This window comes from Enterobacter sp. HMSC16D10, assembly GCF_001807145.1.
GTDB lineage: Bacteria > Pseudomonadota > Gammaproteobacteria > Enterobacterales > Enterobacteriaceae > Enterobacter > Enterobacter roggenkampii.
This window is the reverse complement of the sequence record NZ_KV787892.1, coordinates 1-48,057: the sequence shown is the minus strand read 5'-3', so window position 1 is coordinate 48,057 and position 48,057 is coordinate 1. Positions and strand designations below refer to the sequence as shown.

52 protein-coding genes and 1 tRNA gene (1 of these 53 only partly in view) are annotated in these 48,057 nt (G+C 55.0%); 30 read left to right on the top strand and 23 right to left on the bottom strand.

Annotated elements, in window-relative coordinates:
• Positions 1-27, bottom strand: a tRNA-OTHER gene (locus tag HMPREF3143_RS15370) (it extends 50 nt beyond the left edge of the window).
• A 232-nt stretch (positions 28-259) separates the two neighbouring features.
• Between HMPREF3143_RS15370 and ghrA the strand changes: the two genes are divergently transcribed.
• The 4 genes from ghrA to HMPREF3143_RS15350 all read left to right on the top strand — a co-directional run bounded on the left by ghrA (position 260) and on the right by HMPREF3143_RS15350 (position 3,175).
• Positions 260-1,198: a glyoxylate/hydroxypyruvate reductase GhrA gene (gene ghrA, locus HMPREF3143_RS15365; RefSeq protein ID WP_021240795.1), complete on the top strand. Its 939-nt coding sequence runs from the start codon at positions 260-262 to the stop codon at positions 1,196-1,198.
• Positions 1,199-1,282: 84 nt separating this feature from the next.
• Complete coding sequence (locus HMPREF3143_RS15360) at positions 1,283-2,020, top strand: phosphatase (protein ID WP_008500850.1); 738 nt, start codon at positions 1,283-1,285, stop codon at positions 2,018-2,020.
• Positions 2,021-2,041: 21 nt separating this feature from the next.
• On the top strand, positions 2,042-2,596 hold the full coding sequence (locus HMPREF3143_RS15355; protein ID WP_008500849.1) for a TorD/DmsD family molecular chaperone: 555 nt from the start codon (positions 2,042-2,044) through the stop codon (positions 2,594-2,596).
• Positions 2,597-2,692: 96 nt separating this feature from the next.
• Positions 2,693-3,175 (top strand): DUF1097 domain-containing protein, encoded by a 483-nt coding sequence (locus tag HMPREF3143_RS15350; RefSeq protein ID WP_072205916.1) that lies wholly within the window; start codon positions 2,693-2,695, stop codon positions 3,173-3,175.
• Positions 3,176-3,218: 43 nt separating this feature from the next.
• On the opposite strand, the gene csgG is transcribed toward HMPREF3143_RS15350, so the two are convergent.
• The 4 genes from csgG to csgD are packed head-to-tail and all read right to left on the bottom strand — an operon-like array spanning position 3,219 to position 5,560.
• Positions 3,219-4,052 carry a curli production assembly/transport protein CsgG gene (gene csgG, locus HMPREF3143_RS15345; RefSeq protein ID WP_008500847.1) on the bottom strand — a complete coding sequence of 278 codons (834 nt, stop codon included), beginning with the start codon at positions 4,050-4,052 and terminating at the stop codon, positions 3,219-3,221.
• A gap of 26 nt (positions 4,053-4,078) precedes the next feature.
• Positions 4,079-4,492, bottom strand: coding sequence for a curli production assembly/transport protein CsgF (gene csgF, locus HMPREF3143_RS15340; RefSeq protein WP_008500846.1), 414 nt, complete (start codon positions 4,490-4,492; stop codon positions 4,079-4,081).
• A 23-nt stretch (positions 4,493-4,515) separates the two neighbouring features.
• The gene (csgE, locus tag HMPREF3143_RS15335) at positions 4,516-4,905 is read right to left on the bottom strand and encodes a curli production assembly/transport protein CsgE (protein ID WP_008500845.1); all 390 of its coding nucleotides are present in this window, start codon (positions 4,903-4,905) and stop codon (positions 4,516-4,518) included.
• Between the two features lie 4 nt (positions 4,906-4,909).
• Positions 4,910-5,560 (bottom strand): biofilm master transcriptional regulator CsgD, encoded by a 651-nt coding sequence (gene csgD / locus HMPREF3143_RS15330; RefSeq protein WP_021240790.1) that lies wholly within the window; start codon positions 5,558-5,560, stop codon positions 4,910-4,912.
• A 764-nt stretch (positions 5,561-6,324) separates the two neighbouring features.
• On the opposite strand from csgD, the gene csgB reads away from it, so the two are divergent.
• From csgB to ymdB, 5 genes are all read left to right on the top strand, one after another.
• On the top strand, positions 6,325-6,780 hold the full coding sequence (gene csgB / locus HMPREF3143_RS15325; RefSeq protein ID WP_008500843.1) for a curli minor subunit CsgB: 456 nt from the start codon (positions 6,325-6,327) through the stop codon (positions 6,778-6,780).
• Between the two features lie 41 nt (positions 6,781-6,821).
• Positions 6,822-7,274 (top strand): curli major subunit CsgA, encoded by a 453-nt coding sequence (gene csgA / locus HMPREF3143_RS15320; protein WP_008500842.1) that lies wholly within the window; start codon positions 6,822-6,824, stop codon positions 7,272-7,274.
• Positions 7,275-7,335: 61 nt separating this feature from the next.
• On the top strand, positions 7,336-7,668 hold the full coding sequence (gene csgC, locus HMPREF3143_RS15315) for a curli assembly chaperone CsgC (protein WP_023343744.1): 333 nt from the start codon (positions 7,336-7,338) through the stop codon (positions 7,666-7,668).
• A gap of 160 nt (positions 7,669-7,828) precedes the next feature.
• Positions 7,829-8,149 carry a type 1 fimbrial protein gene (locus tag HMPREF3143_RS15310; RefSeq protein ID WP_008500840.1) on the top strand — a complete coding sequence of 107 codons (321 nt, stop codon included), beginning with the start codon at positions 7,829-7,831 and terminating at the stop codon, positions 8,147-8,149.
• Positions 8,150-8,254: 105 nt separating this feature from the next.
• Positions 8,255-8,797 carry an O-acetyl-ADP-ribose deacetylase gene (gene ymdB / locus HMPREF3143_RS15305; RefSeq protein ID WP_070533536.1) on the top strand — a complete coding sequence of 181 codons (543 nt, stop codon included), beginning with the start codon at positions 8,255-8,257 and terminating at the stop codon, positions 8,795-8,797.
• A gap of 35 nt (positions 8,798-8,832) precedes the next feature.
• On the opposite strand, the gene mdoC is transcribed toward ymdB, so the two are convergent.
• A complete protein-coding gene (mdoC, locus tag HMPREF3143_RS15300; protein ID WP_008500838.1) occupies positions 8,833-9,972 on the bottom strand; it encodes a glucans biosynthesis protein MdoC in 1,140 nt (379 codons plus the stop codon).
• A gap of 254 nt (positions 9,973-10,226) precedes the next feature.
• Between mdoC and mdoG the strand changes: the two genes are divergently transcribed.
• The 3 genes from mdoG to HMPREF3143_RS15285 all read left to right on the top strand — a co-directional run bounded on the left by mdoG (position 10,227) and on the right by HMPREF3143_RS15285 (position 14,613).
• Complete coding sequence (gene mdoG / locus HMPREF3143_RS15295) at positions 10,227-11,780, top strand: glucans biosynthesis protein MdoG (protein ID WP_021240787.1); 1,554 nt, start codon at positions 10,227-10,229, stop codon at positions 11,778-11,780.
• Positions 11,773-14,301 (top strand): glucans biosynthesis glucosyltransferase MdoH, encoded by a 2,529-nt coding sequence (gene mdoH / locus HMPREF3143_RS15290; protein ID WP_070533533.1) that lies wholly within the window; start codon positions 11,773-11,775, stop codon positions 14,299-14,301. The genes mdoG and mdoH overlap by 8 nt, the downstream gene beginning before the upstream one ends.
• An 84-nt stretch (positions 14,302-14,385) precedes the next feature.
• Entirely contained in the window at positions 14,386-14,613 is a 228-nt protein-coding gene (locus HMPREF3143_RS15285; RefSeq protein ID WP_008500835.1) for a YceK/YidQ family lipoprotein, read from the top strand.
• A gap of 6 nt (positions 14,614-14,619) precedes the next feature.
• Here HMPREF3143_RS15285 and HMPREF3143_RS15280 read toward each other — a convergent pair whose 3' ends face one another.
• The 3 genes from HMPREF3143_RS15280 to HMPREF3143_RS15270 form a co-directional block, all read right to left on the bottom strand.
• Positions 14,620-14,994 (bottom strand): MysB family protein, encoded by a 375-nt coding sequence (locus tag HMPREF3143_RS15280; RefSeq protein WP_008500834.1) that lies wholly within the window; start codon positions 14,992-14,994, stop codon positions 14,620-14,622.
• Between the two features lie 96 nt (positions 14,995-15,090).
• Entirely contained in the window at positions 15,091-16,308 is a 1,218-nt protein-coding gene (gene mdtG / locus HMPREF3143_RS15275) for a multidrug efflux MFS transporter MdtG (RefSeq protein ID WP_032674519.1), read from the bottom strand.
• Positions 16,309-16,451: 143 nt separating this feature from the next.
• The gene (locus HMPREF3143_RS15270; RefSeq protein ID WP_047744959.1) at positions 16,452-17,378 is read right to left on the bottom strand and encodes a Kdo(2)-lipid IV(A) acyltransferase; all 927 of its coding nucleotides are present in this window, start codon (positions 17,376-17,378) and stop codon (positions 16,452-16,454) included.
• A 221-nt stretch (positions 17,379-17,599) separates the two neighbouring features.
• Between HMPREF3143_RS15270 and HMPREF3143_RS15265 the strand changes: the two genes are divergently transcribed.
• A complete protein-coding gene (locus tag HMPREF3143_RS15265; RefSeq protein WP_008500831.1) occupies positions 17,600-18,649 on the top strand; it encodes an oxygen-dependent tRNA uridine(34) hydroxylase TrhO in 1,050 nt (349 codons plus the stop codon).
• Between the two features lie 41 nt (positions 18,650-18,690).
• Here HMPREF3143_RS15265 and HMPREF3143_RS15260 read toward each other — a convergent pair whose 3' ends face one another.
• The 9 genes from HMPREF3143_RS15260 to mdtH form a co-directional block, all read right to left on the bottom strand.
• Positions 18,691-19,269, bottom strand: a complete 579-nt coding sequence (locus HMPREF3143_RS15260; RefSeq protein ID WP_008500830.1) for a YceI family protein — start codon at positions 19,267-19,269, stop codon at positions 18,691-18,693.
• Position 19,270: 1 nt separating this feature from the next.
• Entirely contained in the window at positions 19,271-19,837 is a 567-nt protein-coding gene (locus HMPREF3143_RS15255) for a cytochrome b (RefSeq protein ID WP_023343748.1), read from the bottom strand.
• A 208-nt stretch (positions 19,838-20,045) separates the two neighbouring features.
• Positions 20,046-20,159, bottom strand: a complete 114-nt coding sequence (locus HMPREF3143_RS15245; protein WP_021240776.1) for a DUF2770 family protein — start codon at positions 20,157-20,159, stop codon at positions 20,046-20,048.
• 59 nt (positions 20,160-20,218) lie between these two features.
• The gene (solA, locus tag HMPREF3143_RS15240; protein ID WP_008500828.1) at positions 20,219-21,337 is read right to left on the bottom strand and encodes an N-methyl-L-tryptophan oxidase; all 1,119 of its coding nucleotides are present in this window, start codon (positions 21,335-21,337) and stop codon (positions 20,219-20,221) included.
• A gap of 116 nt (positions 21,338-21,453) precedes the next feature.
• Positions 21,454-21,708: a biofilm formation regulator BssS gene (gene bssS / locus HMPREF3143_RS15235; protein WP_008500827.1), complete on the bottom strand. Its 255-nt coding sequence runs from the start codon at positions 21,706-21,708 to the stop codon at positions 21,454-21,456.
• A 274-nt stretch (positions 21,709-21,982) separates the two neighbouring features.
• Complete coding sequence (gene dinI / locus HMPREF3143_RS15230; RefSeq protein ID WP_008500826.1) at positions 21,983-22,228, bottom strand: DNA damage-inducible protein I; 246 nt, start codon at positions 22,226-22,228, stop codon at positions 21,983-21,985.
• Positions 22,229-22,302: 74 nt separating this feature from the next.
• Positions 22,303-23,349 carry a dihydroorotase gene (pyrC, locus tag HMPREF3143_RS15225; RefSeq protein WP_070533532.1) on the bottom strand — a complete coding sequence of 349 codons (1,047 nt, stop codon included), beginning with the start codon at positions 23,347-23,349 and terminating at the stop codon, positions 22,303-22,305.
• Positions 23,350-23,476: 127 nt separating this feature from the next.
• On the bottom strand, positions 23,477-24,037 hold the full coding sequence (locus HMPREF3143_RS15220) for a lipoprotein (RefSeq protein WP_008500824.1): 561 nt from the start codon (positions 24,035-24,037) through the stop codon (positions 23,477-23,479).
• Positions 24,038-24,160: 123 nt separating this feature from the next.
• Complete coding sequence (gene mdtH, locus HMPREF3143_RS15215; RefSeq protein WP_008500823.1) at positions 24,161-25,369, bottom strand: multidrug efflux MFS transporter MdtH; 1,209 nt, start codon at positions 25,367-25,369, stop codon at positions 24,161-24,163.
• A 236-nt stretch (positions 25,370-25,605) separates the two neighbouring features.
• On the opposite strand from mdtH, the gene rimJ reads away from it, so the two are divergent.
• The 4 genes from rimJ to murJ all read left to right on the top strand — a co-directional run bounded on the left by rimJ (position 25,606) and on the right by murJ (position 29,441).
• Entirely contained in the window at positions 25,606-26,190 is a 585-nt protein-coding gene (rimJ, locus tag HMPREF3143_RS15210; protein ID WP_008500822.1) for a ribosomal protein S5-alanine N-acetyltransferase, read from the top strand.
• Positions 26,191-26,199: 9 nt separating this feature from the next.
• Positions 26,200-26,850 carry a YceH family protein gene (locus tag HMPREF3143_RS15205; RefSeq protein ID WP_070533530.1) on the top strand — a complete coding sequence of 217 codons (651 nt, stop codon included), beginning with the start codon at positions 26,200-26,202 and terminating at the stop codon, positions 26,848-26,850.
• Between the two features lie 2 nt (positions 26,851-26,852).
• Positions 26,853-27,776 carry a Gfo/Idh/MocA family protein gene (locus HMPREF3143_RS15200; protein ID WP_070533528.1) on the top strand — a complete coding sequence of 308 codons (924 nt, stop codon included), beginning with the start codon at positions 26,853-26,855 and terminating at the stop codon, positions 27,774-27,776.
• Between the two features lie 129 nt (positions 27,777-27,905).
• Positions 27,906-29,441, top strand: a complete 1,536-nt coding sequence (murJ, locus tag HMPREF3143_RS15195; protein WP_032674525.1) for a murein biosynthesis integral membrane protein MurJ — start codon at positions 27,906-27,908, stop codon at positions 29,439-29,441.
• A gap of 59 nt (positions 29,442-29,500) precedes the next feature.
• Here murJ and flgN read toward each other — a convergent pair whose 3' ends face one another.
• The 3 genes from flgN to flgA form a co-directional block, all read right to left on the bottom strand.
• The gene (gene flgN / locus HMPREF3143_RS15190; protein ID WP_008500818.1) at positions 29,501-29,926 is read right to left on the bottom strand and encodes a flagella biosynthesis chaperone FlgN; all 426 of its coding nucleotides are present in this window, start codon (positions 29,924-29,926) and stop codon (positions 29,501-29,503) included.
• A gap of 4 nt (positions 29,927-29,930) precedes the next feature.
• The gene (gene flgM / locus HMPREF3143_RS15185) at positions 29,931-30,224 is read right to left on the bottom strand and encodes a flagellar biosynthesis anti-sigma factor FlgM (protein WP_008500817.1); all 294 of its coding nucleotides are present in this window, start codon (positions 30,222-30,224) and stop codon (positions 29,931-29,933) included.
• 93 nt (positions 30,225-30,317) lie between these two features.
• Positions 30,318-30,977, bottom strand: coding sequence for a flagellar basal body P-ring formation chaperone FlgA (flgA, locus tag HMPREF3143_RS15180; protein WP_044596817.1), 660 nt, complete (start codon positions 30,975-30,977; stop codon positions 30,318-30,320).
• Positions 30,978-31,134: 157 nt separating this feature from the next.
• Between flgA and flgB the strand changes: the two genes are divergently transcribed.
• The 11 genes from flgB (at position 31,135) to flgL (ending at position 40,989) form a co-directional block, all read left to right on the top strand.
• Positions 31,135-31,551 carry a flagellar basal body rod protein FlgB gene (gene flgB, locus HMPREF3143_RS15175; RefSeq protein WP_070533526.1) on the top strand — a complete coding sequence of 139 codons (417 nt, stop codon included), beginning with the start codon at positions 31,135-31,137 and terminating at the stop codon, positions 31,549-31,551.
• A gap of 3 nt (positions 31,552-31,554) precedes the next feature.
• The gene (gene flgC / locus HMPREF3143_RS15170) at positions 31,555-31,959 is read left to right on the top strand and encodes a flagellar basal body rod protein FlgC (protein ID WP_008500814.1); all 405 of its coding nucleotides are present in this window, start codon (positions 31,555-31,557) and stop codon (positions 31,957-31,959) included.
• Between the two features lie 11 nt (positions 31,960-31,970).
• Positions 31,971-32,681: a flagellar hook assembly protein FlgD gene (gene flgD / locus HMPREF3143_RS15165; RefSeq protein WP_021240768.1), complete on the top strand. Its 711-nt coding sequence runs from the start codon at positions 31,971-31,973 to the stop codon at positions 32,679-32,681.
• A gap of 26 nt (positions 32,682-32,707) precedes the next feature.
• A complete protein-coding gene (gene flgE, locus HMPREF3143_RS15160) occupies positions 32,708-33,916 on the top strand; it encodes a flagellar hook protein FlgE (protein ID WP_070533524.1) in 1,209 nt (402 codons plus the stop codon).
• A gap of 20 nt (positions 33,917-33,936) precedes the next feature.
• Positions 33,937-34,692 (top strand): flagellar basal body rod protein FlgF, encoded by a 756-nt coding sequence (locus HMPREF3143_RS15155; RefSeq protein WP_008500811.1) that lies wholly within the window; start codon positions 33,937-33,939, stop codon positions 34,690-34,692.
• Positions 34,693-34,703: 11 nt separating this feature from the next.
• A complete protein-coding gene (flgG, locus tag HMPREF3143_RS15150; RefSeq protein WP_008500810.1) occupies positions 34,704-35,486 on the top strand; it encodes a flagellar basal-body rod protein FlgG in 783 nt (260 codons plus the stop codon).
• Positions 35,487-35,543: 57 nt separating this feature from the next.
• The gene (gene flgH, locus HMPREF3143_RS15145; RefSeq protein WP_008500809.1) at positions 35,544-36,242 is read left to right on the top strand and encodes a flagellar basal body L-ring protein FlgH; all 699 of its coding nucleotides are present in this window, start codon (positions 35,544-35,546) and stop codon (positions 36,240-36,242) included.
• A gap of 12 nt (positions 36,243-36,254) precedes the next feature.
• Positions 36,255-37,352 (top strand): flagellar basal body P-ring protein FlgI, encoded by a 1,098-nt coding sequence (locus HMPREF3143_RS15140; RefSeq protein WP_008500808.1) that lies wholly within the window; start codon positions 36,255-36,257, stop codon positions 37,350-37,352.
• Positions 37,352-38,305, top strand: coding sequence for a flagellar assembly peptidoglycan hydrolase FlgJ (gene flgJ, locus HMPREF3143_RS15135; RefSeq protein WP_021240767.1), 954 nt, complete (start codon positions 37,352-37,354; stop codon positions 38,303-38,305). Before HMPREF3143_RS15140 ends, flgJ begins: the two co-directional genes overlap by 1 nt.
• Positions 38,306-38,380: 75 nt before the next feature.
• The gene (gene flgK / locus HMPREF3143_RS15130; RefSeq protein WP_070533523.1) at positions 38,381-40,021 is read left to right on the top strand and encodes a flagellar hook-associated protein FlgK; all 1,641 of its coding nucleotides are present in this window, start codon (positions 38,381-38,383) and stop codon (positions 40,019-40,021) included.
• 14 nt (positions 40,022-40,035) lie between these two features.
• The gene (gene flgL, locus HMPREF3143_RS15125; protein ID WP_021240765.1) at positions 40,036-40,989 is read left to right on the top strand and encodes a flagellar hook-associated protein FlgL; all 954 of its coding nucleotides are present in this window, start codon (positions 40,036-40,038) and stop codon (positions 40,987-40,989) included.
• A 75-nt stretch (positions 40,990-41,064) separates the two neighbouring features.
• On the opposite strand, the gene HMPREF3143_RS15120 is transcribed toward flgL, so the two are convergent.
• Positions 41,065-42,279 (bottom strand): MFS transporter, encoded by a 1,215-nt coding sequence (locus HMPREF3143_RS15120; protein ID WP_070533520.1) that lies wholly within the window; start codon positions 42,277-42,279, stop codon positions 41,065-41,067.
• 109 nt (positions 42,280-42,388) lie between these two features.
• Here HMPREF3143_RS15120 and HMPREF3143_RS15115 point away from each other — a divergent pair, with 109 nt between their 5' ends.
• Complete coding sequence (locus tag HMPREF3143_RS15115; protein WP_070533518.1) at positions 42,389-43,327, top strand: LysR family transcriptional regulator; 939 nt, start codon at positions 42,389-42,391, stop codon at positions 43,325-43,327.
• A 46-nt stretch (positions 43,328-43,373) separates the two neighbouring features.
• Here the strand turns inward: HMPREF3143_RS15115 and rne are convergent, their stop codons facing one another.
• Positions 43,374-46,493, bottom strand: coding sequence for a ribonuclease E (gene rne / locus HMPREF3143_RS15110; RefSeq protein ID WP_070533516.1), 3,120 nt, complete (start codon positions 46,491-46,493; stop codon positions 43,374-43,376).
• A gap of 572 nt (positions 46,494-47,065) precedes the next feature.
• Between rne and rluC the strand changes: the two genes are divergently transcribed.
• Positions 47,066-48,013 carry a 23S rRNA pseudouridine(955/2504/2580) synthase RluC gene (rluC, locus tag HMPREF3143_RS15105; protein WP_021240761.1) on the top strand — a complete coding sequence of 316 codons (948 nt, stop codon included), beginning with the start codon at positions 47,066-47,068 and terminating at the stop codon, positions 48,011-48,013.
• Positions 48,014-48,057: the final 44 nt, after the last annotated feature.

The window sequence follows — 48,057 nt, the reverse complement described above, 5'->3', positions numbered from 1 at the left end:
CTCCTTCAGCCACTCGGACACCTCACCATATTGTCATCCCGTTGTTGACGGGACGGGCGCTAATGTAAGGAAAAGCCGAACTGCCGTCAACTCACTTTTTCAGTAATTTAGCGCGTTTAGACAAACTTCAGGCAACATGATTCTTAATTGTGCTGAAAGCGTCTTTTTTATCAGCAACACAGCCGCGCAATAAATTTGTTATGCTGACAACCTCGTTAAAAAGCAAAATAAATCAGCGCAATAAAAGGCAGGAATGACTATGGATATACTTTTCTATCACCCCACGTTTGATACGGCCTACTGGATCGAGGCGCTCACGGCAGCTTTACCCGGCGCACGCGTTCGCGAGTGGAAGCGTGGAGATAACGAACATGCTGACTATGCGCTGGTCTGGCATCCGCCGGTAGAAATGCTCCAGGGCCGTAAGCTGAAGGCCGTTTTTGCCCTGGGGGCGGGCGTGGATTCCATTCTGAGCAAGCTGAAGGCGCACCCTGACATGCTGCCGGAAGCGATTCCCCTGTTCCGCCTGGAAGATACCGGCATGGGCCAGCAGATGCAGGAATATGCCGTCAGCCAGGTGCTGCACTGGTTCCGCCGCTTTGATGACTATCAGGCCTTTAAACAGCAGGCCCACTGGGAGCCGCTGCCGGATTACCGTCGCGAAGACTTTACCATCGGCATCCTCGGTGCGGGCGTGCTGGGCTCAAAAGTGGCTGAAGCTCTCGCTCCGTGGGGCTTCCCGCTGCGCTGCTGGAGCCGCAGCCGTAAGGACTATCCGGGCGTAGAGAGCTTTGCCGGAACGGATGAGCTTCCGGCCTTTCTGAACGGCACGCGCGTGCTGATCAACCTGCTGCCCAACACGGCGGAAACGGTAGGGATCATCAATGAAACCTTGCTCAACCAGTTAGCCGATCAGAGCTACCTGATGAACCTGGCGCGCGGGGTGCATCTGGTCGAGCCCGATCTGCTGAAGGCGCTGGACAGTGGAAAGCTAAAAGGCGCCATGCTGGATGTCTACAGCCGTGAGCCGCTGCCGGTGGAAAGCCCGCTGTGGGCACATCCGCGCGTGGCGATGACCCCGCACGTGGCCGCCGTGACGCGTCCGGCAGAAGCGGTGGCGTACATATCCCATACCATCAGCGAAATGGAGAAGGGTAACGCGGTCACCGGCCAGGTTGACAGACAGCGCGGCTACTGAGAGAAACCCGGCGTTCGCCGGGTTTTTGCTAATATTCGCCGCTGATAACTGCTATCCTTTGGAAAAACCGCAGAGGAGAGAGAGATGTATCCCGTTGACCTGCATATGCACACCGTCGCCAGTACCCACGCGTATAGCAACCTCCATGATTATATCGCCCAGGCGAAGCTGAAAGGCATTAAACTGTTCGCGATCACCGATCATGGTCCGGACATGGCGGATGCGCCGCACTACTGGCATTTTGTGAATATGCGGATCTGGCCACGTCTGGTGGACGGCATTGGGATACTGCGCGGCATCGAGGCGAATATCAAAAATACCGACGGTGAGATCGACTGCACCGGGCCGATGCTGACGTCTCTGGATCTTATCCTCGCCGGTTTCCACGAGCCGGTTTTTGCACCTCAGGATAAAGAGACCAACACCGCGGCGATGATTGCCACCATTGCCAGCGGCAATGTGCACATTATCAGCCACCCCGGCAACCCGAAGTACCCGATTGATATTCAGGCTGTCGCGCAGGCGGCAGCGAAGCACCGCGTGGCGCTGGAGATTAACAACTCCTCCTTTGTTCACTCGCGCAAGGGCAGTGAAGCCAACTGCCGCGAAGTGGCCGCCGCCGTACGCGATGCGGGCGGCATGGTGGCGTTGGGTTCGGATTCCCATACCGCCTTTACGCTGGGTGATTTCAGCGAGTGCCTGAAAGTGCTCAATGACGTTAACTTCCCGGAAGCGCAAATCCTGAACGTGACTCCGCGCCGCATGCTCGATTTCCTCGAATCGCGCGGCATGGAGCCGATTGCCGAATTTGCCGATCTTTAATTGTGTAATGGAATAATAAAAATGAACGAGTTTTCCATCCTTTGCCGCGTGCTGGGTACGCTCTATTATCGCCAGCCGCAAGACCCGCTGTTGGTTCCGCTCTTTACGTTAATTCGTGAAGGTAAGCTGGCGGAGAACTGGCCGCTGGAACAGGATGATTTACTGGCGCGTCTGCAAAAAAGCTGCGACATGCAGCAGATTGCGACCGATTACAATGCGCTGTTCGTCGGCGATGAGTGCCGCGTTTCGCCATACCGTTCTGCCTGGCAGGAAGGGGCGACGGAAGCGGAAGTCCGTGCTTTCCTCTCCACGCGCGGTATGCCGCTGAGCGATACGCCTGCGGACCATATCGGTACGCTGCTGCTGGCCGCTTCCTGGATTGAAGATAACGCCGGGGATGATGAGAACGAAGCTATCGAAACGCTTTTCGAAACGTACCTGCTGCCGTGGGTCGGAACATTCCTTGGGAAAGTAGAAGCCCACGCCGCCTCGCCATTCTGGAGAACGCTGGCACCGCTGACCCGCGACGCAATTGCGGCGATGTGGGATGAGCTGGAAGAAGAGAACGGAGAGTGATTTAGATCACATAAATTCTGCAACGCCGCATTTCAATTTGCACATAATGTGCTTCTGATCGCATTTCCATGGTGCGCTTCTGCTAAGATGCGCGCCATGAACATATTACTTTGTATCGCAATAACAACGGGCATTCTCTCCGGGCTCTGGGGATGGGTGGCCGTGTCTCTCGGATTGCTCAGCTGGGCTGGATTCCTTGGCTGTACGGCCTATTTCGCCTGCCCGCAGGGGGGCGTCAAAGGGCTCTTTATCTCAGGCTGCACGCTGATGAGCGGGGTGATCTGGGCGCTGGTGATCATGAAAGGCAGCGCGCTGGCGCCGCATCTGGAGATGCTGGGGTACATCATGACGGGCGTTGTTGCCTTCCTGATGTGTATTCAGGCTAAGCATCTCCTGCTTTCGTTTGTGCCGGGCACCTTTATTGGGGCGTGCGCGACCTTTGCAGGGCAGGGTGACTGGAAGCTGGTCGTTCCTTCTCTGGCGCTGGGATTGCTGTTTGGCTATGCCATGAAAAACAGCGGTCTTTGGCTGGCGTCGCGGCGGGAAAAAGCGCAAGGCATCACGGCGGTGAGCGAATAAAAAAAGGCGAGATAATCATCTCGCCTTTTTTATGCGCTTCCTGTCAGGATTCCGGAGGGACTGACATATCGCGGTATTTCACCAGTATCGGGTTCTGCACGTCTGCTTTGTTTTGCAGATCCCACAGCCCGCGGTCAATACCGTCGTTGATTAAGAAGATCACGCCGGTTTCAATGGCCGACATCAGACACATCATGACCGGCTCGTTAGAGGTGTAGCCAATTTCACCCTCCAGCAAACGCTGGTAATCGATGAAGCGGAATACCCCTGCCTGAACTTCATAAGACAGGATGGTTTTGCTGGTGTTCACCGAAGAGAGCACTTCGCCTGTACTGACGTTGACCACACGCAGGTTAACGGCGATTTGGTCGAGCTGGTACTGGGTATCCGCACCGATACCGAAGTACCGCGCGCCCGCACCACCCGATTTAACGTTACTTTCGTAACCAATAATCGATCCTTCAATCATCACGTTCGCTGCCGCCAGAGATTCCAGAGGCGTGCGGTTATTGGCCGCGACGGTACCATTCTCCTGTGCGGCACGAATGATTTTCCGTTCATTCAACAGGTTCTGAAGACCCTGACGTTCCAGCGGAATAAACCAGCGCGAATCCTTGAGCGCGGTAACCAGCATCGCGGTGGCGCTTTGCGGCACGGCCGTGGAGAAGTTACTTGCCGGGTAAGGCTTAAATTGCCCGGTTTCATCCTGAATGTTGTATACGGAGACAAATATTTTCCCCGTTGGAGCAGGTAAATGCGTTAAATCACGATAACTCTGGGCCCGAGGCATTAATGTTGGTTTTGCAGCTTCTTTAGGTGGAGCAGTTAAACAACCGCTCAATAAGCACACTGCAACAAATATCAGGAAGCGCTGCATGATCGTTGTCCTTATTTAGCTATTGTTTAAAAGTCAGTTGAATTACTTTGTAGACCGGAAACCTGAATAGTGGAGATCCTTCCGGTTTTACGATCGGTCACGTTCAGCTGAAGCTGTCCATCGGTGTTGGCGATATCAACGATAAAATCGTTGGTCACCATCCGGCCGGGTTTGCCGGTATTAATGTTGGTCAGTAACCCGCCTAAAATCTGCGACTGGATAGCCTGAGTGAAGTTGTCCAGTGCGGATGGGGTATCAACGCTAAAATCCTTTAAGCTTGGGTCCTTATAGGAGTTTTGCGCCTGCGCTTCATTCAGCAGAAAGGCACCGTTGTTAGGGTTACCGCCAAAGTTAGGGTTACGGAACTGAAACGTCATATTTCCGGCCCAGCTTATAGGTGTTATTAGCATTATCGAAACAACTGCATATGCAATACGCATGACAGCCTCCGCATATCGGTTCGCTAGAACTCGTCTTTAGCTAAATCGCTGGTGCTTAATAGGGCTTTATCTATTTGCAGGCGATTAATAGCGTCTTCTGATTGGGCCAGTGCCAGGGCTACGTTTTTATCGAAGTCCATTTTAGTGGGGAATAAAAACGTTTGATAAATAACGTACTGATTGGCCGTTATTGTTATCCAACTTCCCCATCGTGCACTGGGCCGCTCGTTGATTGTTATATTTCCGGTATAAGTACTGTCCCATTTGTCACTGAAGGCTCGGTAAAAACTGTGCCCGACCGATGAGACCGTGTGGTCTGTTAACAATCCGGGAACTTCGACCTCGACGGCCTTCAGATTCCCGGCAGCGAGCAGGAAACTCGCTGCGGCGATCCAACTCAACGTGCGCTTCATGTGATTAACGCCTGAGGTTATCGTTTGCCCACGAAACCGCCTGAGTTCGGTTTTTTACAGCTATCTTCTTGAAAAGATTATAAAGGTGCGTCTTTACCGTATTTTCGCTGATAAATAACGAACGGGCGATTTCAATATTTGAAGCACCAATGCGTAACTTATTCAGGATCTCTTTCTCACGGTGCGTGAGCAGTGCTGACTCTGAGCTGTTATAGCGATAATTTCCAGAGTGCGTGATGAGGTAGCTGGCCAGCTTTTGCGAAAAATAGCACTCTCCGCGCAATATGCCTTGCAGACCCTCAACTACCCGGTCTTCTTCTTCCGTGACGTAGAACACGCCATTGATATGCGGCCAGCTTTCAATATCCCTGAAAGGATATTCATCAGGCGTATTCAATAATAGCACGCGGATATTATTGTTTTTTCTGCTTAAAATATCTTGCCAGTAATGGATGAGCTTTTTATCAGCTTCCATCATATCGAACAGAATGATGCTGCCAGGTGCAATATCATCAAAAGAACGTTGAATATTATGCAATTTCCCGTTCAGTGATAAAGATTGCTTTAAATGTTGTAATAACGCTGTCGCTTGCAAAGAAGGTTTTGTGATCAACAGTAATGTATGACCATGTAAACTATGGACTTCATTATACATGATGAAACCCCACTTTTTTTTTGGCACCTGGCAGCTGTCCTCCTGTTTAATAGAGGACACCAGAAGTACTGACAGATGTTGCACTGCTGTGTGTAGAATCAGACCATAACCTCCACGGGGAGGTAAATATAAAACCAATTTCGTACATCTAATTTCAATCTAGCTTTTACGAAGTTTAAAGCAAGTGTTAAACATGTAACCGAATGTAAAAATCAATATTAATTTGTGAAAATCACTTGTGATGAATGGCGGGAAATGATGAGAAAGTTGTACATCTAAATAGAGATGCACAGTTTTTAAAAATCATACAAATATTTATATGCTGTTGATTTTTAATTGTTTTTGATATTTTCCGCTAACGATAAAACAGTATGAGATACAGATTATTTCTAAGCCCATAAATGCGCGGTTGTCTGACTTAAGAAAACGGGCTTCGTGTCACGACTGTGAAAAAGTGTCCTTCTGCCGTTACGTTTAAACAACGCGAGAAGACGCGTGGACAGCCTTCGCCTCGTTGTACAACCTGATTGTTGGACAGGGGAAATAAAAAATATAAGCTGGCCTGAGTAAAGTGATTTTTGTCGTAAATTACGACTTTGTGGTGATCCGAAAAATAAAAATAAGCCGCGCGGGTGAGATATTTAAAATGTTTCAGCGGACATACTCTTCACCGTAACGACGCGTTAACACAATACGCATCGTTTTTACAAGTAACACGGTTATAGGTTATGGCGTGATTAAATAACCAGGTCCAGGGTGACAACATGAAATACACATCGTTATTTATGGTGTTTACATTACTGGGTGCGCCTGGATTTGTAACCGCAGCGAATTCAGATTTAGCCAATGCTGAATATAACTTTGCGGTTAACGAATTAAGTCTTTCATCACTCAATCAGGCAGCCATTATTGGTCAACAGGGTGTTTTTAATGACGCTCAGGTTCGCCAGGAAGGTTCAAAACTCTTGTCCATTGTTTCACAGGATGGGGCGGGCAACAGAGCAAGAGTTGATCAATCAGGGAGTTACAATATAGCCTGGATCGATCAGAGCGGTACCGCGAATGATGCAGGTATTACGCAAGAGGGATACGGTAATAGCGCGAAAATTATCCAGAAAGGGTCGGGTAATAGAGCAAATATTACGCAGTACGGTACGCAGAAAACCGCAGTTGTAGTGCAGAAACAGTCGCAAATGGCGATTAACGTTATTCAACATTAGCGCATTCGCGACGATTTTAATCAATCCGATGGGGGTTTACCATGAAATTTCTCAAAGTGGCAGCGCTTGCAGCAATCGTAGTTTCTGGTAGTGCTATGGCGGGTTCTATTAATCAGGGCGGCTGGGGTCATGGGCATGGTCATGGCGGATACAGTGGCCCAAATTCAACCCTGAATATTTATCAGGACGGTGGCGGTAACTCCGCGGTTGCTCTGCAGACAGACGCCAGAAATTCCGTGCTGAATATTACCCAGAAAGGTGGCGGTAACGGCGCTGACGTTGGTCAGGGTTCTGATGACAGTAAAATCAACCTGACCCAGAAAGGATTTGGCAACAGTGCAACACTGGATCAGTGGAACAGCAAAAAATCTGTTATGAACGTTAGCCAGTCCGGCGGCTTTAACGGCGCCCTCGTCGACCAGACTGCCTCTAACTCTACTGTCAACGTTACCCAGATTGGCTTTGGTAACCACGCGACAGCTCATCAGTACTGATACTGAAATCTGTGCTACAAAAAAACAGGGCTGATGCCCTGTTTTTTTTCGGGAGTTCATCATGAATACCTTAATTCTTCTTGCCGCGCTTTCCAGCCAGATAACTTTCAAAACGTCGCAGCAGGAAAATATGACCACCATTATTCCTCAGGTCACCCTGGCGCAGCCGTGTGATTGTCAGGTTCAGATTGTTTCCGTTCGGGAAGGGCAGGGGGGACAAAGTTCGTCCCGACAGCAAAATACCCTTTTTATACCCGCTAATCAGACGATTGATTTAATGCGCCTGAGTTTAAATATTAATGCGGGAGACACGGTAAAAATCGTTGTCACCGTTTCAGACGGTAAATCGCTTCATTTATCACAGCAGTGGTCGCCAGCGGAACGTTCGCTTTAATCATTCATGAAATCAATGTGTTGCGAATGTGGCGGGTCTGTGCCGTTGAGCTATGCTGATATCAGGGATCAGGTCATTATGTTCCTTAACGTGAGACTTCGTTTGTCAAAATGAAGTGCGTTTACCCCTCAAGGACGATTTTCATTGAGGAGTACCGATAATGAACCACTCTTTCGCTCGACTCGTGACGGGTCTGGGCCTGATTGTTTCTGTTTTTAGCCTCCCGGTTTATTCGGCTACCATTGTGAACGGTGGCGTTATTCATTTTCGCGGTGCCATTGTTGCAGACCCCTGTGAAGTTACGCCGCAGCAGAGACAGTTTGCTATGTCCTGTCCGGATAATAATCGTATGCAAACGCGCATGGTCAGTTATGAAGAGGCGCTTAATGGCAAAGTGTCCGATTCAGATCTGGTGTCGCTCCGCATGAAATACCTTAACCCTGAAAAAACGCTCGCGGTTGTCGAAATCCAGTATCGATAGCGTTCTCTCTTCCGCTTTGTGCGGAAGAGGATCTTTTCTGATAGTTTTTTCTCCCGGGCAACCCTGCGATACACTTAATAAAAAGGCGGGTTGCAGAGGGGCTTTATGAAACCGCAAATTGAAGTTATTCATGGTGATATTACGACCATGCACGTCGACGTCATCGTCAATGCGGCCAATCCCTCCCTGATGGGGGGAGGCGGTGTGGACGGGGCTATCCACCGGGCTGCCGGACCGCAGCTGCTGGAAGCCTGCAAAACCGTACGGCAACAGCAGGGCGAATGTCCTCCCGGCCATGCGGTCATTACGCTTGCGGGCGATCTGCCTGCCAAAGCGGTGATCCACGCCGTAGGGCCTGTCTGGCACGGTGGCGATCGGCACGAGGCGAGTATTCTGGAAGAGGCTTACCGGAACTGTCTGCGGCTGGCTGCCGACAACGGCTATAAAACAGTGGCGTTCCCGGCCATCAGTACCGGGGTGTATGGCTATCCTAAGGCGGCTGCCGCTACGATCGCCGTCGATACCGTTTACCGCTATCTGTCGCTAAAACCGATGCCTGAGAAAGTTATCTTTGTCTGTTTCGATGAAGAAACCACCCACCTTTATCAACGGTTGCTGACCCAGCGCGGGCAGGAACTGGACACCTGAAGCAAAACGCGGCGCACTGAGTGCGCCGCGGTTGTTTATGAGGCTTTTACCTGAGGTTTTCCTGAGAAGAGGAAACGGAGAAGCGGGATCCGCAGGTGGATTTCATAGAGCACGATCGCAATCCCCACGACAAACACCAGACCGGTAAAGAAACCCAGCGTGTTAGAGGCGATATGCGGGGTGATGTAAGCCCCGAAGAAGAGCGTGAGCGGGTGATGCACCAGATAAATAAACAGCGACGCATTCACGAAGTAGGTCACGCGGCTGGACTTAAAGTTCAGCAGGCGGTGGCCGAGCGCGAATACTACGTTCACCATCCATAAACCCAGCAGCATGGTGATCACGCTTTCCGTTTCGTACATCCAGGCGTCACCGCTCCCGTAGCGCTGGTTCAGCAGATAGGCCGCGAACGCGATGGCCGCACCTACAGCACACCACGGTGACGGGGTAGTAAACAGCGCTTTCAGCTTCGGGTAAATAAACGCCAGCGCGCCAATTAAAAAGAACGGAATGTAGAAAAGGGACTGCATCACCACAAAATTAAACAGGCCGTCGCTCAGTATCGGTGGATAGACGATAAACAGGATGCGTCTCACCGCGGCGTAAGCGATACCCAACAGTAAGAAGAGCACCGACAGTTTGCCCAGCGTAACGGTGGCGAAAAAGGCGTCAGCTCTCGAACTCAGGTGGTGACGCAGGCGGCTGAAAATGAACAGGCTCACCGTAGTGAGCACCACCAGGACCAGCAGGAACCACAGATGAGACACCAGCTCCCAGACCAGCGTGTTGTACTTTTCATACAGCGACAGATTCGGCCAGTTTTCCGCTTTGCCTTTGACGTACTGCAGCATAATGAACTGAGGCAGCGTCAGCAGCGGAATCGCGGTCAGCATGGGGATCCCCACGCGCTCGACGCGCACCTTCCACCAGCGTTTAAGCGGGTATCGCAGAAACAGCATGTAAGAGAAATAGCCGGAGATGACAAAAAACACCTGCATACGGAAGGCGTGAATAAAGTCATTAAACAGCGTCAGCCACCAGGAGGGCATCTGGCTATTCACATGCCAGGTGTGGCTGGAGTAAATCAGTGATATGTGAAAAGGGATCCCCAATAGCATCAGCCATGCCCGGATCGAGTCGAGGAAATATTCACGTTCTGTTGGTGTTGTGCTCATATAACGTTGTGCATTCTCAGACTTTTCGTCTTATCCCTAAGACTCATAATGGTTACATTCGAAAGCAACCCTACACCAAGACCGACACCCTGTCTCCAGGATAAGCACGCAAAGTGAATAATGGGTTCTTTCATTTGCTTAATCCATGAGCCAGCAGCTGAACAAAGCAGTGATAATGTTGTCGGATTGCCTGAGTTTCCATTAAAATGGATCGGATCGATATAAGCACACAAAGGGGGAAGTGCTTACTTATTATGAAACATAAACCACAGATGATGAAAATGCGTTGGTTAGGTGCTGCAGTGGTGTTATCACTGTATACCTCATCGGCACTGGCCTTTAACATCGACGATGTCGCAAAACAGGCAAAATCGATGGCTGGCAAGAGCTACGAAGCGCCGAAAAGTAACTTGCCCTCCGTTTTCCGCGATATGAAATATGCGGACTATCAGCAGATCCAGTTCAATCACGACAAAGCCTACTGGAGCAACATCAAGACCCCGTTCAAGCTTGAGTTTTATCATCAGGGTATGTATTTCGACACGCCTGTTGCCATCAACGAAGTGACGGCCACAGCGGTACGTAAGATCAAATACAGCCCGGATTACTTCAATTTTGGCAATGTGCAACACGACAAAGATACGGTGAAAGACCTGGGCTTCGCAGGCTTTAAGGTGCTTTACCCGATCAACAGCAAAGATAAAAACGACGAAATCGTCAGCATGCTGGGTGCCAGCTATTTCCGCGTGATTGGCGCGGGGCAGGTATACGGGCTTTCTGCGCGCGGACTGGCGATTGATACCGCGCTGCCATCAGGTGAAGAATTCCCACGTTTCCGTGAGTTCTGGATTGAACGTCCAAAACCAACGGATAAACGTCTGACCATTTACGCGCTGCTGGATTCACCGCGTGCGACCGGCGCCTATCGCTTTGTGATTATGCCGGGTCGTGACACCGTGGTTGACGTGCAGTCCAAGGTTTACCTGCGTGATAAAGTGGGCAAACTGGGCGTTGCACCACTGACCAGCATGTTCCTGTTTGGGCCGAACCAGCCGTCTCCGGCCACTAACTTCCGCCCGGAACTGCACGACTCCAACGGTCTGTCTATTCATGCCGGTAACGGAGAGTGGATCTGGCGTCCGCTTAACAACCCGAAACATCTGGCGGTGAGCAGCTTCGCGATGGAAAACCCGCAAGGTTTTGGCCTGCTGCAGCGTGGCCGTCAGTTCTCCCGCTTTGAAGATTTGGACGACCGCTATGACCAGCGTCCAAGCGCCTGGGTCACGCCAAACGGTGACTGGGGTAAAGGTAAGGTTGAGCTGGTTGAGATTCCAACCAACGACGAAACCAACGATAACATCGTGGCTTACTGGACGCCGGATCAGCTGCCGGAAGCCGGTAAAGAGATGAACTTCAAGTACACCATCACCTTCAGCCGCGACGAAGATAAGCTGCATGCGCCGGATAACGCGTATGTGATGCAGACTCGCCGTTCAACGGGTGATGTGAAGCAGTCTAATCTTATCCGTCAGCCTGACGGTACCGTGGCCTTTGTCGTGGACTTTACAGGCCAGGATATGAAGAAACTGTCACCGGACACCGCCGTTGCCGCTCAGGCCAGCATCGGTGATAACGGTGAAATCGTTGAAAATACCGTGCGTTACAACCCGGTAACCAAAGGCTGGCGTCTGACCCTGCGCGTGAAAGTGAAAGATCCGAAACAGACCACTGAAATGCGTGCTGCGCTGGTCAGTAACGATCAGCCGCTGAGTGAAACCTGGAGCTATCAGCTACCTGCCAATGAATAATACATCTGAATATATTGATGCCATGCCGCTGACGGATATCGAAAAAGCGGCACTGCCTAAGAGCGACATCCGCGCGGTTCACACCGCGCTGGATGGTGAACATCGTCAGTTTTCCCGTGATGATGATACGCCGCTGGGGTCAGTAAAGGCACGTCTGGAGCACGCCTGGCCGGACTCGCTGGCAGAAGGGCAGTTGATTAAAGACGACGAAGGGCGCGATCAGCTTCAGGCGATGCCGAAGGCCACGCGTTCCTCAATGTTCCCCGATCCGTGGCGCACCAACCCGGTGGGCCGCTTCTGGGATCGCCTGCGCGGGCGTGATGTGACGCCGCGCTATCTGTCACGCCTGACGAAAGAAGAGCAGGCTTCCGAACAGAAATGGCGTACCGTGGGGACCATCCGTCGCTACATCCTGCTGCTGTTGACGCTGGCGCAGACGGTCGTCGCGACCTGGTATATGAAAACCATCCTGCCGTATCAGGGCTGGGCGTTCATCAACCCGATGGACATGATGGGCCAGGATCTCTGGGTCTCCTTCATGCAGCTGCTGCCGTATATCCTGCAGAGCGGCATCCTTCTGCTGTTCGCGGTTCTCTTCTGCTGGGTCTCGGCCGGTTTCTGGACCGCGCTGATGGGCTTTCTGCAGCTGCTGATGGGGCGTGACAAATACAGCATTTCGGCGTCAACGGTCGGGGATGAACCCCTCAATCCTGAGCACCGTACCGCGCTGATTATGCCTATCTGTAACGAAGACGTTGACCGCGTGTTTGCGGGCCTGCGTGCCACCTGGGAGTCCGTGAAGGCGACCGGCAACGCGGAGCATTTTGACGTTTACATCCTGAGCGACAGTTACAACCCGGATATCTGCGTGGCAGAACAAAAAGCGTGGATGGAGCTGATTGCAGAAGTGCAGGGCGAAGGGCAGATCTTCTACCGTCGCCGCCGCCGTCGTGTGAAGCGTAAAAGCGGTAACATCGATGACTTCTGCCGCCGCTGGGGTAACCAGTACAGCTACATGGTGGTGCTGGATGCTGACTCCGTCATGAGCGGTGACTGCCTGAGCGGTCTGGTGCGTCTGATGGAAGCCAACCCGAACGCGGGTATCATTCAGTCTTCGCCAAAAGCGTCGGGAATGGACACGCTCTATGCGCGCTGTCAGCAGTTCGCCACCCGTGTTTACGGGCCGCTGTTCACGGCAGGTCTGCACTTCTGGCAGCTGGGTGAATCCCACTACTGGGGTCACAACGCCATCATCCGCGTGAAGCCGTTCATTGAGCACTGTGCGCTGGCGCCGCTGCCGGGCGAGGGTTCGTTTGCCGGTTCTATTCTGTCACATGACTTCGTGGAAGCGGCGCTGATGCGTCGTGCTGGCTGGGGCGTCTGGATTGCCTACGACCTGCCGGGATCGTACGAAGAGCTGCCGCCGAACCTGCTGGACGAGCTCAAGCGTGACCGCCGCTGGTGTCACGGTAACCTGATGAACTTCCGCCTGTTCCTGGTGAAAGGGATGCACCCGGTTCACCGCGCGGTGTTCCTGACGGGCGTGATGTCGTATCTCTCCGCACCGCTGTGGTTTATGTTCCTTGCGCTCTCCACAGCGCTGCAGGTCGTCCATGCCCTGACGGAGCCGCAATACTTCCTGCAGCCGCGCCAGCTGTTCCCGGTGTGGCCGCAGTGGCGTCCGGAACTGGCGATTGCGCTGTTTGCCTCCACCATGGTGCTGCTGTTCCTGCCTAAGCTGCTCAGCATCATCCTGATCTGGTGCAAAGGCTCGAAAGAGTACGGCGGTTTCTTCCGCGTGACCCTTTCACTGCTGCTGGAAGTGCTGTTCTCCGTGCTGCTGGCACCGGTGCGTATGCTGTTCCACACCGTGTTCGTGGTCAGTGCGTTCCTGGGCTGGGAAGTGGTCTGGAACTCACCGCAGCGTGATGACGACTCCACGCCGTGGAGCGAAGCCTTTATGCGCCATGGTTCTCAGCTGCTGCTGGGTCTGGTGTGGGCGGCAGGGATGGCGTGGCTGGATCTGCGTTTCCTGTTCTGGCTGGCGCCGATTGTCTTCTCGCTGATCCTGTCGCCGTTTGTCTCCGTCATCTCCAGCCGTTCGACGGTGGGGCTGCGGACCAAACGCTGGAAGCTGTTCCTGATCCCGGAAGAGTATTCCCCGCCGCAGGTGCTGGTAGACACCGATCATTATCTCGAGCAGAACCGCAATCGCACGCTGGATGACGGCTTTATGCACGCCGTGTTTAACCCGTCATTCAACGCCCTGGCGACGGCAATGGCGACGGCGCGTCACCGTGCCAGCCAGGTGCTGGAGATTGCCCGCGATCGTCACGTTGAGCAGGCGCTGAACGAGACCCCGGAAAAACTCAACCGTGACCGTCGTCTGGTCCTGTTGAGCGACCCGGTTACGATGGCGCGTCTTCACTACCGCGTATGGTCCGCTCCGGAGAGATACTCTTCGTGGGTAAACTACTATAAAGAACTGAAGCTGAACCCGCTGGCGTTGAAGGCGAAGTAAGTGGTTAAGTAGAGCGGGTAAGCGAAGCGCCTCCCGCCAACTAAAATACCGGCATAATCGCCGGTATTTTTTTAGAGGTTACTCATGAGAATCATCATCGTCGTTCTGATGGCATGCCTGCTCAGCGGCTGCGGCAGCATCATCAGCCGCACCATTCCAGGGCAGGGCCACGGGAATCAGTATTACCCGGGCGTGAAGTGGGATCTCCGTGACTCCGCATGGCGCTACCTCACCGTGCTGGATCTGCCATTCTCGCTAATTTTCGACACGCTGCTGCTGCCGATCGATGCCAGCCACGGCCCTTACGAGTAGCGTAAATTAACGCTCGTCCCACTCATCGGCTGCGGTTTGTCCTTCTTCCGTATCCAGCGGTGGCTCGAGCTGAAATTCGCCCTCATCCCACTCGTGCAATGTGTTCTCTTCCAGCCATTCCTGCCGCAGTTCGATTTCATCATAGTCGCCATCAAAGACGGCCTGCGCACCTTCACCGCTCAGGACCGGCAGGCATTCCCCTTCTTCACCTTCATCGGCAAAGAATTCGGCCTGCCACATAATATCCCCATCCTGCAGAACGTATTTCTGGATATTAAGTTGTTGCACGTCAGCATCTTCTTCTTCAACGCCGGGGTTGTCGGCGAGGAACTCTTCACGAGCGGCATCAATAGCTTCTTCCAGCGTGGCGTACATGGTCATTGGTGTCTCCCTGTTTTCCAGAAGGTTTCAGGGAAAGAATAGCTGAATATCTGATTCTGCAAGTATGAATGCGAAAATTAGCTTCAGGCGTTCGTCTTATTCCGCCACTGGCCGTAGCGCGCGGGATAAACTGAACCACGAATAAATTGCATTAAACAGTACCACCCCCGCCGTCACGATAAAGACGGCGCGAAAACCGAAGCTGGCGGAGATGCTCGCCCCGAGAAGCGGTCCGGTGACGTTACCGATGTCGCGAAATGACTGGTTATAGCTGAAGATCCGCCCGGCAATCTGGTTCGTGGAGTTGTAAACCAGCAGGGTCTGTACGGCGGGCAGCAAGGCCCCGTCTGCGGCACCAAGCAAGAAGCGAAGTAAGCCCAGCTGCCAAGGAGAGTGCACCATCGACATGGGGATCAGCAGCAGGACGGAGATCACCAGCGCACAGATCAGAATTTTTTCCGGACCGACGCGGTCCCCCAGTTTTCCCAGCCTCGGCGCGCTAAGCAGCGCCGCCACCCCGGGCACGGACGCAATCAGCCCGCTGATAAACGCGATATTGCTGACGTTGCCCGCCAGATCGCGGATGTACAGCGTGAGGATAGGGGCAATCGATCCGGTTGCGACCTGAATAATCAGGGTCGTCACGAACAGGCTCAGCACCAGTCTGGGATTTTTAAGCGAGGTCAGCACCTCCCTGGCGTGTAGCATCTCTTTTTTCGCAACGGGGGTGAAGTTTTCCCGAATACAGAGCAGGGTGACAACAAAGCACAGGAACAGCACGCAGGCGGTGATAAAGAACACCGGACGCAGGCCATAGCTATCGGCCATGAGTCCGCCGGCCAGTGGACCCAGCAGGGCACCGCTTACGCCGCCGGTTGAGAGCGTGCCCAGCGCCCAGCCGCTCTTATGGCGAGGAATTTGCGTGGCAATCAGGGCATTGGCATTGGGAATAAATCCTCCCAGCAAACCCAGCAACGCGCGCAAAATCAGGAACTGCCAGACGTTCTGCGCCACGCCCATCAGCGCCATGATAATGGCCATCCCCAGCGCTGAGCGCAGCAGCATGATTTTACGCCCCTTGCGGTCGGCAAGGCCGCCCCAGAAGGGCGAGGCTATCGCGGAGAACAGGAACGTGATGCTGAATACCAGGCCGGACCACATATTGAGCGCGCTATGGCCCGTCACGCCCAGCTGTTCAACATAGAGCGGCAGAAAAGGCATGACCAGGCTAAACGCCGCGCCGGTGAGAAAACAGCCAAGCCACGCAACCGTGAGGTTACGCTTCCAGTTTATGGGGGCATCTGAAGGTGACATAACAATCCGCATAATGAGGTGCTGAGCACCTGAAGCAAGAAGTAATAAGCCTGCTAATTATGCGCCTGGGTTATGATTGCCGCAATGAGGGGGAGCTTTTAAAGCTAAAACAGGATGCGACCCTGAGGATCGCATCCTGAAAATCAATAGCGGGACGGCGTGCCTTTTGGCCGCGTTTTAAAGCGGCGGTGCAACCACATGTACTGCTCGGGTGCGAGCATGATGCATTTCTCTACGATACCGTTCATCCAGCGCGCGGTGGTTTCTGCATCGTCAAGCGGCGGCGCGAGTTCCGGTTCTAGCATCATCAACTCGTAGCCCGAACCGTCAGGCTTGCGGCGGGGAACAAAGGGTACGATGGCGGCTTTGGACATGCGCGCCAGCATCCAGGTGCCGGTGGTTGTGGCGGCCTCTTCAACGGCGAAGAAGGGGACAAAAACGCTGGCCTGTGGGCCATAGTCGTGGTCGGGGGCATACCAGACCACTTCGCCGGATTTCAGCGCACGGATCATTCCCTTCAGATCTTTACGGTCGATCATGCTTTTGTTGGAGCGCATGCGGCCATTGGTCTGGATTAAATCGATGACCGGGTTATCGTTAGGGCGATAAACGCCAATGCCGGGCGCCTGCATGCCGAACATACGCGCCCCGATTTCCAGCGTCAGAAAATGGACGCCGATCAGCAGAACGCCCGTCTGGTTGGCCTGAAGCGTATGTACAGGATCCATGCCGGTTCCCGTTACCTCGCTCCAGCGGGCCATGCGTTTGTCCGGCCAGAACCACGCCATGCCGGTTTCCATAAGGCCCATCCCAACGGATTCGAAGTTCTTCGCGACCATATTGTGACGCTCTGAGTCGCTCATCTGCGGAAAACACAGCTCAAGGTTGCGGTACGCGATTCTGGCGCGACGCTTCATAAACAGTTGTGCGAAACGGCCCAGAAATTTACCCAACCGAAAAATAACAGGGTAGGGAAGCTGTACCAGAAGCCATAAAAAGCCGATGCCAAGCCAGGTCAACCAATAGCGGGGATGCAAAAGAGCGGCAGTAAATGTTGGTAACTGGGTCATGTCTTTCCTGTGTTCAAACGTCCTGTTTCGCTAGTGTCTCATTTTTTGAGGCGTAGCCAAAATATCTGCTTTCGAAGCGTGCACGAATACAGCAATTGTTAATCCTGATTAATCAGGGTGTGTGAAATGTAGCGTAAATTGTGTGGATGTAAATTGGTTTTGTTTGCTATATGATGCCGACCGATTTTTCATTCTCTCTAACGACTCCAGGACTGTACACCATGCCAGTGTTACACAACCGCGTTTCGAACGAGATGTTAAAAGCGCGTATGTTGGCTGAAACCGAACCGCGCACAACCATCTCATTCTATAAATACTTCACGATCGACGATCCGCAGGCGACCCGAGATGCGCTTTATCAGGCGTTCACGGCGCTGAACGTCTTCGGCCGCGTCTACCTTGCCCGTGAAGGCATCAACGCGCAGATTAGCGTACCGGAAAGCAAAGTCAGCGCCTTCCGCGACGTACTTTATCAATTTGACCCGGCCCTTAACGGCTTACGCCTGAACATTGCCCTGGATGATGACGGGAAATCCTTCTGGGTGCTGCGCATGAAGGTGCGTGAACGCATCGTGGCGGACGGTATCGACGATCCGGAGTTTAACCCGGCGGACGTCGGTGAATATCTGAAGGCGGCGGAAGTGAATGCGATGCTGGACGATCCGGATGCCGTGTTCATCGATATGCGTAACCACTATGAGTATGAAGTGGGGCATTTCGAGAATGCGATGGAGATTCCGGCGGATACCTTCCGCGAGCAACTGCCGAAAGCGGTTGAGATGATGCAGGAGCATAAAGATAAAAAGATCGTTATGTACTGCACCGGCGGTATCCGCTGTGAGAAAGCCAGCGCGTGGATGAAGCACAACGGCTTCAATAAAGTCTGGCACATTGAAGGCGGCATTATTGAGTACGCTCGCCGAGCCCGTGAACAGGGGCTGCCGGTACGCTTTATCGGGAAAAACTTTGTCTTTGACGAGCGTATGGGTGAACGTATTTCGGATGACGTCATCGCCCAGTGCCACCAGTGCGGCGCGCCGTGCGATACCCACACCAACTGCAAAAACGACGGTTGTCATCTGCTGTTCATTCAGTGCCCGGCCTGTGCCGAGAAGTTTAACGGTTGCTGTAGCGAGTTATGCAGCGAAGAGAGCATCCTGCCGGAAGAAGAGCAGCGTCGCCGTCGCGCAGGACGTGAAAACGGCAACAAGATTTTCAATAAATCTCGCGGTCGTCTGAATACCAAACTGGGTATCCCTGACCCGGAATGATAATAACGCCCGGCACGGCAAAAGCCTGCCGGGCGACGTTATTATGATTTCTGCTGTACACCTTCAACGGAAATAATCAGCTCCACGTCCTGGGACGCCGGGCCTAAATCCGTTGTGATATTAAAATCTTTCAGGTGAATTTTCCCTGCCGCTTCGAAGCCTGCGCGTTTACCGCCCCACGGATCGTCACCCTGGCCCAGTAATTTCGCATCAAGCGTGACCGGTTTGGTTACGCCGTTAAGCGTCAGGTTGCCGGTAATATTCAGCTTATCACCCTCTTTCTTCACCTCAGTAGAAGTGAAGGTCGCCTGCGGGAATTTCGCGACGTTGAGGAATTCCCCACTGCGCAGGTGTTTATCGCGCTCTGCGTGGTTCGTGTCGACGCTGTTCGTATTAATGGTCACATTGACTTTATCGGCTGCGGGATTTTTTTCGTCAAAGGTGAATGTGCCGTCAAAATCCTTAAAGGTGCCGTACAGCCAGCTATATCCCAGGTGCTGAATACGGAAATTGACGAAAGCGTGCTGGCCCTCTTTATCTATTTTATAATCCGCCGCCACGGCGGAGCCGGCGGTGAATAACAGAGAACCCAGTGCGATACCCAGCAGGTGTTTTTTCATTTTATGCTCCAGAGTCAACTGACGAGCGGCCAAGCATGCGCTTTAGCGTATCGTCTTTATCAATAAAATGGTGTTTGAGGGCGGCAAGCCCGTGCAGCACGGACAGAATCACCACGCTCCAGGCGAGCCAGAGGTGAACAACCCCCGCCGTGTCGGCCTGAGCGCCGGCATCGCTAAGGGTTGCCGGAACCTCGAACAGGCCAAAAACGTTAATCGGCTTACCGTCAGCCGTCGAAATAAGATAGCCGCTAATCAGGATGGCAAACAGCAGCGCATAAAGGGCAATATGCGCGGCGACTGCGCTGACGCGGGTAAATTTGCTGTGAGTCTTTTGCGCGGCGGGCGGTGGGGAAATGTGCCGCCAGATCACGCGGAAAACCAGCCCCAGCATCAGCAGGACACCAATGCTTTTATGCAATTCCGGCGCCTGGTGATACCAGCCATCGTAATAGCTGAGCGTGACCATCCAGAGCCCAAGTCCAAACATACCGTAGACGGCAAGAGCAAATATCCAGTGCAAACCTATGGATATTATTCCGTAGCGCCGGGAGGAGTTACGCCATTGCATCAGAATGTCCATTTTCAAATTAACCGAAGGGTAAAAATGAACGGGAAGGCGGGATATTGCAACTGAAATAATTGGCTATTGATTTTTATTTTATTTATTTCAGCAATTTTGAAAAGGATCGCTAGCGCTAATTCAATCTCTTCGTGCAAGATGAAATTATGAGTTTCAATAAAGATAAAGTAATGTCAATTCTTGTCAGTCTGGGTTTTCAGTAAAATACAATGTAAACAAAATCAATAATGGCCAGCAGCGCCCACAATAAGAGATAGAGCATAAAATGCTCGCGAATATTATTCATCAGAAAGCTAACGATCTTGCGCATAACGCCCCAACATGCGGTGTGAATGAAGCGGGCCCCGTGACCTCCGGAGCCCGTGCGGATTATCCGTTAAAACGCGAGAGGGAGAAGGGCGTCAGATCAAACTGCGGCGCAATGCCCTGGGCAAACTGCGCGGCGATTTCACCCAGAACGGAAGCAAACTTAAAGCCGTGGCCGCTCAGTCCGGTGATGAGCAGGGTGTTGTCATGCCCCGGCAGCGTATCAATGATAAAGTCTTCATCCGGCGTATTGTCGTAGGTACAGGCCGCACCATACAGCAAGCCGCCAATGCCCGGAAGAATAGTGCGCAGGAACGAGAAGGCCTCTGAACCATCCTGTGGGAAGGCGCCGAAAGGTTTACGCTCTTCAGGGGAGGAGATCGCCTGGCCGCCGTTGTGTTTACCGATTTTCAGCGCGTCTTTTTCTGACGGGAAGCCGTAGAACTGGTCGCCGTTGGGTAATTCGCCGGTGAAGGCCGGGAATTTATTCTGGGCGCTGTAACGGCCATCCGACTGGAACCAGGAGAAGACCTTGCGCACCGGCTGGATCGGCAGATCGGGCAGCAGGCGGGTAACCCAGGTACCTGCGCTGACCAGCAGGCGGGACGCTGAATAATCGCCGTCAATAGTGGTGACCGTGACGCCATTATCATCATGGGTGATGGCCTCTACCGGACAGTTGAATAGCTGCGCGCAGCCTGCCTTCGCAGCAAGCTCGATCCAGGTTTTGATCGCCGTTTCGCAATGGAGCACCCCGGAGTGGGCTTCAAAGAGGCCAATATAATCGTCCGGGACGGTAATTTCGGGCCAGCGTGCGGTAATGCCCGTCGCATCCAGCTTCTCAACGTCCAGATTAAACGCTTTCGCGCTGCGTTCGACGCCAGCGAGAAACGCAGAATGTGCCGGACCCAGGTTGATGACGCCAGTACGCTCGAAAATACGATCTTCGGTCTGTTTCGCCAGTTCATCCCACAGCGTCTGGGCGCGAAGCACCAGCGGAACGTAGCGTTCACCTTCACCGTACGCATGGCGGATGAGGCGGGTATCGCCATGATGGCTGCCTTCCGCATGAGGAGGCAGATGGCTATCGATCATCAGAACCTTCAGACCTGCCTGTGTTGCGTAATAGCCTGCGGCAGATCCTACGGAGCCGCTGCCAATAATGATTAAGTCGTATCTCATATGCATCTCATAAACTGATGTTTTGTTAGCAGAGTAATTAACAACGCGGGGTTAGACAAGGGAGAAATAAATAAGGCACCGCGAGGGTGCCTGTAGAGAGAAAAGTGGGCATAAGCTTAGTGCCGTTTATACTCATTTTCCTGGTAGTCGCCAGATTCTATTTTTGCAATACCTGCTTCTAAAATAGAAATAAACTGACGGGCGACGTCTGTTGTTAGCCACAGCGTCTGTCCAACTTCCGCTTCTTCACGGTTGAGTTGATTTGGGGTCTGGTAGTGCAAACGCAGCATCAGCGCATCGTAGCTATCTACGGTACTGATATCCCAGCCAACAAGTGGGTGGGTCTGGATGACTTCACTATTCTTTTCCATTATAACCCCCTTAATGCGTGTTAGAAGACAACGGCTTTGAGGTTCAATGCATGTTTTTCTGAAAGCAACTTCAGTATACCAAGTAATAAGGGTTCCGAAGGGAAAAATAAACAGGTGGCAACACATTTTTCTGCTTTTTAGGATTGTTCGAACAATAAAACACCATCTCGTTCACGATTTTTAAAGAAGATGCCGAATTATTTTGAACTTACAGGATTATGAGGCAAAAAAAAGCCGGGGCGACCCGGCAAAAAAACACAATGAGGGAGCAGTGTTAATCCGTGATGAACCAGTCGTCAGCGCTTTCCCACGTTTCCTGGAGGATTTCGCTGATGCGATCTTTATCTTCTTTTGCGGCGCCAATGACGGAGAGGTTGTTCGCCGCGGCGTAACGCACCGTGACGGCACCCGCGTTGTCGGGAAAGGTGTTGTTAATACGACGGGATAATTCGCCTGCCAGTGCATCAAGCGCGCCGGCAGGCAGAACGGTAGTTTTGGCTATGGTGACTTCAATACGCATAAATGCCCCCTGTGTAATATACTGTTTATTTATACAGGTATATTATCAGTTTGACAACAAGGGGCACTGATTTTTTAACGTTTTACCGTCCAGCTTACGGTTTCACCCGCCAGGAAGGGGATCAGCGTGTCGTCCGTCAGGGCAATGGACTCCTCAACGTGGCTCGCTTTACGCTCCAGTTCGATGAAGGTGTCGTTGACCGGCAGGCCGTAGAAGCGCGGGCCGTTAAGGGAGCAGAATGCTTCGAAATGTTCCAGCGCGTTCATCTCTTCAAACACGGTTGCGTAGCTGGCAAGCGCCGTTGGGGCGTTGAAGCAGCCCGCGCAGCCGCAGCTCGCCTCTTTACGATGGCGGGCGTGAGGCGCGGAATCGGTACCGAGGAACGCGCGGGAGAATCCGCTGGCGACCAGCTCGCGCAGCGCCTGCTGGTGGATGTTGCGCTTAAGAATAGGCAGGCAGTAGAGGTGAGGGCGCACCCCACCCACCAGCATGTGGTTACGGTTAAACATCAGGTGCTGTGGCGTAATGGTGGCGGCGATAAGATCGTTGCCGTCACGCACGTACTCTGCCGCGTCTTTGGTGGTGATATGCTCGAAGACCACCTTCAGCGCCGGCAGGCACTGGCGCAAAGGCTCCATCACGGTCTCGATAAAACGGGCTTCGCGGTCGAAGATATCAATCTCGGCATGCGTTACTTCGCCGTGAACCAGCAGCGGCATACCCAGTTTCTGCATGCGTTCCAGCACCGGCATAATGGCATCAATGCTGGTGACGCCGTGGCTGGAGTTGGTGGTGGCATTCGCCGGGTAGAGTTTCGCTGCCGTAAAGACGCCTTCGTTAAACCCGCGCTCCATTTCGTTCGGATCCAGTGAATCGGTCAGATAGCAGGTCATCAACGGGGTAAAATCGTGTCCCGCAGGAACGGCGTCGAGAATGCGCTGGCGATAGGCTATCGCGGCATCGACGGTGGTGACTGGTGGCACCAGGTTAGGCATGACAATCGCGCGGCCATAAATTTCGCTGGTATAAGGCACGACGGTTTTCAGCATATCGCCATCACGCAGATGGATATGCCAGTCGTCAGGGCGGCGGATTTTAAGAACCTGGGGTTGTGCAGTCATGGAAGCTCCGGCTTGTCAGGAATCAGTCATAAGGATGGCTGTTTTTGCCGGACACAAATCATAAGCGGAAACGTTTTCGTTTGCACACTTTTCCGTGAAAAAAAAGGGCGCCGCAGCGCCCTTCAGGTTAATCGGTGAAAGGAATGATAATTTCGCCCGGTTTCACCTCTATGCCTTTTGCATATTTTTTCGCCAGAGCTTCACCCTTGCTTTTGTCTTCGCTTAAGACGTACGCGGGCTGCTGGTTAAAGTAATTCCGCAGCGACTGATTCAGATAGGGCATCAGGGTTTGCAGAACCGGCGCCATCTTGTCCGGAGACACCTTCGCGTCGACCACTTCCATCTCCTGCAGGAAAATCGCCCCTTTCTCTTTGTTGAAAACAGGCAGTGCCTTCAGCTTGAGCTTGATGTTGGCTTTCTGATTGCCAAAGAGGGAGGACATATCGAGGTCCGCATCACCGGCCAGGGTGACTTTGTTTGGCTCTTCACGTCCGATTTGACTGGTGAGGTTTGTGAGCACGATATGCGCATCGGCAAGACCCGGTACGCCAATGTCTTTCGAGAAATTGTTATGTTTTTCCAGCGCCTGATTAATTTCCTGTTCACTGACGGTGTATTGCGTGAGCTGGTTACAGCCAACCAGCAGGCCGCTGACAATCAATGCCGCGGCTAAGACAATTTTCTTCATAGTGTTCCTCAACGAAAAATCGGCGCTTCTGTCCTGTTACGCCAGTATGTCAGCGTGAATGGGCAGAAACCAGCAGAAAAAACTGAGAAGTGGGGCGGGAAGGGCTCCCGCCCGAGGGAAAGGCTACGCGCCAGGCTCGAGCATGCCGCTCGCGCTGCGTTTCTGGCTGAACTGCCACCACAGGGCGAGTAGCGTCATAAAGCCCACCACGCCCAGCATCATCCACGGAAGTTCAGGTTGATTTAACGCTTTGCCAGCATCAAACAACCAGCCGCCGCCGGCGTAACCTAATGCCCCGCCAAGCGCCAGCCCCAGTCGGCTGAACCCCATATAGCTGCCGCGTGCACGCGCATCCGCAAGCGAGGCGCTCAGCGTTTCGCGGGCAGGCTCGGCGATGATCGAGCCAATATAGAACGTGCAAATCAACGTAAACAGCTGCTGGAGCGTGTTCACCAGGCCGATCGGCATCATGCTCAGCGTCATCAGGAACAGTCCGGCCATCAGGCGATGCTCCAGGCGAAAACGCCGCTCGCTCCAGCGGGCAATCGGATAGAGGAGCGTTAACGACAGGCAGGCTTCGATGGCGTACATCCATTTCACCGCCGCAGGGGTACCTGCAATGTCGTTAACCATGATCGGCAGCATCAGCATGACCTGCACGGCCAGCATGTAATATCCCGTCAGGGTCAACACATAGGTGACAAAACGTTTGTCGCGCAGAACGCGGCCCAGCCCTTCCCGAACCGGCGCTTTCACCGTCGACAGTTTCCACGCCGGCAGGAACAGGCCATTAAACAGCGCGCACAGCATAAAGAGCACCGCCCCAGCCGCGCAGACCAGACGGAAATCATACTGCAGCAGCCAGCTTCCCAGCAGGGCGCCGATAACCGCCCCGGCGCTGTCCTGCATCATCAGAATCGAGAAGAAACGGCCGCGGTGCTGCGGGCGAATCAGCTTTACCACCAGCGCGGTGCGGGGCGGATCGAACAGCGTGCCCCCGATACCGGAGAGGAAACAGGAGAACCAGAGCAGCCAGGGCTCCTGGGCGACCGCCATCGTGGCAAACCCTGCCGCGCGCAGCAGCATACCGGTGACGATCATCGGTTTCGCGCCAAAGCGGTCGGCGATAGCCCCGCCAAAGACGCCCAGGCCCTGCTGGACAAACTGGCGTAGCCCCAGGGCAATGCCGACCATTAATGCCGCCCAGCCCATCTGATCGACAAAGCGGATCGAAATAAGCGGAAAAACGACAAAAAAGCCGAGCACGACCAGCATGTTATCGACGAGCAGGAAATATTTACCCAGGCTCCTGGCCTGTGATACGCGGGACATTTTCCCTCCAGGGAAAATAAGATGGTGAGCACGCTAACATTCTGCGGTGTCGCCGCGTTTTTTCCCACCCCTGCACGTGACAATATTTTTTTATCAAAAGGGTGCTTTGATAGAGAGTTCTCATCGAAAAATGTGAAAAGAGGTGAAAATGGTATGTCACTGTTTTCACAGACGGCGCAGGCGCAGGTATAGTAAAGCTAATGGGCAAGCTGAAGTGACGGGAAGGAGTGGTATCGATGTTTGGCTATCGCAGTAATGTGCCAAAAGTGCGTCTGACAACGGACAGGCTGGTCGTTCGTCTGGTGCATGAGCGTGATGCCTGGCGTCTGGCGGATTATTACGCCGAGAATCGCCAGTTTTTAAAACCCTGGGAACCCGTTCGGGATGAGAGTCATTGTTATCCTTCCGGCTGGCAGGCGCGCCTCAGCATGATTACGGAATTTCACAAGCAGGGCAGCGCGTTTTATTTCGCGCTGCTGGATCCTGAAGAGAAAGAGATCATCGGGATCGCCAATTTTTCAAACGTGGTGCGGGGATCGTTTCACGCCTGCTACCTGGGCTACTCCATCGGCCAGAAGTGGCAGGGGCAGGGGCTGATGTACGAGGCGCTGACGGTAGCGATCCGCTATATGCAACGCACCCAGCACATTCATCGCATTATGGCGAACTATATGCCGCATAACCAGCGCAGCGGAAATCTGCTGGCGCGTTTAGGGTTCGAGAAAGAGGGTTACGCCAAAGATTATCTGCTGATAGACGGAGAGTGGCGCGACCACGTTCTGACGGCATTAACCACCCGGGACTGGACTGCAGGTCGTTAAGGAGAAAAGATGAAGTATCAGCTAAACGGTGCAGAAGCGCGCGTGATTGGGTGCTTACTCGAAAAACAGGTCACCACGCCGGAGCAGTATCCGCTGTCCGTCAACGCCGTGACCATGGCCTGCAACCAGAAAACCAACCGCGAGCCGGTGATGAATCTCAGCGAGCATGAGGTTCAGGACGTGCTGGATGTGCTGGTCAAACGCCACTATCTGCGCACCGTCAGCGGCTTCGGCAACCGCGTGACCAAATACGAACAGCGCTTCTGTAACTCCGAATTCGGTGACCTGAAGCTGAGCAGTGCGGAAGTGGCGGTCATCACCACGCTGCTGCTGCGCGGGGCGCAAACGCCGGGAGAACTGCGAACCCGCGCTTCCCGTATGCATGAGTTCAGCGATATGCAGGAGGTCGAGCAAACTCTGGAAGGGCTGGCCGCGCGTGAAGACGGTCCTTACGTGGTGCGCCTGGCGCGCGAGCCGGGCAAGCGTGAAAGCCGCTATATGCACCTGTTCAGCGGTGACGTTGATAGTTCAGTTAAATTCAGTGCAACCGACATAACGGCCGTAGATGATGATTTGGTTGCCCGCGTAGCGGCGCTGGAAGACGAGGTTGCCGGGCTGAAACAGCGTCTGGATGCCCTGCTGGCACATTTGGGAGACTGACGGTGAAAAAATTACGCGTAGGCGTGGTGGGGTTAGGCGGTATTGCACAAAAAGCCTGGCTGCCTGTTTTAGGGGCGGCGACGGACTGGACGCTGCAAGGGGCATGGTCACCCACGCGCGAGAAGGCCGAGCGGATCTGCGAAGCCTGGCGTATGCCGTATGCGGCGTCGCTTCAGGATCTGGCCCGCGAGTGCGATGCGGTCTTTGTGCATACCTCAACGTCTACCCACTATCAGGTCGTGAGCGAGCTGCTCAATGCGGGCGTTCACGTTTGCGTGGATAAACCGCTGGCGGAAAATGTTCCGGACGCGGAACGCCTGATTGAGCTGGCGGCGCGTAAAAAACTGACGCTGATGGTCGGCTTCAACCGCCGCTTCGCGCCCCTTTACCAGCAGCTTAAGGCACAGTCGGGCACGCTTGCCTCGCTGCGGATGGATAAGCACCGCACGGACAGCATTGGGCCGAACGATTTGCGCTTCACGCTGCTGGATGATTATCTCCACGTTGTGGATACGGCGCTGTGGCTCGCCGGTAGCAACGCGCAGCTGCAAAGTGGCACGCTGCTCACGAACGGGCAGGGTGAAATGGTCTACGCAGAACACCATTTCGCGATTGACCATCTGCAGATCACGACCAGCATGCATCGTCGTGCCGGCAGCCAGCGAGAATGCGTCCAGGCCGTCACCGACGGGGCGTTGTACGACATTACCGACATGCGTGAATGGCGGGAAGAGAAGGGCAGCGGCGTGATGACGCTCCCCGCGCCTGGCTGGCAGAGCACGCTTGAACAGCGCGGTTTTGCCGGTTGCGCCCGCCACTTCATCACCTGCGTGCAAAATCAGACGGTTCCTGAAACGTCCGGCGCGCAGGCCATCATGGCGCAGCGCATTGTGGAAAGGCTCTGGCGCGAGGCCATGAGTGAATAACTCGCTGTAACATCTGCGGATAGTAATTCGTTGAAATCCGGGTAGACTAAGCGCCGCTTGTAGGCTTTGCCGGGTGGCGCTTACGCTTGCCCGTCCTGGAAATCCGTATGGTTCTGGAAATTCACGTTAATGAACTTATTAAAATCGCTGGCAGCCGTCAGCTCGATGACCATGTTTTCCCGCGTGCTGGGTTTTGCGCGCGACGCCATTGTGGCAAGGGTATTTGGTGCAGGGATGGCCACGGACGCCTTTTTCGTCGCGTTCAAATTACCGAACCTGCTGCGTCGTATTTTTGCGGAAGGGGCGTTTTCTCAGGCATTCGTCCCGATCCTGGCGGAATATAAAAGCAAGCAGGGCGAGGACGCCACGCGCGTCTTTGTGTCTTATGTCTCCGGCCTGCTGACGCTGGCGCTGGCGGTGGTGACCGTCCTCGGGATGCTGGCCGCGCCCTGGGTGATTATGGTGACCGCGCCCGGCTTTGCCGATACGGCCGACAAGTTTGCCCTGACCTCGCAGCTGTTGCGCATTACTTTCCCCTATATTCTGCTGATCTCGCTGGCCTCGCTGGTGGGGGCGATCCTCAATACCTGGAACCGCTTCTCTGTACCGGCGTTTGCGCCGACGTTTCTTAACGTCAGCATGATCGGCTTTGCCCTGTTCGCCGCCCCGCACTTCAACCCGCCGGTGCTGGCGCTGGCCTGGGCGGTCACCGTCGGCGGCGTGCTGCAGCTGGCGTATCAGCTGCCGCACCTGAAAAAAATCGGCATGCTGGTGCTGCCGCGCATCAACCTCAAAGATGCCGGGGCGATGCGCGTCATCAAGCAGATGGGGCCCGCCATTCTCGGCGTCTCCGTCAGCCAGATCTCGCTGATTATCAACACCATCTTTGCCTCGTTCCTGGTGTCCGGCTCGGTTTCCTGGATGTACTACGCCGATCGCCTGATGGAGTTTCCGTCCGGGGTGCTGGGCGTGGCGCTGGGGACCATCCTGCTGCCGTCGCTGTCGAAAAGTTTTGCCAGCGGCAATCATGATGAGTATTGCCGCCTGATGGACTGGGGCCTGCGTCTCTGCTTCCTGCTGGCCCTGCCAAGCGCGGTGGCGCTGGGTATTCTGGCCAAACCGCTGACGGTGTCGCTCTTCCAGTACGGGAAATTCACTGCCTTCGATGCCGCCATGACCCAGCGCGCGCTGATTGCCTACTCGGTGGGGCTGATGGGGCTGATCGTGGTGAAAGTGCTGGCGCCGGGCTTTTACTCGCGTCAGGACATTAAAACGCCGGTAAAAATTGCCATAGTGACGCTGATTATGACGCAGCTGATGAACCTGGCGTTTATTGGTCCGCTGAAACATGCCGGCCTGTCATTATCGATTGGTCTGGCGGCCTGTCTGAATGCCGGGCTGCTGTACTGGCAGCTGCGCAAGCAGGATATTTTCACGCCGCAGCCGGGTTGGGGCAGTTTCCTGATGCGTCTGATCGTTGCGGTACTGGTGATGTCTGCCGCGCTGCTTGGCATGATGCACGTGATGCCGGAGTGGTCCCTGGGCACGATGCCTTATCGTCTGATGCGCCTGATGGCCGTGGTGTGCGTTGGTGTGGTGGCGTACTTTGCCACGCTCGCGGTGCTGGGTTTCAAAGTAAAAGAGTTTGCCCGCCGGACGGCATAAACGCCAAAAGGGGAGTTCACCTCATGGTGCTCCCCACTGCATGATGAGTCGCTTATGCGTCAAATCGAAATCTTTTTCACACCTGCAATACGCGCCGTCGCCGTCTGACCATCCGCACCGTACAGACCGGTTTCTTTATGCGGTTTCAACACCTCAAGCGCCTGCTGATTACGCTCAATCTGCCCTTCCAGTAGCCAGCCGTTATGCTGGTTAAGATCGCGCAGGTGCTGAGTTTTTTCGGTAATGGTCTGCCAGCGCTCAATAATATCGTCATTGGCGCTGCGCTTAGGATCTTGCTCAGCGCGTCGCTGCTGCTCCAGATAATCCAGCGTTGCCAGAAGCGAACTTTTGTCTTCAGTAATACGCTGCAGCGCGCTGCCGTTGATGTGACCGGAAGAGAGATGCTGCTGTTCAGCGTCCATTACCGTTTTCAGGTCGTTCAGGACAACCGTCATTTGATCCAGTATTTCTGACAGTCGACTCATACGGTTAGTTACTCTGTAAGAAACTCTGTGCTTCCTGAATCAGGGCGTCAGCGATCTTGCTGGTATCCATTTTCAGCTCACCGTTACGAATAGCCGTTTTCAGCGCTTCAACACGTTCCATATTGATATCGTTGCTGCCCGGCTGCATCAGTTTTGCCTGCGCGTCGCTCAGGGTCACGCTGGTGCTGTTGGACGTTGACGGTTTTTCCAGACGCGTTTTCTGCGCCGTTGCGTCATTCGTTTCGCGAGGTTGTACAGCGCTTACCGGCTTCAGGGCTGATGTACGATCAATGCTCATAGTGTTGTCCTCATCGAGGGTTCGCGGCGTTTGCGCCTGACATCATCATTAGTGGAATATTTATCGGCACGCGCCGCGAAATCTTTAAAAAGATTATAGGTTAATCAGAATTTTCCCATCAGCATCGACGGTTCCGCTCACCACCTGGCCTGAAGACATTCTGACGCGGGCGTTTTGCGCCACCGCGGCATTGTTCAACGCTTTCCCTTCACTGTTGATGCTAAAGCCATCTCCGTTGGCCACCACCATCACCTGTTGGCCTGCTTTTACCCGCCATGCCTGACGCAGCATGGAGATCTGTATCGGCTGGCCTGGCGCGACGTCGCGCAGGCTGACGGCGTCCTGTGCCTGGTTAATATCCAGCATGGTGCGTGGCGGCAGCTGATCCAGACGGCCGCGCTTCAAGGTCACGCTGTTTGTCTGCAGTACGCTGCCGCGCGCAATGGGCACGGCGGCGACAACATAATTGCCCGTCGCCTGAACGGCAACCTGTAAATAGCGTTTTTCGTTGGCGCAGCGTGCCAGCACGTTCACATTCCCCCAGAGCTTTGTGAACCCTACCACGCTGAAGGACGGCTGGTCGCACGTCGGGTACAGATTCGGTGGCGTGCGCACGGTAACGGTCACGTCATCGCTAAAGCCTGCCAGTTTTTCAGCAAAAAAAGCCGTTAGCCGATCCTGTATCCCTTCAGCCTGCGCCAGAGGGCTTAACAGCAAGAGAGCCGCCACCAGACCACGTTTTAACGTTTGCATCGCAAGTTCCACCGTTTCCAGAGTTGAACGAATTCTACCTGCAGTGGTTTTGCATCAACGGAATAAATAGCGACGCATTTTGCGCTTATTCCGTCGATAGGGGAGACCGGGTGAGATTTAAGCTGTGAACTGAAATTTTGCCATCAGCGGAGGAGACATGCTCGATAAACTCGACGCCGCGTTACGTTTTCAGCAGGAAGCGCTCAACTTACGCGCCCAGCGGCAGGAGATTTTAGCCGCCAATATCGCTAACGCCGATACCCCGGGGTATCAGGCGCGCGATATTGATTTTTCCAGTGAACTCAAAAAGGTGATGGAGCGTGGACGTGCCGAAGGAACGGGTGTTGCACTTGCCATGACATCCTCTCGCCATATTCCTGCTCAGGCGATGACCGCGCCAGCGACCGATTTACTTTATCGCATTCCCGATCAGCCCTCACTCGACGGTAACACCGTGGATATGGACCGGGAGCGTACCCAGTTTGCCGACAACAGCCTGAAATACCAGACGGGCCTGACCATACTCGGCGGACAAATCAAAGGCATGATGAACGTCCTGCAGGGGGGGAATTGATAGATGGCCTTGCTGAATATTTTTGATATCGCCGGTTCGGCGTTAACCGCACAGTCCAAGCGCCTGAACGTGGCCGCCAGTAACCTCGCGAACGCCGACAGCGTCACCGGACCCGACGGCCAGCCTTATCGTGCCAAACAGGTTGTCTTTCAGGTCGATGCTGCGCCAGGCGCGGCGACGGGCGGCGTGAAGGTCTCGGATGTGGTGGAGAGCCAGGCCCCGGACAGACTGGTGTATGAGCCGGGTAACCCACTGGCGGATGCCAGCGGATACGTGAAGATGCCAAACGTGGATGTGGTGGGTGAGATGGTGAACTCCATGTCGGCTTCCCGTAGCTACCAGGCCAACGTCGAAGTGCTTAATACCGTGAAGAGCATGATGCTCAAAACACTCACTCTCGGCCAGTAAAGGAGACATGCATGTCCATCGCCGTAAATGTGAATGATCCGACGAACTCGGGTGTTAACAACACAAAGAGTACGACGGGTTCTAACTCCCTGACGGGGAGTAACGCCGCCGATCTTCAGGGCAGCTTTCTGACGCTGCTGGTGGCGCAGCTTAAGAACCAGGACCCCACTAACCCGATGCAGAACAACGAACTGACCACGCAGCTTGCGCAGATCAGCACCGTTAGCGGCATTGAGAAACTCAACACCACCCTTGGTTCCGTCTCTGGACAGATTAATAGCGCCCAGTCTCTGCAGGCGGCAAGCCTGATTGGCCACGGGGTGATGATCCCGGGAACCACGATTCTGGCAGGCACCAGCACTACCGAAGGCAACACCACCACGACCACAACGCCGTTTGGCGTTGAGCTGCAGCAGGCGGCGGAGAAAGTTACCGCAACCATTACCGACAGCAACGGCACGGTCGTGCGCACCATTGATATCGGTGAGCTGAAGGCGGGCGTTCACACCTTTACGTGGGATGGCAGCCTGACCGACGGCACGAAAGCACCAAACGGTGCTTACAAAGTCGCGATCAGCGCCAGCAACGGGACGACCCAGCTGGTGGCGCAGCCGCTGCAGTTCGCGCTGGTCCAGGGCGTGATTAAAGGAAGCGACGGCAACAAACTGGATTTGGGAACCTCTGGTTCCACCACACTCGACGAAGTTCGGCAGATTATCTAAGCCTTAACACTTATCAGGAGTAAGTCATGGCCTTTTCTCAAGCGGTCAGCGGCCTGAATGCTGCGGCCACCAACCTGGACGTCATTGGCAACAACATCGCCAACTCCGCGACCTATGGTTTTAAATCCGGTTCTGCTTCCTTTGCAGACATGTTTGCCGGTTCCAAAGTCGGCCTGGGCGTGAAAGTTGCGGGCATCACGCAGGACTTTACCGACGGCACCACCACCAACACCGGTCGTGGTCTGGACGTTGCCATCAGCCAGAACGGTTTCTTCCGTATGGTCGACTCCAACGGCTCTGTGTTCTACAGCCGTAACGGCCAGTTCAAGCTGGACGAAAACCGTAACCTGGTGAACATGCAGGGGATGCAGTTAACCGGTTATCCGGTTGCCGGGACGCCATCAACGGTTCAGACCGGGGCGAACCCACAGGTCATTAATATCCCAACCACGTTGATGGCCGCGAAGTCCACCACCACGGCTTCCCAGCAGATTAACCTGAATTCCACCGATACCGCGCCGACCACCGCCTTTGATCCGGCTAACCCGGACACGTACAACAAAAAAGGTACGGTGACCGTCTTTGATAGCCAGGGTAATGCGCACAACATGAACCTGTTTTATGTCAAAGATGCGACCCCGGCTAACTCCTGGAAAGTGTATGCCCAGGACGGTAGCGTCGCAGGCAGCACGGCGGCACTCGCCACCACGCTGACCTTCGATAATAACGGTACGCTGACCGGTGGTGGAAATATCAACATCACTACCGCGACCATCCCAGGTGCGACGCCAGCGACCTTCGCCATGAGTTTTGCTAACTCCATGCAGCAGAACACCGGCGCGAACAATATCGTCGCGACCAGCCAGAATGGTTTTAAACCAGGCGACCTGGTGAGCTACCAAATCAATGACGACGGCACTGTGGTCGGTAACTATTCCAATGAACAGACCCAGGTTCTGGGCCAGATCGTGCTGGCAAACTTCGCCAACAACGAAGGTCTGAAATCGGAAGGCGACAACGTCTGGTCTGCCACCCAGTCCTCCGGCGTGGCGCTGCTGGGTACTGCCGGAAGCGGTAACTTCGGCACGCTGACCAACGGTGCGCTGGAAGCCTCTAACGTCGATCTGAGTAAAGAGCTGGTGAACATGATCGTCGCGCAGCGTAACTATCAGTCGAACGCGCAGACCATCAAAACCCAGGATCAGATCCTCAACACGCTGGTTAACCTGCGTTAAGCGGCTAACAGGAAAGCGCAATGGATCACGCAATATATACCGCGATGGGCGCGGCAAGTCAGACGCTCAATCAGCAGGCCGTTACCGCCAGCAACCTGGCAAACGCCTCAACGCCGGGCTTTCGCGCGCAGCTTAATGCGCTGCGCGCGGTGCCGGTAGAAGGGCTTTCCCTGCCGACCCGTACGCTGGTGACGGCATCAACCCCTGGTGCCGATATGACGCCAGGGCAGATGGATTACACCTCACGCCCGCTGGACGTAGCTCTGCAGCAGGACGGCTGGCTGGCGGTGCAAACGGCGGACGGTAGCGAAGGCTATACCCGTAACGGGAACATCCAGGTGAGCGCGACGGGCCAGCTGACGATTCAGGGGCATCCGGTGATGGGGGAAGCGGGTCCGCTGACCGTACCGGAAGGTTCTGAGCTGACTATCGCTGCGGACGGCACCATTTCGGCGCTCAACCCGGGCGACCCGGCCAATACCGTTGCGCCCGTCGGTCGTCTGAAGCTGGTCAAGGCGGAAGGCAAAGAGGTGCAGCGTGGCGACGACGGTATGTTCCGTCTGACCCAGGCGGCGCAGGCGACGCGGGGTGCCACCTTACAGGCCGATCCGAGCATCCGCGTGATGTCCGGTGTTCTGGAAGGCAGTAACGTCAAGCCGGTCGAAGCCATGACCGACATGATCGCCAGCGCCCGTCGTTTTGAAATGCAGATGAAGATCATCAGCAGCGTCGATGAAAACGCGGGCAAGGCTAACCAACTTCTGGCTATGAGTTAACAGGATTCCTTATGATCAGTTCTTTATGGATCGCGAAAACTGGCCTGGACGCCCAGCAAACCAATATGGACGTGATTGCCAACAACCTGGCAAACGTGAGCACCAATGGTTTCAAGCGTCAGCGCGCCGTTTTCGAAGATTTGCTTTATCAAACCATCCGTCAGCCGGGCGCGCAGTCTTCTGAACAGACGACGCTGCCATCGGGCCTGCAGATCGGTACCGGTGTTCGTCCGGTGGCGACCGAGCGTCTGCACAGCCAGGGCAACCTGTCTCAGACCAACAACAGCAAAGACGTGGCGATCAAAGGCCAGGGCTTCTTCCAGGTGCAGCTGCCTGACGGGACTTCTGCCTACACCCGCGACGGCTCGTTCCAGGTCGATCAGAACGGCCAGCTGGTGACGGCGGGCGGTTTCCAGGTTCAGCCTGCGATTACCATCCCGGCGAACGCCCTGAGCATAACCATCGGACGTGACGGTGTGGTCAGCGTAACCCAGCAGGGGCAGGCTGCGCCGGTTCAGGTTGGGCAGCTCAACCTGACCACCTTCATGAACGATACCGGTCTGGAAAGCATTGGTGAGAACCTCTACACCGAGACGCAATCCTCCGGGACGCCAAATGAGAGCACCCCGGGCCTGAACGGCGCGGGCCTGCTGTATCAGGGCTATGTTGAAACCTCCAACGTGAACGTGGCGGAAGAGCTGGTGAATATGATCCAGGTTCAGCGCGCGTATGAAATTAACAGTAAAGCAGTGTCGACGACCGACCAGATGCTGCAGAAACTGACGCAACTCTAAGGTGTAGCCCGGTGCGGTAAACGCCGCGCCGGCTCCCTGTTTTCGAAGATGAAGGCAATGCAAAAAAACGCGGCGTTTCGTTATCCGATTCTGACTGTTCTGGCCGTCACCCTCAGCGGGTGTGCCTGGATCCCGTCTAAACCTTTGGTCCAGGGTGCGACGACTGCGCAACCCGTTCCTGGCCCTGCGCCAGTAGTCAACGGCTCCATTTTCCAGACCGCGCAGCCGATTAATTACGGCTATCAGCCGCTGTTTGAAGATCGCCGCCCGCGTAACGTCGGCGATACATTGACCATTGTGCTGCAGGAAAACGTCAGCGCGAGCAAGAGCTCGTCGGCGAACGCCAGCCGCGATGGCAAAACGAATTTTGGCTTCGATACCGTCCCGCGCTACCTGCAGGGACTGTTCGGCAACGCGCGTGCTGATGTCGATGCCTCTGGTGGCAACACCTTTAACGGTAAAGGTGGCGCGAACGCCAGCAACACCTTCAGCGGCACGCTGACGGTCACGGTTGACCAGGTACTGGTTAACGGCAACTTACACGTGGTGGGTGAAAAACAGATCGCCATCAACCAGGGCACTGAATTCATTCGCTTCTCGGGCGTGGTTAACCCTCGCACCATCAGCGGCACCAACACCGTTCCGTCCACCCAGGTGGCGGATGCGCGCATTGAGTACGTCGGTAACGGCTACATTAATGAAGCGCAGAATATGGGTTGGCTGCAGCGCTTCTTCCTTAACTTATCGCCGATGTAAGCGAGGTGACCCATGTTTAAATCGATCTTCGCCGTGGCGCTCGCGCTGGTGGCTACCTTTGCCCAGGCTGACCGTATTCGCGATCTCACCAGCGTTCAGGGCGTGCGTGAAAACTCGCTGATTGGCTATGGCCTGGTGGTGGGGCTGGACGGTACCGGTGACCAGACGACCCAGACCCCCTTTACCACCCAAAGTCTGAACAACATGCTTTCCCAGCTCGGCATTACCGTGCCGGCGGGAACTAACATGCAGCTGAAAAACGTGGCGGCAGTAATGGTCACCGCGTCCTACCCGGCGTTTGCGCGTCAGGGACAGACCATTGACGTGGTGGTCTCCTCAATGGGTAACGCCAAAAGCCTGCGCGGCGGTACGCTGCTGATGACCCCGCTGAAAGGCGTCGACAGCCAGGTTTATGCGCTGGCGCAGGGGAACATTCTGGTCGGCGGTGCGGGTGCATCCGCAGGCGGAAGCAGCGTGCAGGTGAACCAGCTCAACGGCGGACGGATTACCAACGGGGCGATCATTGAGCGTGAACTGCCGACCCAGTTTGGCGCGGGCAACACCATCAACCTGCAGCTCAATAATGAAGACTTCACGATGGCGCAGCAGATTGCCGATACCATCAACCGCAGCCGCGGCTACGGTAATGCCACGGCACTCGATGCGCGCACCGTGCAGATCCGTACCTCTACCGGCAGCAGCAATCAGGTGCGCATGCTGGCCGATATCCAGAATATGGAAGTGAACGTTCCGGTCCAGGATGCGAAGGTGATCATCAACTCCCGAACTGGCTCGGTGGTGATGAACCGGGAAGTGTCGCTCGACAGCTGTGCCGTGGCGCAGGGGAACCTGTCGGTGACGGTAAACCGCTCCGCGAACGTGAGCCAGCCGGACACGCCGTTTGGCGGTGGTCAGACGGTGGTAACCCCGCAAACGCAGATTGATTTACGTCAGAGCGGTGGGTCTTTACAGAGCGTGCGATCAAGCGCCAACCTGAACAGCGTGGTGCGCGCCCTGAACGCCCTGGGGGCAACGCCGATGGATCTGATGTCCATCCTGCAATCGATGCAAAGCGCGGGCTGCCTGCGCGCCAAACTGGAAATCATTTAATGCTGACCGATAGCAAACTGTTGACCAGTGCCGCCTGGGACGCCCAGTCGCTCAACGAACTGAAAACCAAAGCAGGCAAAGACCCGGCGGCGAATATCCGCCCGGTCGCCCGCCAGGTGGAAGGAATGTTTGTACAGATGATGCTGAAGAGCATGCGCGAAACCCTGCCGAAAGACGGGATGTTCAGCAGTGATTCAACGCGTCTCTACACCAGCATGTATGACCAGCAGATTGCGCAGCAGATGACCGCCGGGAAAGGCCTCGGTCTGGCTGACATGATTGTCAAGCAGACCGAAGCGGCGCAGGGCATTCAGCCTCAGGATCAGCCGCAGCAGGTACCGATGAAATTCGACCTGGAAACGGTGACCAGCTATCAGAACCAGGCTCTGACGCAAATGGTGCGTAAAGCCATGCCGAAAGCCACGGGCAGCGGCGATGAGCCGCTCTCCGGTGACAGCAAAGACTTCCTGGCGCAGCTTTCTCTGCCTGCGCGCCTTGCCAGCGAACAGAGCGGCGTGCCGCATCACCTGATTCTGGCGCAGGCCGCGCTGGAGTCGGGCTGGGGTCAGCGCCAGATCCGCAAGGAAAACGGCGAACCGAGCTTCAACATCTTCGGCGTGAAAGCCACCTCCAGCTGGAAGGGGCCAACTACGGAGATCACAACCACCGAATACGAGAACGGTGCGGCGGTGAAGGTCAAAGCCAAATTCCGCGTCTACAGCTCGTATCTGGAAGCGTTGTCCGATTATGTTGGCCTGCTGAGCCGAAATCCGCGCTATACCGCCGTGACGCAGGCGGCGACGGCGGAGCAGGGCGCTCAGGCGCTGCAAAACGCGGGCTACGCGACCGACCCGAACTATGCGCGCAAGCTCACCAGCATGATCCAGCAGCTGAAATCCATGGGCGAGAAGGTCAGCAAAGCCTATAGCACAGATATTGAAAATCTGTTCTGAAAGTTCTCAAGTCCCGGTGGAGGTTGCCGATAACCTTCATCAGGACTCGTGTCTGAACGTATAAAAGGAACCCCCATGTCCAGTTTGATTAACAGCGCCATGAGTGGCCTCAGTGCTGCGCAGTCGGCACTCAATACCGTCAGTAATAATATTTCAAGCTATAACGTGGCAGGCTATACCCGCCAGACCACGGTGCTGGGCGCATCTAACAGCACGCTGACCGGCGGTGGCTGGGTGGGTAACGGGGTGTATGTCTCCGGTGTCCAGCGTGAGTATGACGCCTTCATCACCAATCAGCTGCGCGCCGCGCAGACGCAGAGCAGCGGCCTGACGACGCGCTATCAGCAGATGTCAAAAATCGACGATGTGCTCTCCGATACCACCAACTCGCTCTCCACCACGCTGCAGGACTTCTTCAAAAGCCTGCAAACCCTGGTGAGCAACGCGGAAGATCCGGCGGCGCGTCAGACGGTGCTGGGTAAAGCGGGCGGTCTGGTCAATCAGTTCAAAACCAACGATCAGTATCTTCGTGACCAGGATACGCAGGTGAATACCGCGATTTCAACCAGCGTGTCGCAGATCAACAACTACGCCAAACAGATTGCCAATCTGAACGATCAGATTTCCCGTCTGACCGGCGTCGGTGCGGGCGCATCGCCTAACGATCTGCTTGACCAGCGCGATCAGCTCGTCAACGAGCTGAACAAAATCGTCGGCGTGGAAGTGTCTGTGCAGGATAGCGGCACGTATAACATCTCTTTCGGCAACGGTTACAGCCTGGTGCAGGGCAGCAAAGCTAACCAGCTGGCTGCCGTGAAGTCGAGTGCCGATCCGGCTCGTACCACCGTGGCCTATGTCGATGATGTGGCCGGGAACGTAGAGATCCCGGAAAAGATGATCACCACCGGTTCTTTGGGCGGTTTACTGACCTTCCGCACGGAAGATCTGGATAAAGCTCGTAACACCCTGAACCAGATGGCGCTGGCCTTTGCCGATTCGATGAACACGCAGCATGAGGCTGGCTTTGACGCTAACGGTGATGCGGGCGGTAAGCTGTTCAACTTTGGTTCTCCGGCGGTGCTGTCCAACAGCAAGAACGGCGGATCGGCGGTTGTTACGGCCTCTGTGACGGACAGCAAGCAGGTCCAGGCGACAGACTATAAGCTGCAGTTCAACGGCACTGACTGGACGATCACCCGTACATCAGACAAAACCAGCTTTACGATGAGCCCGGATGCCAGCGGCAACCTGTCGTTTGATGGTCTTAACGTCAACGTGAGCGGCACGGCAAATACCAAAGACAGCTTTACCGTGAAGCCAGTTTCCGACGTCATCATGAACATGGATCTGGCGATCAGCGACGAGTCCAAACTGGCGATGGCGTCAGTGCAGAACGGCGGCGAAAGTGATAACCGTAATGGCCAGAAACTGCTTGATCTTCAAAACGCGAAAGTTGTGGGTGGGAATAAAACCTTTAACGATGCGTATGCCTCTCTCGTCAGTACAGTCGGTAGCTCAACGGCGTCACTGAAGGTGAGCAGCCAGACGAAAGCGAATGTGGAAACACAGTTAACCAAACAACAGCAGTCCATCTCAGGGGTAAACCTCGACGAAGAGTATGGCAATTTGCAGCGTTATCAGCAGTATTACCTTGCCAACGCGCAGGTGTTACAAACTGCTAGTACGCTCTTCGACGCAATTATCAATATTCGCTAAGGTTGAGGTGAACAATGCGTATTAGCACCCAAATGATGTACGACCAGAACATGCGGGGGATCACCGATTCCCAAAGCAAATGGCTAAATTACGGGGAACAAATGTCCACCGGTAAGCGCGTTAATCGTCCGTCGGACGATCCTATCGCGGCGTCGCAGGCGATTGTTCTATCACAGGCTCAGGCGCAGAATAGCCAATTCGATCTTGCGCGTACCTTTGCAACGCAGAAAGTATCGCTTGAGGAGAGTGTCCTTTCACAGGTTACAACGGCCATTCAGAGCGCTCAGGAAAAGGTCGTTTATGCGAGGAATGGGACATTAAGTGACAGCGATCGGGCATCTCTGGCGACAGACCTGCAAGGCATACGCGATCAGCTTATGAACCTCGCCAACAGCACTGACGGTAATGGACGATATATCTTCGCAGGGTATAAGACGGAGAATGTCGCTTTTGACCAAACCAGCGGCAATTATATCGGTGGTACTACCCCAGTTAACCAACAGGTGGATTCTGCACGAAATATGCAAATCAGCCACACTGGCACAGAGGTTTTCGCCACGTTTACCAGCAATGCAACACCGGAGCCGGGTGGTGGAACACCTGAAAAGAATTTATTCAAGATACTGGATAATGCTATCACCTCGTTGAACACACCGGTCGGTGACGATCAAGCGAAGGTCGATCAGGAAAATGCAGCCATTGATGCTGCGAACCGGGGGTTGCGTAACTCGCTTGATAATGTATTAACTGTACGGGCCGATTTGGGTACCAAACTTAACGAACTGGATAAACTGAACACACTGAGTAACGACCGGTCACTCGCACAGACTTCGCAAATGAGTGACCTTGTGGACGTTGACTGGAATGCGGCAATTTCCTCTTACACCATGCAGCAGGCGGCATTGCAGGCGTCTTATAAAGCGTTTAGCGATATGCAGGGCATGTCTCTGTTCCAGCTGAACAAATAACATCTTGACCTCTTAGAACATGTCTTGAAACTGGGCATGTTTTGCTGCCCAATCCGTCTGGATTGGGCATTTTTTTTATGCGACTTCTGCCGTTACTGAGGCGACACGCGCGCTTTCTATCAGACGGATGACCAGCGCAATGACGCCACAGACGGTGGCCAGTGCGACCACACCCGTCCAGCCAGCCAGCGAGTAGATATTGCTGCCTAACGCGGACCCCAGGGCCATCCCGATAAAGACGACCGTAAAGAGCAGGGCGTTGAGACGACCACGCGCCTGCGGTTCAAGGCTGTACACCAGGTTCTGATGGGCGACCAGGCTGGACTGCAGGCCCAGGTCGAACCCGACGGCAGAGATGGCGATCAGCATCAGCTGCCCATGAACGCCCAGCGCGGGCATCAGGAACATCAGGGCGAAAGAGACGGTCACAAGAACGGCACCAAGCTGCGTGACTTTTCCTGCCCCCAGTTTGTCCGCCAGACCCCCCGCCAGTGGGGCAGCTAACGCACCCGCGGCACCGGCAATACCAAAACCACCTGCGACGGCACTACCCAGGTGATAGCGTTCCAGCAGCATGACCGCAAGCGTTGACCAGAAGGCGCTAAAGGCAATCGACAGGAAACCCTGAGCCAGCGCCGCGCGGCGCAGCGCCGGGTAGCGACGCCACAGGTGTTCCATCGAGCGCATCAGCGCGGGGTAGCTCAGCGTGGAGTGAATGGCAAAACGGGGAAGTACAAACCACATCATCACCCCGATGAACGCAATGCTCGCCGCTGCCAGCTGGTACATGACGCGCCAGCCAAACGCTTCGCCCACCACGCCGCTCACGGTTCTTGATAATAAGATACCCAGTAGCAGCCCGGTCATTACCGTGCCCACGGTTTTTCCCTGTTTTCCTTCCGGCGCAAGGATGGCCGCGGCAGGAACAATATCCTGCGCCATGGTGGCGGCCATGCCGATAAGCAGGCTTGCCAGCAGCAGGGAATGGATCTGCCCGGTCAGGCTACAGCCGAGAAGAAACAGCGCCAGCGCCGCGCTTTTGATCAAAATTAATGTCCTGCGGTCGTGGCGATCGCCCAGAGGAAGCAGGAACAGGATGCCAAGCGCGTAGCCTGCCTGCGTTAATGTTGGCACCAGGCCCATACCTTCAATACTCAAATGCAGGTCGGCACCCATCAGCGGCAACAGGGGCTGCGCGTAATAGATTGATGCCACGCTGAAGCCAGCCCCCAGAGCCAGCATAAAGATCACCCAGCGGCTTACAGCATGGGAAGTCGTTGTTGTGTTCATAAGTTGTTCCTCATTCATCGTGTGCGGCTATTTTTTATCAGTACGCCTTGCGACGGTAGCGGGCCCGGTGGTAAAACGCTTATACGTTGAACGTATAAATGAAAATGCGATGAAAAGAGTTGAGCGTATAGACAGGGTAGAGCTAATGCGGACGTTTGTCCGCATTGTCGAGGCGGGTTCGCTCTCAGCGGCGGCGCGACAGCTGGCAACAACCCAGGCCACGGTAAGCCGACGGTTGCAGTCGCTTGAAACCATGCTGGGCGTGCGCCTGATGCTGCGCACCACCCACACGACGCGGCTAACGGATGACGGCGAGCGCTGCTATCAGCACGCCCGTCGGGTGATTGACAGCTGGCTGGCGCTGGAGGATGAGGTGGGGCAGACGGAAGATGAGCCGGTAGGCGTGCTGCGGGTGCGGGCACCGCACGCATTTGGTCAGGATCAGCTTCTGAAACCCGTAACCGAATTTTTGCAACGCTATCCGCAGCTTTCGATTGAGTGGATGCTCAACGATCGGTCGGCGGATTTCCTCGGCGACAACCTTGACTGTGCTATTCGGGTAGGCGTGGAGGTCGATCCGGCAACCGTATCCGTACTGCTGGCGGAGGTGCCGCGCTCGGTGGTGGCTTCTCCGGCACTGCTGGCCCGCTTCCCGGCGGTGAATACGCCGGAGGATTTGCAGCAGTTTCCCTGGATAGCCATCAGCTCTTTCTACCAGCGCCACGTGGAGCTTTTTCACGATGCCTCGTCCGCCACCGCGCGGATTGCGATTACGCCACGGCTCAGCACCGACAGCCTGTATGTCGCACGCAATACGGCACTTACCGGCCTTGGCGTGGCCGTGGTATCCAGCTGGACGGTACAGGACGATATTCGGGAAGGGCGGCTGGTGCATTTGCTGCCCGAGTGGCAGCCCGCGGCGCTACCGGTACATCTGGTCTATCCCTGGTCCCGTTATTATCCGGCACGCTTGCGGCGATTTCTGGAGTTGATGCGGCAGGTCATGCCGGAGGTGACCGGGATGAGAAAGCCTGTTCAGCAGCCATAAAAAAGCCGACCCAAGGGTCGGCTTTTTACTTCAGTGTCGTTTGTCGTTATTCGACAGACTGTGGACGCGTTGCCGGTGCAGTCGCCTGATGCGTTGCACTGTGACCACCGGCTGCGCCTTTACCTTCGAAGCTGAAGGCCGGGCGAACCCAGTCGCTGTGACGCGGCGCTTCAGGCACGTAATCCGGCGCCGGAGCGCGCGTCATAGGTGCTGTTGCCACGTGGGCAGCGGCTGGCGCAGAAACAACCGGCTCAGGCTTCACGTCGGGCACTTTCGGTTCTTCAACAACCGGTTCAACCTGAATCTCAACGTCCTGAACGACCTCTTCAGCGGTGGTTTCGACGAGGGTTTCAGCGGTGTCTTCCACGGCGGCTACAGGTTCAGCCTCTTCAGCGATTTCCTCAGCCACCACGACATCTTCTTCAGCAATAAGCTGCGGTGCGGCATCAACCGGCGCGGCAATCACTTCGGGATGCGTGGTTTCGACGTCCGCGGCCTGAGGTGCTTCAGTTTCAACAACCTGAGGTTCAACCACGGTTGCCGTTTCAGTCACGACCTCTTCTACCGCTGCTACAGGTGCAATGACCTCTTCCGTTACCGGCTGTTCTTCAACAACCTGCTCCGGGCGAGCAACAGGGTAGCGGATCCAGACTTTGCCGGAAGCCATTTCTGGTGAAGCACAGGCAACGGTCAGCGGCATTGGAGACTGAGTCGGGTACCGCTCGTCACGATAGCGACGACGGCGCTGACCGCTGACGCGCAGATGACGTGGGGAACGACGTGAACGGCGCGGCATACCGGCGTTATCACGGTTTTCACCGTTTTCATCCTGCTCAATGTTGTTATCAATGACCGCTGGCAGGTCAACTTTTGCCAGCTGCGTACCGGTTGCGCTCTCGCGAGTTTCAACCGCAACGTTTGCTGTCTCTTCGGTTGCTTCAGAGGCGAAGCGGACTTTCTGAGCAAGCTGGCGCTGCTTACGGCGCGGCATGACCTGAGTACGTTCTTCCTGCTCGCCGTCCTGCTGCTCAACAGGCTCTTCGCGGTTCAGGTTTTTGACTTCCTGCTGTGCCTGACGCTTCTCGTCGTTACGACGACGGTTGCGTTCACGGCGCGGCTGCTGGTCGTCACGCTGTTTGCTCTTCTCAGACTCATCGCCCGCCTGCTGGCGAATTTCACGATCTTCAACATTCTGCTGCTGTTTCTCGCGACGGTTGCGACGGTTGTCTTCGCGTTGCTCACGGCCTTCGTTATTGTCAGAGCGGTTGTCACGGTTGTCACGACGCTCGTTGCGCTCATTACGATCGCTACGGTCATTACGGTCGCGGCGGTTGTTCTGACGCTTACGGCGGTCCTGCTGACGTTCAGGCTTGGCCGCTTTTGGCTCTTCTTTCGGCTGCTCTGGCTGAACTTCCTCACCGGCAAACATCTTCTTCAGCGTGCCGAAGAAGCGGCTCAGCAGACCCGGCTGCGCAGGCTGGGCTTTCGCGGCCGTCGCTTCTGGTTTCTGCGCCGCAGGTTTGGCCGCTGGTTTTTCCAGGGCGGCTTCCGGTGGGGCTTCTGGCATGATGAAGGTCGCTAACGCAGGCTGCTCTGGCAGCTTACGCTCTGCTGGCTCGTCATCAGATGGCAGGGCCATCTCTTCTTCGTGCAGCTTCGGCAGCAGGTAGCTGAGCGTTGACGTCTCTTCGCCTTTACGGACACGCAGCACGTGGTAGTGCGGGGTTTCCATCTGATCGTTTGGCACGATGATGCAGCGAACACCACCCTGACGTGCTTCAATGGCACTGACCGCAGCACGTTTTTCGTTCAACAGGTAGGACGCAATTGGCACAGGCACAATCGCGTGAACCTCTTTGGTATTCTCTTTCAGCGCTTCTTCTTCAATCAGACGCAGGATAGAGAGGGACAGCGATTCGTTATCACGCACGGTACCGGTGCCGGAGCAGCGTGGGCAGACGTGATGGCTGGACTCACCCAGCGATGGGCTCAGACGCTGACGGGACATCTCCAGCAGGCCAAAGCGTGAGATATGGCTAATCTGAATACGCGCACGATCCTGACGCACCGCTTCGCGCAGACGGTTTTCTACCGCACGCTGGTGACGAACAGGGGTCATGTCGATGAAGTCGATAACAATCAGACCACCCAGGTCGCGCAGGCGGAGCTGGCGGGCGATTTCATCAGCGGCTTCAAGGTTGGTGTTGAAGGCGGTCTCTTCGATGTCGCCGCCGCGGGTTGCACGCGCGGAGTTTATGTCGATAGCGGTCAGCGCTTCAGTGGTATCGATAACGATAGAACCGCCGGATGGCAGACGCACTTCACGCTGGAAGGCGGACTCAATCTGGGATTCGATCTGATAGTGGCTGAACAGCGGGATTTCACCGGTGTACAGCTTAATTTTGCTGGTGAAATCCGGACGGCCCAGCGCGGCAATGTGCTGGCGCGCCAGCTCAAGCACTTTCGGGTTATCGATCAGAATCTCACCGATGTCCTGACGCAGGTAGTCACGGAAGGCACGCACGATCACGTTGCTTTCCTGGTGGATCAGGAACGGAGCAGGGCGGCTTTCCGCTGCTTTCTGGATGGCTTCCCAGTGCTTCAGACGGAAGCTGAGGTCCCACTGCAGCGCTTCGGCGGATTTGCCGACGCCTGCGGTACGCACGATAAGCCCCATGCCGTCAGGCAGTTCAAGGCTTGCCAGCGCTTCTTTCAGCTCGGTACGGTCATCACCTTCGATACGGCGCGAGATGCCACCCGCACGCGGGTTGTTAGGCATCAGCACCAGATAGCTCCCCGCCAGGCTGATAAAGGTTGTCAGTGCGGCACCTTTGTTGCCACGCTCTTCTTTATCAATCTGAACGATAACTTCCTGACCTTCACGCAGAACATCTTTGATGTTTGGGCGGCCATGGGCGTTGTAGTTTGCAGGGAAATATTCGCGGGCGATTTCTTTCAGAGGGAGGAAACCATGACGCTCAGCACCGTAATCGACAAATGCAGCTTCAAGGCTTGGTTCAATGCGGGTGATTTTGCCTTTGTAAATGTTCGCTTTTTTCTGTTCGTGTCCAGGACTTTCGATATCCAGATCGTACAGGCGCTGCCCATCCACAAGGGCGACACGCAACTCTTCTTGCTGAGTTGCGTTGATTAACATTCTTTTCATCGTAACTTACTCGTTATTCTTACATTGACGACAAAGCTGCGGGCAAGGTGACGCTTTCCGGGGTATGAACCGATGGCCTCGTGTCTGTTCACGTCGCCAACCTCACGGTTGTCGCTCGCTTAAGAGGCGCAGAGTGTCGGTTGCCTGTGTTTCATACGGAAACACAGCGCAATTATCAGGGGAATTGCCTGGGTAGAACTCTCCAGAGAACAATCCTTATACCGGGAAGTACTGCAACCCGCAGCCCGCTAACTGCCTGAAAGATCAATACGTCTTACGCCATTGCTGCGTGGATGATCGGTCAGACAAAATTGGTCATTCCGTCGACATCCTTACAAAACCCGGATTTAACGCGGAAAACGACCTCATTATTCCACTGCTCACCGGGTTATAGCAAGATGACTTTTACCAATTATCACCCGGTTACTCACAGTTTCTTCACCTCAAGGTGGTGATTGGTTTAATAACCACCAAATCGATTGCGTGAAACGGGGCGCAGGCCGGATAAAAGTAAATATAAGCATAGAAAAATGAGTGGCGCTAATGGCTGACGATATTTAGAATCGCCAACCATGAAAACAGAGACTCCAGCCGTAAAAATGGTTGCCATCGCCGAAGATGAAGCGGGGCAACGTATCGATAACTTCTTGCGCACCCAGTTGAAAGGGGTGCCAAAGAGCATGATTTACCGCATCCTGCGTAAGGGCGAAGTGCGGGTGAACAAAAAACGCGTGAAGCCCGAGTACAAACTCGAGGCGGGCGATGAAGTGCGCATTCCGCCGGTGCGCGTGGCAGAGCGTGAAGAAGAGACCGTTTCACCGAAGCTACAGAAAGTGGCGGCCCTGAGCGATGTCATCCTTTACGAAGATGACCACATTCTGGTGCTGAATAAACCGTCAGGAACGGCAGTTCATGGCGGTAGCGGCCTGAGCTTCGGTGTGATTGAAGGGCTCCGCGCGCTGCGCCCGGAAGCGCGTTTCCTTGAACTGGTGCACCGTCTTGACCGTGACACCTCTGGCGTGCTGCTGGTAGCGAAAAAACGTTCTGCGCTGCGTTCCCTGCATGAACAGCTGCGTGAAAAAGGGATGCAGAAAGACTACCTGGCGCTGGTGCGCGGCCAGTGGCAGTCCCATGTAAAAGTGGTGCAGGCGCCGCTGCTGAAGAACATTCTGCAAAGCGGCGAGCGTATTGTCCGCGTCAGCCAGGAAGGGAAACCGTCTGAGACGCGCTTTAAGGTTGAAGAGCGCTATGAGTTTGCCACGCTGGTGCGCTGCAGTCCGGTGACCGGTCGTACCCACCAGATCCGCGTACATACGCAGTTTGCAGGGCACCCCATCGCGTTTGATGACCGCTATGGCGACCGCGAGTTTGATAAGCAGCTGGCGGGAACGGGGCTATCGCGTCTGTTCCTGCATGCGGCAGCGCTGAAGTTTACCCACCCAAATACCGGTGAAGTCATCCGTATTGAAGCGCCGCTGGATGAGCAGTTGAAACGCTGCCTGAAGGTTCTGCGCGGCTGATTTTGCCCGTCGGCGCTGCGCTTGCACGGGCCTACGGTTTTGTA

Excerpts from the sequence above, each read along its gene's own strand:
- HMPREF3143_RS15155 (WP_008500811.1), top strand. The coding sequence starts at position 33,937 with ATGGATCACGCAATATATACCGCGATGGGCGCGGCAAGTCAGACGCTC.
- HMPREF3143_RS15310 (WP_008500840.1), top strand. The coding sequence starts at position 7,829 with ATGAACCACTCTTTCGCTCGACTCGTGACGGGTCTGGGCCTGATTGTT.
- HMPREF3143_RS15265 (WP_008500831.1), top strand. The coding sequence starts at position 17,600 with ATGCCAGTGTTACACAACCGCGTTTCGAACGAGATGTTAAAAGCGCGT.
- HMPREF3143_RS15360 (WP_008500850.1), top strand. The coding sequence starts at position 1,283 with ATGTATCCCGTTGACCTGCATATGCACACCGTCGCCAGTACCCACGCG.
- HMPREF3143_RS15245 (WP_021240776.1), bottom strand. The coding sequence starts at position 20,159 with ATGCGCAAGATCGTTAGCTTTCTGATGAATAATATTCGCGAGCATTTT.
- HMPREF3143_RS15255 (WP_023343748.1), bottom strand. The coding sequence starts at position 19,837 with ATGCAATGGCGTAACTCCTCCCGGCGCTACGGAATAATATCCATAGGT.
- rimJ (WP_008500822.1), top strand. The coding sequence starts at position 25,606 with ATGTTTGGCTATCGCAGTAATGTGCCAAAAGTGCGTCTGACAACGGAC.
- ghrA (WP_021240795.1), top strand. The coding sequence starts at position 260 with ATGGATATACTTTTCTATCACCCCACGTTTGATACGGCCTACTGGATC.
- pyrC (WP_070533532.1), bottom strand. The coding sequence starts at position 23,349 with ATGACTGCACAACCCCAGGTTCTTAAAATCCGCCGCCCTGACGACTGG.
- HMPREF3143_RS15270 (WP_047744959.1), bottom strand. The coding sequence starts at position 17,378 with ATGACCCAGTTACCAACATTTACTGCCGCTCTTTTGCATCCCCGCTAT.
- HMPREF3143_RS15120 (WP_070533520.1), bottom strand. The coding sequence starts at position 42,279 with ATGAACACAACAACGACTTCCCATGCTGTAAGCCGCTGGGTGATCTTT.
- csgD (WP_021240790.1), bottom strand. The coding sequence starts at position 5,560 with ATGTATAATGAAGTCCATAGTTTACATGGTCATACATTACTGTTGATC.
- solA (WP_008500828.1), bottom strand. The coding sequence starts at position 21,337 with ATGAGATACGACTTAATCATTATTGGCAGCGGCTCCGTAGGATCTGCC.
- mdoG (WP_021240787.1), top strand. The coding sequence starts at position 10,227 with ATGAAACATAAACCACAGATGATGAAAATGCGTTGGTTAGGTGCTGCA.
- csgE (WP_008500845.1), bottom strand. The coding sequence starts at position 4,905 with ATGAAGCGCACGTTGAGTTGGATCGCCGCAGCGAGTTTCCTGCTCGCT.
- flgK (WP_070533523.1), top strand. The coding sequence starts at position 38,381 with ATGTCCAGTTTGATTAACAGCGCCATGAGTGGCCTCAGTGCTGCGCAG.
- HMPREF3143_RS15355 (WP_008500849.1), top strand. The coding sequence starts at position 2,042 with ATGAACGAGTTTTCCATCCTTTGCCGCGTGCTGGGTACGCTCTATTAT.
- mdtH (WP_008500823.1), bottom strand. The coding sequence starts at position 25,369 with ATGTCCCGCGTATCACAGGCCAGGAGCCTGGGTAAATATTTCCTGCTC.
- murJ (WP_032674525.1), top strand. The coding sequence starts at position 27,906 with ATGAACTTATTAAAATCGCTGGCAGCCGTCAGCTCGATGACCATGTTT.
- flgE (WP_070533524.1), top strand. The coding sequence starts at position 32,708 with ATGGCCTTTTCTCAAGCGGTCAGCGGCCTGAATGCTGCGGCCACCAAC.
- flgB (WP_070533526.1), top strand. The coding sequence starts at position 31,135 with ATGCTCGATAAACTCGACGCCGCGTTACGTTTTCAGCAGGAAGCGCTC.
- bssS (WP_008500827.1), bottom strand. The coding sequence starts at position 21,708 with ATGGAAAAGAATAGTGAAGTCATCCAGACCCACCCACTTGTTGGCTGG.
- rne (WP_070533516.1), bottom strand. The coding sequence starts at position 46,493 with ATGAAAAGAATGTTAATCAACGCAACTCAGCAAGAAGAGTTGCGTGTC.
- flgG (WP_008500810.1), top strand. The coding sequence starts at position 34,704 with ATGATCAGTTCTTTATGGATCGCGAAAACTGGCCTGGACGCCCAGCAA.
- HMPREF3143_RS15260 (WP_008500830.1), bottom strand. The coding sequence starts at position 19,269 with ATGAAAAAACACCTGCTGGGTATCGCACTGGGTTCTCTGTTATTCACC.
- flgM (WP_008500817.1), bottom strand. The coding sequence starts at position 30,224 with ATGAGCATTGATCGTACATCAGCCCTGAAGCCGGTAAGCGCTGTACAA.
- dinI (WP_008500826.1), bottom strand. The coding sequence starts at position 22,228 with ATGCGTATTGAAGTCACCATAGCCAAAACTACCGTTCTGCCTGCCGGC.
- rluC (WP_021240761.1), top strand. The coding sequence starts at position 47,066 with ATGAAAACAGAGACTCCAGCCGTAAAAATGGTTGCCATCGCCGAAGAT.
- flgA (WP_044596817.1), bottom strand. The coding sequence starts at position 30,977 with ATGCAAACGTTAAAACGTGGTCTGGTGGCGGCTCTCTTGCTGTTAAGC.
- mdoH (WP_070533533.1), top strand. The coding sequence starts at position 11,773 with ATGAATAATACATCTGAATATATTGATGCCATGCCGCTGACGGATATC.
- flgC (WP_008500814.1), top strand. The coding sequence starts at position 31,555 with ATGGCCTTGCTGAATATTTTTGATATCGCCGGTTCGGCGTTAACCGCA.
- ymdB (WP_070533536.1), top strand. The coding sequence starts at position 8,255 with ATGAAACCGCAAATTGAAGTTATTCATGGTGATATTACGACCATGCAC.
- flgN (WP_008500818.1), bottom strand. The coding sequence starts at position 29,926 with ATGAGTCGACTGTCAGAAATACTGGATCAAATGACGGTTGTCCTGAAC.
- csgB (WP_008500843.1), top strand. The coding sequence starts at position 6,325 with ATGAAATACACATCGTTATTTATGGTGTTTACATTACTGGGTGCGCCT.
- HMPREF3143_RS15220 (WP_008500824.1), bottom strand. The coding sequence starts at position 24,037 with ATGAAGAAAATTGTCTTAGCCGCGGCATTGATTGTCAGCGGCCTGCTG.
- HMPREF3143_RS15280 (WP_008500834.1), bottom strand. The coding sequence starts at position 14,994 with ATGACCATGTACGCCACGCTGGAAGAAGCTATTGATGCCGCTCGTGAA.
- HMPREF3143_RS15350 (WP_072205916.1), top strand. The coding sequence starts at position 2,693 with ATGAACATATTACTTTGTATCGCAATAACAACGGGCATTCTCTCCGGG.
- flgD (WP_021240768.1), top strand. The coding sequence starts at position 31,971 with ATGTCCATCGCCGTAAATGTGAATGATCCGACGAACTCGGGTGTTAAC.
- HMPREF3143_RS15285 (WP_008500835.1), top strand. The coding sequence starts at position 14,386 with ATGAGAATCATCATCGTCGTTCTGATGGCATGCCTGCTCAGCGGCTGC.
- csgC (WP_023343744.1), top strand. The coding sequence starts at position 7,336 with ATGAATACCTTAATTCTTCTTGCCGCGCTTTCCAGCCAGATAACTTTC.
- HMPREF3143_RS15115 (WP_070533518.1), top strand. The coding sequence starts at position 42,389 with ATGAAAAGAGTTGAGCGTATAGACAGGGTAGAGCTAATGCGGACGTTT.
- csgA (WP_008500842.1), top strand. The coding sequence starts at position 6,822 with ATGAAATTTCTCAAAGTGGCAGCGCTTGCAGCAATCGTAGTTTCTGGT.
- flgJ (WP_021240767.1), top strand. The coding sequence starts at position 37,352 with ATGCTGACCGATAGCAAACTGTTGACCAGTGCCGCCTGGGACGCCCAG.
- flgH (WP_008500809.1), top strand. The coding sequence starts at position 35,544 with ATGCAAAAAAACGCGGCGTTTCGTTATCCGATTCTGACTGTTCTGGCC.
- csgF (WP_008500846.1), bottom strand. The coding sequence starts at position 4,492 with ATGCGTATTGCATATGCAGTTGTTTCGATAATGCTAATAACACCTATA.
- mdoC (WP_008500838.1), bottom strand. The coding sequence starts at position 9,972 with ATGAGCACAACACCAACAGAACGTGAATATTTCCTCGACTCGATCCGG.
- mdtG (WP_032674519.1), bottom strand. The coding sequence starts at position 16,308 with ATGTCACCTTCAGATGCCCCCATAAACTGGAAGCGTAACCTCACGGTT.
- HMPREF3143_RS15140 (WP_008500808.1), top strand. The coding sequence starts at position 36,255 with ATGTTTAAATCGATCTTCGCCGTGGCGCTCGCGCTGGTGGCTACCTTT.
- HMPREF3143_RS15205 (WP_070533530.1), top strand. The coding sequence starts at position 26,200 with ATGAAGTATCAGCTAAACGGTGCAGAAGCGCGCGTGATTGGGTGCTTA.
- flgL (WP_021240765.1), top strand. The coding sequence starts at position 40,036 with ATGCGTATTAGCACCCAAATGATGTACGACCAGAACATGCGGGGGATC.
- csgG (WP_008500847.1), bottom strand. The coding sequence starts at position 4,052 with ATGCAGCGCTTCCTGATATTTGTTGCAGTGTGCTTATTGAGCGGTTGT.